Annotated in this window: 55 protein-coding genes (2 of these 55 only partly in view); 25 read left to right on the top strand and 30 right to left on the bottom strand. The window is 64.4% G+C overall.

Annotation, left to right across the window (positions count from 1 at the left end):
• The 3 genes in view from ACLGL5_RS16845 to ACLGL5_RS16835 are tightly spaced (at most 10 nt apart) and all read left to right on the top strand, a layout consistent with a single transcriptional unit that may run on beyond the window.
• On the top strand, window positions 1-152 hold the final stretch of the coding sequence (locus tag ACLGL5_RS16845) for an ABC transporter ATP-binding protein (protein ID WP_069091601.1). The gene continues 1,597 nt to the left of window position 1, outside the view; 152 of the gene's 1,749 nt are visible here — the last part of the coding sequence; its start codon lies beyond the left edge, outside the window; the stop codon is at window positions 150-152.
• Complete coding sequence (locus tag ACLGL5_RS16840) at window positions 149-1,168, top strand: serine hydrolase domain-containing protein (protein WP_064983273.1); 1,020 nt, start codon at window positions 149-151, stop codon at window positions 1,166-1,168. The genes ACLGL5_RS16845 and ACLGL5_RS16840 overlap by 4 nt, the downstream gene beginning before the upstream one ends.
• Before the next feature lie 10 nt (window positions 1,169-1,178).
• Window positions 1,179-2,294, top strand: coding sequence for an anhydro-N-acetylmuramic acid kinase (locus ACLGL5_RS16835; protein WP_069093348.1), 1,116 nt, complete (start codon window positions 1,179-1,181; stop codon window positions 2,292-2,294).
• Here ACLGL5_RS16835 and ACLGL5_RS16830 read toward each other — a convergent pair.
• The 3 genes from ACLGL5_RS16830 to ACLGL5_RS16820 all read right to left on the bottom strand — a co-directional run bounded on the left by ACLGL5_RS16830 (window position 2,291) and on the right by ACLGL5_RS16820 (window position 5,983).
• Window positions 2,291-2,713 (bottom strand): GNAT family N-acetyltransferase, encoded by a 423-nt coding sequence (locus ACLGL5_RS16830; RefSeq protein ID WP_019856795.1) that lies wholly within the window; start codon window positions 2,711-2,713, stop codon window positions 2,291-2,293. The genes ACLGL5_RS16835 and ACLGL5_RS16830 overlap by 4 nt on opposite strands.
• A 67-nt stretch (window positions 2,714-2,780) precedes the next feature.
• On the bottom strand, window positions 2,781-4,166 hold the full coding sequence (locus ACLGL5_RS16825) for a sigma-54-dependent transcriptional regulator (protein ID WP_038645200.1): 1,386 nt from the start codon (window positions 4,164-4,166) through the stop codon (window positions 2,781-2,783).
• Window positions 4,163-5,983, bottom strand: a complete 1,821-nt coding sequence (locus ACLGL5_RS16820; RefSeq protein ID WP_069091600.1) for a sensor histidine kinase — start codon at window positions 5,981-5,983, stop codon at window positions 4,163-4,165. Before ACLGL5_RS16820 ends, ACLGL5_RS16825 begins: the two co-directional genes overlap by 4 nt.
• Window positions 5,984-6,277: 294 nt before the next feature.
• On the opposite strand from ACLGL5_RS16820, the gene ACLGL5_RS16815 reads away from it, so the two are divergent.
• A complete protein-coding gene (locus ACLGL5_RS16815) occupies window positions 6,278-7,606 on the top strand; it encodes a dicarboxylate/amino acid:cation symporter (protein WP_019856792.1) in 1,329 nt (442 codons plus the stop codon).
• A 70-nt stretch (window positions 7,607-7,676) separates the two neighbouring features.
• Here ACLGL5_RS16815 and ACLGL5_RS16810 read toward each other — a convergent pair whose 3' ends face one another.
• The 12 genes from ACLGL5_RS16810 to ACLGL5_RS16755 form a co-directional block, all read right to left on the bottom strand.
• On the bottom strand, window positions 7,677-8,696 hold the full coding sequence (locus tag ACLGL5_RS16810) for an ROK family protein (RefSeq protein WP_019856791.1): 1,020 nt from the start codon (window positions 8,694-8,696) through the stop codon (window positions 7,677-7,679).
• The gene (locus ACLGL5_RS16805) at window positions 8,693-9,415 is read right to left on the bottom strand and encodes a ribulose-phosphate 3-epimerase (RefSeq protein ID WP_019856790.1); all 723 of its coding nucleotides are present in this window, start codon (window positions 9,413-9,415) and stop codon (window positions 8,693-8,695) included. The genes ACLGL5_RS16810 and ACLGL5_RS16805 overlap by 4 nt, the downstream gene beginning before the upstream one ends.
• Window positions 9,412-10,245 (bottom strand): alpha/beta fold hydrolase, encoded by an 834-nt coding sequence (locus tag ACLGL5_RS16800; protein ID WP_019856789.1) that lies wholly within the window; start codon window positions 10,243-10,245, stop codon window positions 9,412-9,414. Before ACLGL5_RS16800 ends, ACLGL5_RS16805 begins: the two co-directional genes overlap by 4 nt.
• Complete coding sequence (locus ACLGL5_RS16795; protein WP_069091599.1) at window positions 10,245-11,063, bottom strand: sugar phosphate isomerase/epimerase family protein; 819 nt, start codon at window positions 11,061-11,063, stop codon at window positions 10,245-10,247. The genes ACLGL5_RS16800 and ACLGL5_RS16795 overlap by 1 nt, the downstream gene beginning before the upstream one ends.
• On the bottom strand, window positions 11,063-12,139 hold the full coding sequence (locus ACLGL5_RS16790) for a Gfo/Idh/MocA family protein (RefSeq protein ID WP_069091598.1): 1,077 nt from the start codon (window positions 12,137-12,139) through the stop codon (window positions 11,063-11,065). Before ACLGL5_RS16790 ends, ACLGL5_RS16795 begins: the two co-directional genes overlap by 1 nt.
• Window positions 12,140-12,150: 11 nt before the next feature.
• On the bottom strand, window positions 12,151-12,972 hold the full coding sequence (locus tag ACLGL5_RS16785; RefSeq protein WP_069091597.1) for a sugar phosphate isomerase/epimerase family protein: 822 nt from the start codon (window positions 12,970-12,972) through the stop codon (window positions 12,151-12,153).
• A 52-nt stretch (window positions 12,973-13,024) separates the two neighbouring features.
• On the bottom strand, window positions 13,025-13,867 hold the full coding sequence (locus ACLGL5_RS16780; protein ID WP_019856785.1) for a carbohydrate ABC transporter permease: 843 nt from the start codon (window positions 13,865-13,867) through the stop codon (window positions 13,025-13,027).
• A 5-nt stretch (window positions 13,868-13,872) separates the two neighbouring features.
• A complete protein-coding gene (locus ACLGL5_RS16775) occupies window positions 13,873-14,769 on the bottom strand; it encodes a carbohydrate ABC transporter permease (RefSeq protein WP_010914683.1) in 897 nt (298 codons plus the stop codon).
• A 134-nt stretch (window positions 14,770-14,903) separates the two neighbouring features.
• Window positions 14,904-16,151, bottom strand: coding sequence for an ABC transporter substrate-binding protein (locus ACLGL5_RS16770; protein ID WP_010914682.1), 1,248 nt, complete (start codon window positions 16,149-16,151; stop codon window positions 14,904-14,906).
• Between the two features lie 122 nt (window positions 16,152-16,273).
• The gene (locus tag ACLGL5_RS16765) at window positions 16,274-17,419 is read right to left on the bottom strand and encodes an ABC transporter ATP-binding protein (protein ID WP_019856783.1); all 1,146 of its coding nucleotides are present in this window, start codon (window positions 17,417-17,419) and stop codon (window positions 16,274-16,276) included.
• 88 nt (window positions 17,420-17,507) lie between these two features.
• Window positions 17,508-18,458: a PfkB family carbohydrate kinase gene (locus ACLGL5_RS16760; protein WP_069091596.1), complete on the bottom strand. Its 951-nt coding sequence runs from the start codon at window positions 18,456-18,458 to the stop codon at window positions 17,508-17,510.
• Window positions 18,459-18,461: 3 nt separating this feature from the next.
• The gene (locus tag ACLGL5_RS16755) at window positions 18,462-19,262 is read right to left on the bottom strand and encodes a beta/alpha barrel domain-containing protein (protein ID WP_019856781.1); all 801 of its coding nucleotides are present in this window, start codon (window positions 19,260-19,262) and stop codon (window positions 18,462-18,464) included.
• 162 nt (window positions 19,263-19,424) lie between these two features.
• Here ACLGL5_RS16755 and ACLGL5_RS16750 point away from each other — a divergent pair, with 162 nt between their 5' ends.
• The 3 genes from ACLGL5_RS16750 (at window position 19,425) to ACLGL5_RS16740 (ending at window position 22,692) form a co-directional block, all read left to right on the top strand.
• Window positions 19,425-20,186, top strand: a complete 762-nt coding sequence (locus tag ACLGL5_RS16750) for a DeoR/GlpR family DNA-binding transcription regulator (protein ID WP_010914678.1) — start codon at window positions 19,425-19,427, stop codon at window positions 20,184-20,186.
• A gap of 268 nt (window positions 20,187-20,454) precedes the next feature.
• Window positions 20,455-21,603 (top strand): Gfo/Idh/MocA family protein, encoded by a 1,149-nt coding sequence (locus ACLGL5_RS16745; RefSeq protein WP_038645183.1) that lies wholly within the window; start codon window positions 20,455-20,457, stop codon window positions 21,601-21,603.
• Window positions 21,604-21,741: 138 nt separating this feature from the next.
• Window positions 21,742-22,692: an alpha/beta hydrolase gene (locus ACLGL5_RS16740; protein WP_083246941.1), complete on the top strand. Its 951-nt coding sequence runs from the start codon at window positions 21,742-21,744 to the stop codon at window positions 22,690-22,692.
• On the opposite strand, the gene ACLGL5_RS16735 is transcribed toward ACLGL5_RS16740, so the two are convergent.
• Window positions 22,680-23,714, bottom strand: a complete 1,035-nt coding sequence (locus ACLGL5_RS16735; RefSeq protein ID WP_038645181.1) for a LacI family DNA-binding transcriptional regulator — start codon at window positions 23,712-23,714, stop codon at window positions 22,680-22,682. The genes ACLGL5_RS16740 and ACLGL5_RS16735 overlap by 13 nt on opposite strands.
• A gap of 261 nt (window positions 23,715-23,975) precedes the next feature.
• Between ACLGL5_RS16735 and ACLGL5_RS16730 the strand changes: the two genes are divergently transcribed.
• Together ACLGL5_RS16730 and ACLGL5_RS16725 are read left to right on the top strand one after the other, a co-directional pair.
• Entirely contained in the window at window positions 23,976-24,929 is a 954-nt protein-coding gene (locus ACLGL5_RS16730; RefSeq protein ID WP_069091595.1) for a tagatose kinase, read from the top strand.
• Window positions 24,926-26,209 carry a D-tagatose-bisphosphate aldolase, class II, non-catalytic subunit gene (locus ACLGL5_RS16725; RefSeq protein ID WP_019856775.1) on the top strand — a complete coding sequence of 428 codons (1,284 nt, stop codon included), beginning with the start codon at window positions 24,926-24,928 and terminating at the stop codon, window positions 26,207-26,209. Before ACLGL5_RS16730 ends, ACLGL5_RS16725 begins: the two co-directional genes overlap by 4 nt.
• A gap of 106 nt (window positions 26,210-26,315) precedes the next feature.
• Here ACLGL5_RS16725 and ACLGL5_RS16720 read toward each other — a convergent pair whose 3' ends face one another.
• The 7 genes from ACLGL5_RS16720 to ACLGL5_RS16690 are packed head-to-tail and all read right to left on the bottom strand — an operon-like array spanning window position 26,316 to window position 32,630.
• Window positions 26,316-27,107, bottom strand: a complete 792-nt coding sequence (locus ACLGL5_RS16720; RefSeq protein ID WP_019856774.1) for a sugar isomerase domain-containing protein — start codon at window positions 27,105-27,107, stop codon at window positions 26,316-26,318.
• 36 nt (window positions 27,108-27,143) lie between these two features.
• Entirely contained in the window at window positions 27,144-27,914 is a 771-nt protein-coding gene (locus tag ACLGL5_RS16715) for a GntR family transcriptional regulator (protein ID WP_032920989.1), read from the bottom strand.
• On the bottom strand, window positions 27,911-28,786 hold the full coding sequence (locus ACLGL5_RS16710; RefSeq protein ID WP_064983287.1) for an ROK family protein: 876 nt from the start codon (window positions 28,784-28,786) through the stop codon (window positions 27,911-27,913). The genes ACLGL5_RS16715 and ACLGL5_RS16710 overlap by 4 nt, the downstream gene beginning before the upstream one ends.
• Complete coding sequence (locus ACLGL5_RS16705) at window positions 28,783-29,523, bottom strand: PIG-L deacetylase family protein (RefSeq protein ID WP_069091594.1); 741 nt, start codon at window positions 29,521-29,523, stop codon at window positions 28,783-28,785. The genes ACLGL5_RS16710 and ACLGL5_RS16705 overlap by 4 nt, the downstream gene beginning before the upstream one ends.
• Window positions 29,520-30,377 carry a carbohydrate ABC transporter permease gene (locus ACLGL5_RS16700; RefSeq protein WP_069091593.1) on the bottom strand — a complete coding sequence of 286 codons (858 nt, stop codon included), beginning with the start codon at window positions 30,375-30,377 and terminating at the stop codon, window positions 29,520-29,522. The genes ACLGL5_RS16705 and ACLGL5_RS16700 overlap by 4 nt, the downstream gene beginning before the upstream one ends.
• Complete coding sequence (locus ACLGL5_RS16695) at window positions 30,374-31,306, bottom strand: carbohydrate ABC transporter permease (RefSeq protein ID WP_020628794.1); 933 nt, start codon at window positions 31,304-31,306, stop codon at window positions 30,374-30,376. Before ACLGL5_RS16695 ends, ACLGL5_RS16700 begins: the two co-directional genes overlap by 4 nt.
• Window positions 31,307-31,358: 52 nt before the next feature.
• Window positions 31,359-32,630, bottom strand: a complete 1,272-nt coding sequence (locus ACLGL5_RS16690) for an extracellular solute-binding protein (RefSeq protein ID WP_019856768.1) — start codon at window positions 32,628-32,630, stop codon at window positions 31,359-31,361.
• Between the two features lie 315 nt (window positions 32,631-32,945).
• Between ACLGL5_RS16690 and ACLGL5_RS16685 the strand changes: the two genes are divergently transcribed.
• From ACLGL5_RS16685 to ACLGL5_RS16675, 3 genes are read left to right on the top strand one after another with little or no spacing between them, the layout of a single operon-like run.
• Window positions 32,946-34,238, top strand: coding sequence for an ABC transporter substrate-binding protein (locus tag ACLGL5_RS16685; protein WP_069091592.1), 1,293 nt, complete (start codon window positions 32,946-32,948; stop codon window positions 34,236-34,238).
• Window positions 34,238-35,128: a carbohydrate ABC transporter permease gene (locus ACLGL5_RS16680; protein ID WP_019856766.1), complete on the top strand. Its 891-nt coding sequence runs from the start codon at window positions 34,238-34,240 to the stop codon at window positions 35,126-35,128. The genes ACLGL5_RS16685 and ACLGL5_RS16680 overlap by 1 nt, the downstream gene beginning before the upstream one ends.
• Complete coding sequence (locus ACLGL5_RS16675) at window positions 35,125-35,988, top strand: carbohydrate ABC transporter permease (protein WP_069091591.1); 864 nt, start codon at window positions 35,125-35,127, stop codon at window positions 35,986-35,988. The genes ACLGL5_RS16680 and ACLGL5_RS16675 overlap by 4 nt, the downstream gene beginning before the upstream one ends.
• A gap of 5 nt (window positions 35,989-35,993) precedes the next feature.
• On the opposite strand, the gene pobA is transcribed toward ACLGL5_RS16675, so the two are convergent.
• The 6 genes from pobA to pcaD are packed head-to-tail and all read right to left on the bottom strand — an operon-like array spanning window position 35,994 to window position 40,798.
• The gene (pobA, locus tag ACLGL5_RS16670) at window positions 35,994-37,169 is read right to left on the bottom strand and encodes a 4-hydroxybenzoate 3-monooxygenase (RefSeq protein ID WP_038645160.1); all 1,176 of its coding nucleotides are present in this window, start codon (window positions 37,167-37,169) and stop codon (window positions 35,994-35,996) included.
• Window positions 37,169-38,221, bottom strand: a complete 1,053-nt coding sequence (locus ACLGL5_RS16665) for a 3-carboxy-cis,cis-muconate cycloisomerase (protein ID WP_069091590.1) — start codon at window positions 38,219-38,221, stop codon at window positions 37,169-37,171. Before ACLGL5_RS16665 ends, pobA begins: the two co-directional genes overlap by 1 nt.
• A gap of 8 nt (window positions 38,222-38,229) precedes the next feature.
• Complete coding sequence (gene pcaG, locus ACLGL5_RS16660) at window positions 38,230-38,844, bottom strand: protocatechuate 3,4-dioxygenase subunit alpha (protein ID WP_019856762.1); 615 nt, start codon at window positions 38,842-38,844, stop codon at window positions 38,230-38,232.
• On the bottom strand, window positions 38,844-39,599 hold the full coding sequence (gene pcaH / locus ACLGL5_RS16655; protein ID WP_038645157.1) for a protocatechuate 3,4-dioxygenase subunit beta: 756 nt from the start codon (window positions 39,597-39,599) through the stop codon (window positions 38,844-38,846). Before pcaH ends, pcaG begins: the two co-directional genes overlap by 1 nt.
• Window positions 39,589-39,996 carry a 4-carboxymuconolactone decarboxylase gene (pcaC, locus tag ACLGL5_RS16650; RefSeq protein ID WP_019856760.1) on the bottom strand — a complete coding sequence of 136 codons (408 nt, stop codon included), beginning with the start codon at window positions 39,994-39,996 and terminating at the stop codon, window positions 39,589-39,591. Before pcaC ends, pcaH begins: the two co-directional genes overlap by 11 nt.
• Window positions 39,989-40,798, bottom strand: a complete 810-nt coding sequence (gene pcaD, locus ACLGL5_RS16645; protein WP_027046579.1) for a 3-oxoadipate enol-lactonase — start codon at window positions 40,796-40,798, stop codon at window positions 39,989-39,991. Before pcaD ends, pcaC begins: the two co-directional genes overlap by 8 nt.
• Window positions 40,799-40,892: 94 nt before the next feature.
• Here pcaD and pcaQ point away from each other — a divergent pair, with 94 nt between their 5' ends.
• From pcaQ to ACLGL5_RS16605, 8 genes are all read left to right on the top strand, one after another.
• Window positions 40,893-41,810, top strand: a complete 918-nt coding sequence (gene pcaQ, locus ACLGL5_RS16640) for a pca operon transcription factor PcaQ (protein WP_010914665.1) — start codon at window positions 40,893-40,895, stop codon at window positions 41,808-41,810.
• Between the two features lie 141 nt (window positions 41,811-41,951).
• Window positions 41,952-43,268 (top strand): ABC transporter substrate-binding protein, encoded by a 1,317-nt coding sequence (locus tag ACLGL5_RS16635; RefSeq protein WP_051112818.1) that lies wholly within the window; start codon window positions 41,952-41,954, stop codon window positions 43,266-43,268.
• 21 nt (window positions 43,269-43,289) lie between these two features.
• Window positions 43,290-44,033 carry an ABC transporter ATP-binding protein gene (locus ACLGL5_RS16630; RefSeq protein WP_069091589.1) on the top strand — a complete coding sequence of 248 codons (744 nt, stop codon included), beginning with the start codon at window positions 43,290-43,292 and terminating at the stop codon, window positions 44,031-44,033.
• Window positions 44,030-44,758, top strand: a complete 729-nt coding sequence (locus tag ACLGL5_RS16625; RefSeq protein ID WP_019856756.1) for an ABC transporter ATP-binding protein — start codon at window positions 44,030-44,032, stop codon at window positions 44,756-44,758. Before ACLGL5_RS16630 ends, ACLGL5_RS16625 begins: the two co-directional genes overlap by 4 nt.
• Window positions 44,755-45,651, top strand: coding sequence for a branched-chain amino acid ABC transporter permease (locus ACLGL5_RS16620; protein WP_019856755.1), 897 nt, complete (start codon window positions 44,755-44,757; stop codon window positions 45,649-45,651). The genes ACLGL5_RS16625 and ACLGL5_RS16620 overlap by 4 nt, the downstream gene beginning before the upstream one ends.
• A complete protein-coding gene (locus ACLGL5_RS16615) occupies window positions 45,648-46,706 on the top strand; it encodes a branched-chain amino acid ABC transporter permease (protein WP_019856754.1) in 1,059 nt (352 codons plus the stop codon). The genes ACLGL5_RS16620 and ACLGL5_RS16615 overlap by 4 nt, the downstream gene beginning before the upstream one ends.
• A gap of 2 nt (window positions 46,707-46,708) precedes the next feature.
• Entirely contained in the window at window positions 46,709-47,494 is a 786-nt protein-coding gene (locus tag ACLGL5_RS16610; RefSeq protein WP_069093346.1) for a coniferyl-alcohol dehydrogenase, read from the top strand.
• A gap of 33 nt (window positions 47,495-47,527) precedes the next feature.
• A complete protein-coding gene (locus ACLGL5_RS16605) occupies window positions 47,528-48,973 on the top strand; it encodes an aldehyde dehydrogenase (RefSeq protein ID WP_069091588.1) in 1,446 nt (481 codons plus the stop codon).
• Between the two features lie 30 nt (window positions 48,974-49,003).
• Here the strand turns inward: ACLGL5_RS16605 and ACLGL5_RS16600 are convergent, their stop codons facing one another.
• Entirely contained in the window at window positions 49,004-49,930 is a 927-nt protein-coding gene (locus ACLGL5_RS16600; RefSeq protein WP_494372941.1) for an aldose 1-epimerase, read from the bottom strand.
• A 109-nt stretch (window positions 49,931-50,039) separates the two neighbouring features.
• On the opposite strand from ACLGL5_RS16600, the gene ACLGL5_RS16595 reads away from it, so the two are divergent.
• The 5 genes in view from ACLGL5_RS16595 to ACLGL5_RS16575 are tightly spaced (at most 51 nt apart) and all read left to right on the top strand, a layout consistent with a single transcriptional unit that may run on beyond the window.
• Window positions 50,040-50,783, top strand: a complete 744-nt coding sequence (locus ACLGL5_RS16595) for a FadR/GntR family transcriptional regulator (RefSeq protein WP_083246940.1) — start codon at window positions 50,040-50,042, stop codon at window positions 50,781-50,783.
• The gene (locus ACLGL5_RS16590) at window positions 50,780-52,507 is read left to right on the top strand and encodes an IlvD/Edd family dehydratase (RefSeq protein WP_069091585.1); all 1,728 of its coding nucleotides are present in this window, start codon (window positions 50,780-50,782) and stop codon (window positions 52,505-52,507) included. Before ACLGL5_RS16595 ends, ACLGL5_RS16590 begins: the two co-directional genes overlap by 4 nt.
• An 11-nt stretch (window positions 52,508-52,518) precedes the next feature.
• Window positions 52,519-53,295 carry an SDR family NAD(P)-dependent oxidoreductase gene (locus tag ACLGL5_RS16585; protein ID WP_069091584.1) on the top strand — a complete coding sequence of 259 codons (777 nt, stop codon included), beginning with the start codon at window positions 52,519-52,521 and terminating at the stop codon, window positions 53,293-53,295.
• A gap of 32 nt (window positions 53,296-53,327) precedes the next feature.
• Window positions 53,328-54,326, top strand: coding sequence for an AraD1 family protein (araD1, locus tag ACLGL5_RS16580; RefSeq protein WP_494372940.1), 999 nt, complete (start codon window positions 53,328-53,330; stop codon window positions 54,324-54,326).
• A 51-nt stretch (window positions 54,327-54,377) separates the two neighbouring features.
• Window positions 54,378-55,229, top strand: the 5' portion of a protein-coding gene (locus tag ACLGL5_RS16575) for an ABC transporter substrate-binding protein (protein WP_069091582.1). The gene runs 174 nt beyond the window's last position; 852 of the gene's 1,026 nt are visible here — the first part of the coding sequence; the start codon lies at window positions 54,378-54,380; the stop codon falls past the right edge of the window.

Genomic DNA, 55,229 nt, shown 5'->3' with positions numbered 1-55,229 from the left:
TCGCAGCGGTTCCGACCATCGACCGGCGGCGCGAGCATTTCGAGATCGACACACGCCAGGTTCCCTCGCTCGTGCGCCCGCAGGGTTTCGAGCCGGCGCCGGCGCTGTGGGAGCGGTTCGGGAGCGACCATATGGCGAGGGTTGAGGCGTGACTTCAGTTCTTTCGGCCGATCTTCAACAGCTCTTCGACCGCGCGTTCGCACCGTTGGAAGCCGCAGTGGCTGCCAAGCGGATTCCCGGCGGCGTGCTCGGCATTGTCGACAGCAATGGCCACCGCATCGTCAGGGCGATCGGCTCGGCGCAACTCGTGCCCAAGCAGCGTCCAATGACCGTCGAAACCTGGTTCGACCTGGCATCGCTGACCAAGGTCATCTTCACCACGCCGCGCATCTTGGCGCTGGCGGAGGACGGCGTCATCGATCTCGACGCGCCGCTAATCTCGGTGCTGCCCGACCTTCGCCAGTACGATCAATCGGCGTGGGAGCGGAAGGTGACGTTTCGCCAGTGCCTCGGCCATCAGACGCCGTTTCCGGCCGTCGAACCGATCTACACCTACGGGCGCGATCCCGAATTGCTGCGCGCCTTCATCCTGCAGCGCGAATGGCGAGCCCGTGACCCCGTTTACTCTGACATCAACTTCATCCTGCTCGGTTTCGCGCTCGAGCGGCTGTCGGGCAAGACCATCCGCGACATGGATCCCGGCCCCGGATTTGCCTGGTCCACCGAGCCGGATATCGCCGCGGCGACCGAGGACTGCACCTGGCGTCATCGCGTGCTGTCCGGCGAGGTGCACGACGACAATTGCTCGGCGCTGCAAGGCGCCGGTCATGCCGGGCTGTTCGGCACGGCAGCTTCGGTGCTGGATTTCGCACAAGGGCTGCTGGACGGCAGCGGTGCTTCCGCACGGTCGATCGCGCTGATGCGCACACCCCTTTCCGCCACCCGCACCCATGGATGGGAGCGCCCCTATGACGGCTGGTCCGGCGGGAAGTTGTGCAGGCTGGGAACGATCGGCCACACCGGCTTTACCGGCACCGGACTGTGGATCGATTTCGACAGCGGCAAGGCCTGGACCTTGCTCACCAACCGGATCCATCCGACACGTCATTTCGACAGCGGAATCATCCCGCTGCGGCAGACGGTCGGCGATCTCGTCAACGGACTTTAGGAGCTAGATGATGGAACCAATCTGGGCCGTCGGCCTGATGACGGGCACGGTGCTTGACGGCAATATCGACGTCGCGGTGATCAAGACCGATGGCGAGCGCATCGACGACTTCGGCACCTACCGGCTGATGCCCTATCCCCCGTCGATCCGCTCGCTGCTGGAAGAGACGCTGACGGCGGCGCGGGCCTGGAATTTTGTCGGGCCGGAACCGGCGATCTTCCGCAAGGCCGAGGAAGCGCTGACGCGTGCCCAGTCGGCGGCGGTGAAGGAATTGGTCGAGGGCTACGGCATGACGATGGCCGATATCGGCGTCGTCGGCTTTCATGGCCAGACGGTGCTGCATCGCGCGCCGCAGGTGGGACGACTCGGCCAGACGCGGCAATTGGGTGACGGCGAGCTGATGCATGCCCTGTTGGGCACCAAGGTCGCCTATGACTTTCGCTCGGCCGACATGCGCGCCGGCGGGCAAGGCGCGCCCCTGGCCGCCGCCTATCACACCGCGCTGATGCGCAGCGCCGGCGCCAGCGGCGAAGTGGCCGTGCTCAATCTCGGCGGCGTCGCCAACGTCACCTGGTGGGACGGCGCCGACAATGTCGTCGCCTTCGACACCGGACCGGCCAATGCGCCGCTCAACGACTTCATCAAATCGAAGGGGCTCGGCGACATGGACCGCGATGGCGCCCTTGGCCGTGCGGGAACGGTCGATGAGGCCCGGCTCGCCAAGCTGTTGCAGCATCCTTATCTCAGCAAGCCCTACCCCAAATCGCTGGACCGTTTCGATTTCGGCGCCGCCATGGCCGACGGCCTCAATGCCGAGGACGGTGCCGCCCTGCTCACCGCCTTCACCGCCGGCGCCGTCGGCAAGGCGCTTGATCTCTTGCCAAGCCGGCCCAGGAAACTGGTGGTCAGCGGCGGTGGCCGGCACAATCCGACGATGATGGCGATGCTCGCCAGCCGCGCCGGCGTCGAGGTGGTGCAGGCGGAAAGCCTAGGCTGGAGCGGCGACGCGGTGGAGGCCGAGTGTTTTGCCTTCCTGGCGGTGCGCGTGCTGCGCGGCCTGCCGATCAGCTTTCCAAGCACCACTGGCGCGCCGCAGCCGATGCGCGGCGGAAAGCTGGCCGGTTAAGCCAGTTTCTTCCGCAGGAAGATCCGGCTGCGTCCGACCGGGAAATCGGCCAGCGTGCCGAAGGGCTGATAGCCCTGGCGCTGGTAGACCTTGGCGGCGTTCGGATTGAAGGTGTCGATCCAGGCGTTGTTGCAGCCGCGCGCCAAGGCTTCCTGCTCGGCCGCGTCCAGCATCCGGCCGGCCATGTGCTGACCGCGCAGCCTTTCATCAACCCACAGCCATTGCACGTAGAGCCAGCCCCAGGCGGTGTAGCCCGAAATGCCGGCGACGACTGCGCCATCCTCGTCGCGCACGAACACAGCGAGCGCCTTTTTTTCGGACGGGCCGACATCGCCGTCATTGAACGCCGTCAGCCGTTCGGCAAGAAAGGCAAGGTCCTCCGGCAAGGGGTTTGCCGTTGTTTCGAGTGTCGTGTGCATGGCTCTTTCCGGAAAGCTCGGCTGGATGGGATGAAGGGTTACGGAGCAGGAGACTCTTGCGCAATTTCTATGTCTGCTCCCGAACAGGGTGCGGATCGCCGCCGTTGCGGAATTCGGATGCGGCAATGCCGTAGCGCTTGAGCTTGTCGTAAAAAGTCTTGCGCGGCACGCCGAGCGCGTCGATGGCGCTGCGCACATCGCCGCCATGGTCGCGCAACGCGTCACGGATGAGCTGCGCCTCGTAGTGGCCCACGCGTTCGGGCAACGAGGCGGCTGGCTCCGCCGATTGCGGGGAAACAGCTTTCGTCTCGTCATCAGGCCCAAGACCGAGTGTGACGCGATCAGCGAAATGCGCAAGTTCGCGGACATTGCCCGGCCAGGCATGCGACTGGAGATGATCGCTGACCGCGGCATTCACCTTGGCGACAGGACGGCCGAACCGTTCCGCTGCCTTGCCGAGGAAATGGCCGAACAGCATTGGAATGTCGCCGCGCCGCTCGCGCAGCGGCGGAATGCGCAGCGTCACCACGTTGAGGCGGAAATAGAGGTCCTCGCGGAAATCGCCACGCTGGTCCTGCCGGCCGAGATCGACCTTGGTTGCCGCGACGACCCGTAAATCGATGCGCCTTGTCTCGTTCGAGCCGAGCGGGGTGAGGCTGCGTGTTTCCAGCACCCGCAGCAGCTTGACCTGCAGGGCCGGCGGCATGGATTCGATCTCGTCGAGAAACAGCGTGCCGCCGCTGGAATGCTCGACGCGGCCGATCCGTCGCCGCTGCGCGCCGGTGAACGCGCCGGCCTCGTGGCCGAACAGTTCGCTTTCGATGACGGTCTCCGGCAAGGCGCCGCAATTCAGCGCCACGAAGGGTTTGGAACGACGCCGGCCCCACCGGTGCAGGAGGTCGGCCACCACCTCCTTGCCGGTTCCCGTCTCCCCCTCCACCAGAACGTCGACATCCATGTCGGCGATCTGGCGCAAGGTCTCGCGCAACCGCCGAATGGCCGGCGCCTCGCCGATCAGCGGCAGGCCGTCGGCCGCAAGCGCGGCGGCCTCGCGCAGCCGCCGGTTCTCCATCACCAACCGCCGCTTCTCCGACGCCCTTCTCAGCGCCTCGACGAGGCGATCGCCGGCATAGGGTTTTGGAATGAAATCGTAGACACCGTCCTTGAGCGCGGCGACAGCAAGATCGACATCACCATGCCCGGTGACCAGGATCACCGGTATATCAGGGTCGATCGCCTTGATACGATCGAACAGCTGCAGCCCGTTCATTCCCGGCATGCGGATGTCACTAACCACCACGCCGTCGAAGTCCCTGTCGACGACCGCAAGCGCGGCCTCGGCGGCATCGCGCGCCACCACGGTGAAGCCGGCAAGTTCGAGCAATTGCGTGGTGGCATGAAGCAGGTCCGCATCGTCGTCGACGAGCGCCACCCGCCCTGATCCCTCGTTCATTCAATTCGCCTCAAATCGATGGTGAAGGACGCGCCTTTGGCGCTGTCGGGATCGAGCCGCAAAGTGCCGCCCAATTCCTGGGCAATCTCCTGCGAGATCACCAGCCCGAGGCCGAGCCCCTTCTCCTTGGTGGTCTGGAACGGCATGAACAGATTGCCGGCCGCTTCCGGCCCGAGGCCGGGGCCGTTGTCGCGCACCGAAATCAGCACTCTGTCGCCACGTTCGGCGAGGTCGATGTCGATGCGGGGATCGGGCTGGTCCTTCGTGGCGTCGAGCGCGTTCTGCAAGAGGTTGACGAGGATCTGCTCCAGCCGGATGCGGCTTGCCATCACCATCGGCGACGCGTCGCCTTGCGGCTTGACGATGGTGACGCCGGAATCGCGGATGCGGCCGGAGAGCAGCGACAGCGCGCCGTCGATCGCCTCGCGCACCGGCAGCGGCGAAGCGGCGACACCCGGCCGGCGGGCGAAGGTGCGCAGCGTGTTGGTGATGGCGCCGATGCGTTCGGTCATCGAGACGATCGAGCTCAGATTGCCGCTCGCCGGTTCGGTCTTGCCGGTTTCGAGGAAGCGGCAGGCATTCTCGGCATAGGTGCGGATCGCGGCGACCGGCTGGTTGATCTCATGCGCCACGCCGGCGGCGATCTGGCCGAGGATGGAGAGCCGGTTGGCCTGAGCGAGATCGTCGCGCAGCCGGCGGACCTTGGCCTCGGCATTTTCGCGCTCGGCGATTTCGCCGGCAAGCGCGGTGTTGGAGCGGGTCAGCTCGGCCGTGCGTGTGCTGACCCGGCTTTCAAGCTCGGCATTCATGCGCGCCAGCGCCTCCTGCCGCAGACGGCGTGTGCGGCGGCGCCTTGTGAATACGTAGGCTAGCAGGCCGGTCAGCAGCAGCCCGAGCAGCGTCGTCAGCCGCGCCGTGTTGGCGGCGGACGAGAGAGCCGCATCCGCCGGCGTCAGCAGCCAAAGGCGCCAGCCGGGAACCGCACCGGGCAGATCCTGCACCACCTCGACAAACTGGCGCGGTTTGCCGGGGCCGTCGACAGTCGCCAGGCCATCGCCGGCACCTCGCCGTATCGGCAGAGGTTCGAAACCGGCGTCCGGCAATTGCAGCTGCTCATGGGCAGCGGCGGCGTCCTCCGCCGAAAGCGGCGCAAGGGCATGAAACCGCCACTCGGGCTGGCTGGTGGCCAGTACGACGCCGCGTTCGTCGGTGACGAAAACGAGAAACCCGCTGGAGCGCCAATTGGCCTCGACGCCGTCAAGCTCGACCTTCAGCACCGCGACGCCCAGCGGCTTGCCGTTGTCGTCGACGCGGCTCGAAAGATAGAGTCCCGGCCGGCCGCTGATCGTGCCGAGCCCATACTGGCTGGCCAAACCCTTTGCCATCGCCTCGTTGAAATAGTGGCGGAAATTATAGTCGATGCCGACAAAGCTGGTCGGCTCGCCGGCATTGCTGGCCGATATCGCGATGCCCGCCGTGTCGATGACATAGATGGCGGACGCCGAGGCGTCGCCTGATATCGCCTTGAGCTTGTCGTTGAGGGCCGCTTCCTGCATCGTCCCGGCCCGGCGCAGCGCCCCGCGCACAGCATCGTCGCGCGCCAGCACCAAGGGAACCAGACGCTGTTTTTCGATTTCGCCGGTCAGCGTTCCCGCCGCCAGCGGCAAGGCGGCAAGTGCGCCATCGCGCAGGTCATTGGTCGCCTGGCCGGTGGCGATGCGCCCCGCGACGGCGATCGCGCCTGCCAGGATCGCGAGGGCGACGACGACAACAAGCCAGCGGCCATCGCGCAGCCGCGCCACCGCCTCGCGCAGCATTTCACGACCGGCTGCGGAGCCGCTATCGGTGCCTGTCTGCGGCGTCTGCCCTCTCCTTTTCCTAGAACCCGCCACTCTAATGCGAAATTCCGCCCAGGCAAATGCCACGTGTGCGGAAATCCGCACACGCTTCCCCCGCAGGACGCCGAACAAAGCCCGGAATCCCGGCATTCCGGGCTTCCCCCGATTTGGCACAGCGCTTGCAAAACCCCTTGCCAGCGGCGGGCGACCGGAACGCCGCGATGGGAGAAGTCACGCAGGGCGGGTTCCGTCCATCCGGCCAGGGAGAGTTCGATGCACATCGCAGACCAATCGGGCGCGGCTGCCGCGCAGCGCAAGCCCCTCTATGCCCAACTCTACGTGCAGGTGCTGGTGGCGATCACCGTCGGCATCCTGCTCGGCCACTATTATCCGTCGATCGGCGAAAGCATGAAGCCGCTCGGCGACGCCTTCATCAAGCTGGTCAAGATGATCATCGCCCCGGTGATCTTCCTGACGGTGGCGACGGGCATTGCCGGCATGAGTGACCTGCAGAAGGTCGGCCGTGTCGCCGGCAAGGCGATGCTCTACTTCCTCACCTTCTCGACGCTGGCACTGATCATCGGCCTCATCGTCGCCAATGTCGTGCAGCCGGGCGCCGGGTTCAACATCGACCCGGCGACGCTGGACGCCTCGACCGTCAACACCTATGCCGCCAAGGCGCATGACCAGTCGGTCACCGGCTTCCTGATGAACATCATCCCCGGCACGATCGTCGGCGCCTTCGCCGATGGCGACATATTGCAGGTACTGTTCTTCTCGGTGCTGTTCGGCATCGCGCTGGCGCTGGTCGGCGACAAGGGCGCACCGGTGTTCAACTTCCTGCAGGCGCTGATGGCGCCGATGTTCAAGCTGGTCAGCGTGCTGATGAAGGCCGCCCCCATCGGCGCCTTCGGCGCCATGGCCTTCACCATCGGCAAATACGGCATCGGTTCGGTCATCAACCTCGCCATGCTGGTCGGCACCTTCTACGCGACGTCGCTGCTGTTCGTCTTCGTCGTGCTCGGCGCGGTCTGCCGCTACAATGGCTTTTCCATCCTGGCGCTGCTGCGCTACATCAAGGAAGAGCTGCTCTTGGTGCTGGGCACCTCCTCGTCGGAAGCGGCCCTGCCCTCGCTGATGGAGAAGATGGAGAAGGCCGGCGCCAAGCGCTCGGTGGTCGGCCTGGTCATCCCGACCGGCTATTCCTTCAACCTCGACGGCACCAACATCTACATGACGCTGGCCGCGTTGTTTATCGCGCAGGCGACAAACATCCATCTGTCGATGGGCGACCAGATCCTGCTGCTGCTGGTGGCGATGCTGTCCTCGAAAGGTGCCGCCGGCATCACCGGCGCCGGCTTCATCACCCTTGCCGCGACGCTTTCGGTCGTGCCTTCGGTGCCGGTCGCCGGCATGGCGCTGATCCTCGGCGTCGACCGTTTCATGTCGGAATGCCGGGCGCTGACCAACTTCATCGGCAATGCCGTCGCCACGCTGGTTGTCGCCCGCTGGGAAGGTGAACTCGACGAGGCAAAGCTGGCGAGAGCCCTGGCCGGCACGGCCGACGACAGCCTGCCGGCTGATATTGTTCCCGCCGAATAGTTGGCGCAGCGAATGGCATGAAAAAGGCCGGAGGCGGTGATGCCTCCGGCCGCTTTTCTAACGTGACATGTCAGCCATTGAAATCCCTCCGCGCTTCCGGGAACGTGCTTGGACCGACGGGCATGCGGGCTGCCAGGCTGCCATCGTCGAACAGGACAAGGCTGGCCGCGCCGACCAGCCCGGCGTGGCGGCCAAGCTGGGCCTGCACCACCGGCACGTCGCGATAGGCGCGCATGGCGCGCTGCCGGATGGTCGCCTCGATAACGGGGTGCATCAGGTCGAGCCCATTGGCGATGCCGCCGCCAACGACCAGGACGTCGGGCGAGTAAAGGTGCAAGAGATTGGTGAAGCCGACGCCCAGCCAGCGTGCCTCTTCCTCCAGCAGGGCCAGAGCGAGGTCGTCTTGCAGCCGCGCCGCCTCAACCACGTGGCGGCCGGTGACCTCGGCATTGGCCGAGAGGCGGCGCAACGTCGAGCCGTCAAAGGCCGATGTCGCGGCGTTGGCGCGACGGCCAAGTGCCGTGCCCGAGGCGATGGCCTCGAAGCAGCCGACGACGCCGCACACGCAGCGCTCGCCCTCGTTGGTGATGGTCATATGGCCGATCTCGGCGGCCAGCCCACGGCGGCCGTGCAAGATGCGCCCGTCGGCAACGACACCGCCGCCGATGCCGGTCGAAACCGTAACGAAGACCAGCGAGCGGGCGCCATGGCCGGCACCGAAGCGCCATTCGCCGAGTGCGGCCGCGTTGGCATCGTTTTCCAGACGCACCGGCAGGCCGAGCCGGCGCTCGAGGATGTCGGCCAGCGGCACATCCTGCCAGCCGGCAAGTGTCGGCGGTCCGACGGCGATGCCGGCCAGCGGGTCGAGCGGTCCCGGCGCGCCGACGCCGACGCCGACAATGGCGAGGCCCGGCGCCTCGGCATGCACGGTCGCGGCCAGCGCCTCGATCTGGCCGATCACCACGTCAGGTCCGGCCTGAGCCTGCGTCGGCACGGCGGCGAAGGCCAGGATCTTGCCGTCACGATCGACCAGCGCGGCACGAAGCTCGGTGCCACCAAGATCGATCGCGAGGGCGGCTTCAGTGCTCATGCCGCGACCTTCAGCCCATGCAGCCAGCCGATGCGGCCGGCGAGATCCTTGTCGCCGAAGGCGAGCGAACCGAGAACCACGGTCTGCGCACCGGCGGCACGCAGCAACGGCACGGTCTCGTGGCGGATGCCGCCGTCGGCGGCAAGCACCACTTCTGCCTCACGGCCGGCTCCTCGCAGGATAGCGCGGGCAGCCCCCAGCCTGTCGCATGCCTTGTCCGACAGGCTCTGGCCCTTCACGCCGATCGCGGTTCCCAGCAGCGTGACGAAGGCGACCTCGGAGACGAAAGGCTTCACTGCCTCGACCGGCGTCTCAAGCCGCAACACGACGCCCGCTTCGGCGCCGAGTTCGCGCGCCAGCCGCACGGCGCGCAATCCTGCCTCGCCGTTCTCGGCATGGACGCTGATCATGTCGGCGCCGGCCTCGATGAACTGGCGCGTCTGTGCCTCGACGATTGCGGCATCGACCATCAAATGGACATGGATGGGTTTGGCCGTCAGTCCGGCGATGCGGGCGACGAGATCGGGGAAGAACAGGAAGGACGGCGCGAAATGGCCGTCCGCCACATCGATGTGATGCAGATCGACATGGGGTTCGATGCGCCTGAGGTCGCTCTCGAAATTGGCGAGATTGGCCGACCAGAGCGAGAATTCGGCGATCAAGCGATCGCGCGGCAATGCGGCTATTGCCGCCGGGCCTGACGGGGGCTTTGAAGTCATGATTGGTCCTGATTGTTGAAATGTCTGTCGAGAAAGCCGCCGATAGCGGCGCGGATTTCGGCGAAATGGCGATCCTTGTCAGCCGCTTTCGGCGTCACCTGGACGAAGGCGGCATCGGGGATGGTCTCGCCGAGTTCGCGGGCGGTCGCCAGGGGATGGACGAGATCGATGCCGCTGCCGATGACCAGCGAGGGAATTGCGAGGCGAGCGGCTGCCGCCTGCGTCACGCCAGGCCCATCATTGGCGATCTCCTGCATCACCTCGGCGAAGGTCGTCGCGTTTTCACGCGCAAAGAAGCCGAGCAGCGAAGCAAGATTGTCCGGCGCTTCCGCGCGAAAGCGGGCTGATGTCGCGGAGGACGCGAAGGCGTCGTGGGCCTCCGCGAGGGGGAGCCGTCGGATAAGTTCCGCCACTTCGACATAGGGGCGCATGTTGCACGGTGCCGCATCGAAGGCCCAGGCAGGTCGCACCAGCACCAGGCCAAGCACGCGGTCCGGATGGCGAGCAGCAAGCCGCAGCGCAATAGCCGCGCCCATGGAAATGCCGCCGGCTACGAAACGGTCGAGGCCGGCCGCATCGGCGGCGGCCAGCACATCGTCGGCGAACATGGTGATCGAGAACGGACGCCTGCTGCCGGCGCTGGAGGCGCCCTGCGCGCGGCATTCGACGGTCAGCCGGCGGTATGATGGTTGGTCAGGAAAGTTCTGCGCCACCTGATTGGCGTCGCCGCCGAGGCCATGCTGGAAGACGACGGGAAGCCTGCCCTGCCCTGTGTCGAAGACACGAAGCGCGGCGTCGTCGCGCAGCAGGATCGTCGGCGCGGCGCTCATCAGAGCAACCCCCGCAGGAAGGCGGCGACTTCAGGGGCCTCATCAGCGGACAGCCCGTGCGTGACGAGCGCACCGCCAAAACCCACGGCCTTCAGCCGCGCGACGAAATCCGGGAAGTCGACGATGCCTTGTCCAGCCGTGGCGAAGCGGGCATCACCATGCCGATCCTTGGCGTGCGCCATGGCGATGTGCCCGGCGGCCTCGCCGACCGCGGCAGCGACGATAGTACGCGCTTCGTCTGGCGTGGCGTACTCGAACAGATTGGCCGGATCGAGCACGATCTTCAGTCGCTTCGAGCGCATGTCGGCGATCAGGCGCGTCGCGTCGCTCGCCGAAGTGACGATGTTGGCCTGCTCGGGCTCAATGCCGAGATCGATGCCGGCATCCTCGGCCAGCGCCAGCGCCTTGCCCATTTCGGCAGCCATGTCGCACCAGGCGGAGGGGGTGGCATTTTCGGGATGATAGGCCCATTGATCGGCGATATTGCGCGAGCCGGTGCAGAGCGTGACCAGCGGGATGCCGAGGGATGCAGCCGTCTTGATGACCACACCAAGACGGCGAAGGCCATCGTCGCGCACCGATCTGTCGGGATGCGCCATGTTGTAGGTGCCCGAGAGGGCTGCAAGCGAGACGCCTGATGATTGCACTGCAGCACGGATGGACTCGATGGCATCCGCCGGGACGGCATCCGGCATTGACGGCAGGCCGGCGCAGGCGAGATTGAACTGCGTCGTCTCATATCCGGCCTGCTTCACCGCGGGCAACACGGCGCTCGGGTCGGTGCCGGGAAAAGTCTTGGCGAAAATGCCGAGGCGCATCAGACCGCACCCGAAACCGAGGCGAGTTCGACCCGCTCGCCTGTCTCGACAGAACGGGCAATCGCCACCATGGCGCGGATCGAGGCGATGCCGTCCTCGACATTGGCGCCGCGCATCGGCGCGCCGGTCAGCACCGTATCGGCAAGACCCTCCAACTGACGGCGGAAGAAATGGCCGTCGGCGCCGAGCGGCTTGCGCGAGGTCGCATCCTTTTCATGGAAGATATCGACCTCGCTGGCGCGGAAGTACCAGGGGTTGAATGTTTTCGCGATAACGGAACCGTTCTCGCCATAAAGCTGGAAGCCTTCATGCCAGTCCATGCGCACGGCGACGGTGAGGTCGAGATGGCCGAGCGCGCCGCTTGCGAATTCGGTTTCGACGAACCAGCAATAGGCGCCGAAGCGTTCATTGAGACGGGCGCGCACGGCGGTGATTTCGCCGCACAGGAAGCGCGCCGTGTCGACCAGATGCGAGCCATGCGCCAGCATGAAATATTGCCGCAGGTCCGCCTTCGGGTTGCCCGAAGGTTTCCTCGCCAGCTTGCTGGTGACCGGCAGCGGCTGCACGGCATCGGTGTTGGTGTAGCGATGGGTGGAATCGCAATACCAGGCCTTCAGCGCCAGCACCTCGCCCATCTCGTCACGGACGAAGTCGCGCGCGGCCTCCAGCGCCGGATCGAAGCGCTTCATGTGCCCGACCTGCAGCACCTTGCCCGAACGCTTCACCGCCGCCGCCAGCGCCTCGCCCTCCTCGACCGAAGTGCCGATCGGCTTTTCGCACAGCACATGCTTTCCGGCGTCGAGCGCCTTGATCGACATCGGCACGTGATAGGCATCCGAGGTGGCGACGACCACCGCCTCCAGCTCAGGATCGGCGAGCATGGCGTCATAGTCGGCATACATTCTTTGCGGCTCGTAGGTGGCGCCCATGCGGGCGAGCAGGTCGGGAGCCGCATCGCAGATGGCGTAGAGATCGGCATTGCCGGCCTTGGCGCAGGATTCCAGGTGCGCGAACTGTGCGATCGGGCCGCAGCCGAGCACACCGACCCTGAGGCGTCTGTCTTGTTTCTTGATCATCGTTTCGTTCTTCAGGCGCCGTAGCTGCGCATCGTCTGGCGGTTGGTCTTGACCGCGCCGGCGGGATCGGCGGCGGCCGTTTCGGATTCCTCTTCCAGCACCAGCCAGCCATTGAAACGCGGCGCGGTGCCGGCAATCTCGATAACTGCAGGGGTATCGCAGACCCCCTTGCCCAGCATCGCCCAGGTGCCGTTGGCGTCGACGTCCTTCAAGTGGATGTAGCGGATGCGGTCGCGATAGGTGCGCAGCGTGTCGGCCATGTCCTTGTGGCCGCGCAAAATATGACCGGTGTCCGGCACCCAGCCGACCAGATCGCGGTCGAGCAAGGCGAAGATCCTGTCGTAGTCGGCGCGGTCGAACAGCAGCGTGTTGTGGTGCGAACTCGGATGCACCGCCACCTGGACACCGGCCTTGCGGCCGAGTTCGCCGGCCCTGTTGTAAACCTCGGCGGCGATGGCGAACTTGCCGTCGCGCGGCCCGTCGGACACCACGGTTGCCGAACCCATGGAGACCAGCGCGCCGGGAAAGGCGGCGGCGAAATCGATCCAGCGCTGCGCCGCCTCGAGGTCGGCGCCAATCTCCTCCTTCAGCGTAAAGCCGCTGTTCGAGCCGAAGGCAAAGGAGACCAGCGTCAGGCCGGACGACTTCAGCGCGGCGGCGAATTCCGACGGCCGGTCGGCGTAGCGGCCGATCATGGTGTCGGTGATCTCGATGCCGGAATAGCCGCCGTCGGCAATGGCCTTCAACAGATCGTCGGGGCCGCCGGCAAAACGGTCGCCGAGCATTTCCCAGGTAAAGGTCTGGCAGCCGACTTTAAGGTCCTTCACGTTCATCCTTTCAATCCTTGATACCGCTTATAGTTGATGCCGCCGTGGCATGGACATCCTACTTGACCGAGCCCGCGGTCATCCCGGCGAGGAAGTACCTCTGGGCAACGAGGTAGATGAGCAAGAGCGGCAGCGAGCCGAGCACGCTCATCGCCATCATCTGGTTCCATTCGAAGGCGTGCTGCCCCATCAACAGCTGGATGCCGATCGGGACGGTGCGCATGGACGTTGATTTCGTCAGCGTCAGCGCAAAGAGAAATTCGTTCCAGCACAACAGGAAGGTGTAGACCGACGTCGCCACGATACCAGGCAGCGAAATCGGGACGATCACCCGCCAAAGCGCTGTCCAGCTGGTGCCGCCATCGACAGCCACGGCTTCATCGAGATCGCGGGGCAAGGTGTTCAGATATCCCGTCATCAGCAGGATCGCGTACGGCAGGGTGAACACCAGGTAAGTCAGGATCAGTGCGACATAGGTATCGAAGATACCGTATGAGACGACAAGCCCGAAGAACGGGATCAAAAGTGTGATCGGCGGAATCGTCTGCGTGCTGATGATGAGTGTGTTCAGGCTGCCCTTGCCGCGGAAGTTGAAGCGGCTGAACCCGTAGGCCGCCAGCAAGGCGATCAGCACCGTCAGCACGGTTACCGTTCCCGCCACGAAATAGCTGTTGAAGAAGAAGCGCAGCTTTACCGGGTCGCCGAGGATGGCTGCATACGCTTCCAGCGTGAAGGCCTTTGGCAGGATGGTTGGCGGCAGGGCAAAGATTTCGGTATTCGATTTGAACGAACTGCTCAGCATCCAGTAGATCGGGAATGCCGCGAAGAAGAGTCCCGCTGCAAGCGCTACATGAAGCGCGACGGTGATCAGCCTGTCTTTTGGCGTATGCCTTTTCCTCATGGTGACTACCGAGCCTTTTGATAGCGAATATAGAACAGCGTCAGGCCGAGAGAGATCAACAAGATGACCACAGCGCTCGCCGAAGCCTGCGACAGGTTGTAGCTCGAAAACGCCAGCTTATAGGTGTAGGTACTGAGGACCTCGGTCGAGTAGATCGGACCACCGCCCGTCGTTATCCAGATTAACGGGAAGACCTGCATGGTCCAGATGAAGTCGAGCAGCGAGATGCTGATGATGATCGGCATCAGCTGCGGGATAGTGATGAAGATCAGCTTCTGGTAGGCTTTCGCCCCGTCGATGTCGGCGGCCTCGTAGAAATCCTTGGGAATGCCCTGCAAACCCGCGAGCAGGCTGACCATGAAGAGCGGATAACCCGCCCAGATGTTGGCGAAGGTGACGGCGTGCAGCGCGGTCTCAGGCGAGGAAAACCATTCGATCTTGGAACCGATAATGCCGATTTGCATGAGAATGCTGTTCACCACGCCGTTCGGCTCGAGCAGCAGGCGCCAGATCACCGCGATGATCACCGCGGTGAACAGCCAGGGCAGTATGTAGAGCACGCGCAGAATATTGCGCAGCGTCGGATTGATGCGGTCGCTGTTCAGCATGAGCGCGAAGACCATGCCGATGGTCATGTGGAAAATGACACTCATGCATGTGAAGTAGAGCGTGTGCCACAGCGATGCCCAGAACACCGGATCGTCGAAGATCGCCTGGTAATGTTTCAGTCCGGCAAAGGTTGGGTCACGACGCAGCACCGCGCTGTTCTGGAACGAGTAGGCAATCACCGTCACCATCGGCAGCAGCATCAGAAGCCCGATTATGAGCAGCGAGGGCGACAGATAGAGGTAGGGTGCGACCGCTCGTTTCAGCTTGTGGTGGGAGCGCTTTTGCCGGGTCATGTGCCAACCTTGGGATACGCCTTCAAGAGAAGGTAAACTTCGGAAACTGAGCCATCTCAAATTGCCGATCCGTTGTTGCCGGGTGGCCCGAAGTCAGGCCACCCGGCAGAAGATAGCAAACCGGAACGGGTCGATCAGAATTTCGCCATCCAGCCCTTCTGAGCGGCGGTTGCGGCTTGCTCCGGAGACTGCTCCCCGGCGAGCATCTTCTGGGCTTGCACGTCGAACTGGGTCATCAGGTCTTCAGCCACCGGCAGGCCCGTGAACTCATTGGCGAGATAACCGGTCTTGAATATCTCAAAAGCCTTGGCGAAAGCCTTGTCCGAGGTCACGAAATCGGGCTTGGCGTTGACGTTGCCCGGGAAGGCGTTCGCAAGCGACACGAGCTTGGCGTTCACCTTTTCACTCATCAGATACTGGACGAGTTTCCAGGCCTCTTCCTGATGTTTCGAGGCGGCAGAGATGCCGATGCCCCAGGAGGCATAGGGAAGGCCGCGCTTGCCGGTATAGTTTTCCACGACCGGGACCGGGATGAGGTCGAAGTTCAGCTTGGGATTGCGCTTGCGGATGAGGTTCACATGGGCGAGCGAGTCGATCATCATCCCGACGCGGTCGTTGACGAATTCCTCGACCTTTTCCTGCTCGGTCTTGGTGGCGATGCCGGGCGAGATGGTGCCGGCGTCGTTGAGTGATTTGACGAAGGTGAGCATGTCCACCACCGGTTTGCCCTCAAGGGCTGGCTTGCCGTTCGCCATCATCGACTGACCCGAAGCCCAAACCCATGACATCATGTCGTTCTGGACGCCGGATGGCGTCTGCAGCGACAGGGGCAGCACCCAGCCATACTGGTTCTTGTCGGCATGGGTCATCTTCTTGGCGGCTTCGAGAAACTCCGCACGGGTCGACGGCAGCTTGGTCACGCCCGCCTGGGCGGCGAGGTCCAGATTGACGAAGACCGGATAGACGAAGGAAGCGACGGGAAACATCACCGCCTTGCCGTCCACCTTGATGATGTCCGCGACTTGGGCTTTATCGAACTTGCTCGCATCCATCATCGGGTTCATGTCAGCAAGCGCACCCTGCGCGTTCAGATTGTTCACCCAGGCGCCGTCGAGACCGACGACGTCGCTGAGCGTTCCGGTTGCAGCGCCAACCGAGATCTGGTCTCGCGTGGTCGCGTAGGGACCGCTGACCAGCGTCACCTTGATGCCGGGATTCGCGGCCTCGAAATCGTCCATGATTTTCCGCAAAGAACCTGCGGGCAGCTCCGGCTCCCACCACTGGGTGAATTCCAGCGTGGTGTCCGCCATTGCCGCTGTTGCGCCAAGCAACCATGCTGCCGCGGCTATTTTCAGCATCGCGGGCTTTATCCGAAACGTCATTTTTTCTCCTCCTTCTTTGGGATCGACCGCACAATGCAGCCGATCGTCTGCTTCATTCAGAAGTCTTCTTACGCGAACTTCGTGGGCGCCTCGCCCTCGCCCGCGGGCTCTGCCACAATTCGTCAGATCGCCAGATGCGTCTCGGGATCGAAGAAATGGAGCTTGGTATCATCCAGGGCCAACCGGATTTCCGAACCGGAACGGACTGTGCTGTCCGGTTCGAATCTCGCCACCGCATTCGACGTCAGGCCGAAATCCTGCACCGCGTCGGGGTCGCCGGAGTCCACCCGGACCGCGTCGATGTTGAGATGGACGATATGTTCCGACCCGAGTTCTTCGATCGAGGTCACCCTTGCCGGTATCGTCTGATACTTGCGGCCGGATTCGAGGCTGCTGTCATAGAGATCCTCCGGTCGTATCCCGAACACGACCTTGCGCCCCGCATACGACTTCAAACCCGGCCTGCGCACGAAGGCCGCATCCTGCAGCCGAATGGCAAAGGCCCCGGGCATCAGTTCGCCGCCCGTCAGGGTCGCTTCGAAAAGGTTCATCGAGGGAGAGCCGATAAAGCCGGCAACGAAGGCGTTCACCGGTGATTCGTAGAGCCTCTTGGGCGTGTCGACCTGCTGCAGCACACCGCCCTTCAGCACGGCGACCCGGTCCCCCATTGTCATCGCTTCGGTCTGGTCGTGGGTCACGTATATGGTCGTTACGCCGAGCTGCTTTTGCAGGCGGGTGATTTCGGCGCGCATTTGCACGCGCAGTTTGGCGTCCAGATTCGAAAGGGGTTCGTCCATGAGAAAGGCGGCCGGCTCGCGCACCATGGCGCGGCCCATGGCAACCCTTTGACGCTGTCCGCCGGAAAGGTTGGCGGGTTTGCTGTCCAGCAAAGACGTCAGCTGAAGGGTCTTGGCGATCTCGTCGACGCGCTTCTTGCGTTCGGCCTTCGGCTTGCCTGCCAGCCGCATCGAAAAGGCGATGTTTTCGAACACAGTCATATGCGGGTAAAGCGCGTAGCTCTGGAAGACCATCGCGATGTCGCGGTCCTTGGGCGGCATGTCGACGACGTCGGTACCGCCGATCCGAAGACTACCGCTGGTGATGTCCTCCAATCCCGCGATCATCCGCAACGCAGTGGATTTTCCACAGCCCGACGGCCCGACGAGAATCAAAAACTCGCCGTCCTCGACCGACAGGTTCAATTGGTCGATTGCGCGAAAATTGTTCCCGTATGTCTTGCATATATTCTCAAGAACGACTTCTGCCATATTCCTCCCTCCACAAGTCTAAGCCGCTGGTTTTTATTATTCTTCTTGGCCCTTTCGCCTGTGAGATGCTTCCTCGGATGGTTGCAGTCTATGTTCCTGTATCGACCTGCGCATATTTCAGTTCGACCGCCGACGGCGCGTTCGCCGATGCCAGCAGTTCCGTTACCTGGTCTTCGGTCGGAAGCGCCTCGCGCCCGCCACGCCCCGTTATCGAAAGGGCTGCCGCCGCGGCAGCGAATGCCACTCGGCCTGCGGTGTCGGCGCCGCGCGTCAATGCATGGGCGTAGGCGCCGTGAAAGCAGTCACCGGCGCCGGTCGAGTCGACAACGGCAACCCGGTGCGGCGGAAGTTGCCAGAGCCGTGTCTCTTCACGCCCGCGATAATATACGCCCCTGCCGCCATCGGTCAGAACCACGGCGGATCGCGACGGCGACCACAATCCTTCGAGCATCTCGGCGGGCAATCGGCAGCCCGTAGCGGCCCGCGCAAAGCCAAGAGGAAGAATGAGGTGGTCGCAGAGCGCCATCAGCCTCTCCGTGGCTGGGCCACCGCTCCATTCGATATCGCCGAGGATCGCAAGGCCGTGATCGCGAGCCCGAGCCACGACATCCACCGACCGGATCGCGTAACTGTCGACGATCAGGACGGCCGCTCGGCTGAGGACCTCGTCTGAGAAATCCGGCGTGGTGCCCAGCATCGCGTCGTCGTCATATGCGATGAACCGCTCCCCGTCCGAGCCGACCGTGATGCGTGAGCGCACCGGGCGCGCGTCGGCGTGGCGCGGCGCGAATGCGGTTTCAACACCGCTCTCAATGAGATCGCACAGTACCGGGTCGTCCGCGGCATCGCCCAGCCATCCGACGAACCCGGCGCTTCCGCCGAGCCGCGCGACGGCGGCAAGGGCCGTCGCGACATTTCCCCCGAAAGCCCGGGCACTTTGCCGAACCCTCCCCTTGCCTGCCGACAACGGCTGATCGACATAGACGATGTCGTCGATCGCAATAGCGCCGAAGCCGAGGATCGAGGGGACGGCGGGCATCGCTCAGGCCCCCGCTTTCGCCAAGGCGTCTTGCGCCGAAAGGCCGTCGTGGATGACGCCCCGAAAGGCAAGCGCTGCCTTCTGAGGATCGCCATGCCCCCAGAGATTACGGCCGACCACGGCACCGCGCGCGCCGGCACGGATGGCGTCCGCCGTCTGCTGAAGGGCGCCAAGCAGCGTATCGGTCTTCGGACCACCGGCGATCACAACCGGCACCGGGCAGGTCCGAACGGTCTCTCGGAACGACTCGAAATCGCCCGTGTAACCGATCTTGATCACATCGACACCGGACTCGTAGCCTATGCGCGCCGCATAGGCGATCTCGTCGGGGGTGAAGACGATCTTAGCTCCGTCGGTAAAATCGCGAGGGTAGATATGCGCCACCACCGGCATGCCGTAGCGGGCCGCGGCATTCACCGAATCGGTCAGCCAGCGAATGTATTTGCCCTCGGTCGCGCCGCGCACCGGAATGGCCACCGCCAACGCATCGGCGCCAGCGCGCACCGCATCCTCGGGCGTTGCAATCAGTTCGCTGATGCGATCGTCCGGGGTGAAGCAGCCGGCCTGGATCACCAGGGAAGCCTTGCCCGCATATTGCGGCCACAGATGGCGCGCGGTGCCAGGCTGGATGCTGACATAGTCGGGTTTGCCCGCCATGACGCGTGCAAGCGCGCCCGGCAGGTCGGCAAGACCTCCTCTGCGCACGTCGCCATAGCCGACAAAGTGGTCGACCGCGCCGCCAAAAAGATTCCCCGATGGATGTGAGAAGAGGCGCGCCAGGCGCACCTTGGTTCCGAGGCTCATGAGTCCAAAACTCTCCAATCGATTGATTTCAAAATCCTGGACATAGTGTTTTCGAAAGAAAGGTTAAATGCAATCTTTCGAAACCTTTCGAATTCGCATATTTTTGGTAGAGTGAACCGAGGCCAGGGCGATCGCCTGGCGCATGGAGGCAAGGACAGGGCAATGTTGTCAGAGCAGAGACGCCAATCGATCCTGGGTGAAGTGCAACGAAGCGGACAGGTTCGCATCAAGGATCTGTCAGACAATTTTGGCGTGTCGGAAGTCACGGTGCGCTCCGACCTCGAGATACTGGACCGCAAGGGACTGCTGACCAAGACGCGTGGAGGGGCGGTGACCCGGACCACGGATTCGACCACGGCCGCTTTCGCCCGGCGGATGCAAACGAACCTCGACGCAAAGAAGCGCATCGCCCGGGCAGCGGTGGAACTGTTCGAGGACAACCAATCGGTCATCTTCGACGGCGGCTCGACATTGATGCAGGTTGCCATGCTGTTACCGCCGCTCAGCAATGTCGTGGTCGCGGCCACGGCAATGAATATCGTGCAGCATCTGATGCATCGGCCCGGACTCGACGTTCACATGATCGGCGGCCGGGTCTATCCGGACACGGTGAGCACGCTGATCACCGATGCCGACACGGCTCTCGGCGGCTTGGTAGCGCATCAGGTCTTTGTTGGAGCGCATGCGATTGACTCGTCACTGGATGTGGTCGACGTGAACGAAGACATGGCGCGAACGAAGCGAAACCTCGTGCGCATGGCCCGCCGCGTTGTCCTTCTTGCGGATTCGAGCAAATGGGGCGTCAGCGGGACCTCCAAGGCATTTTCGCTGTCGAGCGTCGATGTTGTGATCACCGACGATGGCCTGTCCGGCCCGATACGCAGCCAACTCGATAGGACCGGGGCCAAGGTGATCTATGCCTGACCCTGTCGCGGTCCCTGGCCGCGACGGAAATATCCAATGCGCGCATGACCCACGGGATTCGCATCGGCGGTCGGCCGTTTCTTGATGTCGGTCATTTTCTCCTCCCAGGGCTAGCGGCCTCCCGATATTGCGCCGCCATTTCCGCATGGTCTATAAAAATTTTACGCGCGTCAAGATTTAAAATGTTGTATAGGGCTCTTCCACCACGATCCGTTGCCGACGCAGCGGATCAAGCAGAGCATGACCCTATTGGGAGGACCGATCAGAAATGCAGGCAAAATCAAAGGAAAAGCTCGCAATCGGCGTCATCGGGTGTGGCAACATTTCGATGACCTACCTGCGCAATGCCGCCCTCTTCGGTGGAATCGAATTACGCGCCTGCGCCGACATCTCCGCCGACATGGCGGCGGTGCGAGCCAAGGAATATGGCATCCAGGCGCTCGGCGTCGACGCGCTACTGGCCGACCCCGAGATCGATCTGGTCCTGAACCTGACCATTCCCGCCGCGCATTTCGACATTTCGTTTTCAGCCCTTTCAGCGGGAAAACACGTCTTCACTGAAAAGCCGCTGGCGACGTCGGCCAGCGACGGGCACAGGCTGGTAGCGGAGGCCGCCAAGCGCGGCGTGCTGCTCGGCTCGGCGCCCGACACCTTCCTCGGCGCCGCCGGGCGCCGCGCGCGCCGCCTGATGGATGAGGGCGCCATTGGCCGCCCGGTCACCGGCACGGCCTTCATGATGGGGCGCGGCATGGAGCACTGGCACCCCAACCCGCAATTCTACTATCAGCCGGGCGGCGGCCCGGTGTTCGACATGGGCCCCTATTACCTGACCATGCTGGTCAATCTGCTTGGCCCGGTCGCGCGCGTCATGGCTATGGCGACACGCGGCCAGGAGGAACGCCTGATCACTGCCGAAGGGTCGTTCAAGAACACCACATTCAAGGTCGGGACGCCGACCAACGTGCTGTCCCTGCTCGAATTCCGCTCGGGCGCCACCGTTACCTTCGGCGCCTCATGGGACGTCTTCAGGCATTCCAACCATCCGATTGAGCTGCACGGCACGGAAGGCTCGCTGCGCCTGCCCGATCCCGACACGTTCGGCGGCACTGTCTCGCTGTCCGAGCGCGGCGCGGAGTGGAAGGATTTCGCCAGCGAAGGCGAGCTCTACGGCGCCCGCAACTGGCCGTATGCGGCGCCTGACCGCGCCAATTACCGCATGCTCGGCGTCGCCGATCTGGTGCGCTCGCTGAAGACAGGCGCCGCACCCCGTGCGTCCGGCAATCTGGCGCTGCATGTGCTGGAAATCATGGAGGCGATCCTGCATTCCGGCGAAACGAAAGGCTCGGTCGCCATCACCGGTGACGTGGTCCAGCCGGCGCTGTTGACCGAGGACGAGGCAAGCACCCTCCTTGCCTAGAACGGTTCGCCGTTTCGCGGAAACGGCGAACCGCCCTATCTCTTGTTTCACGCAATTCCCACGGGAAAGCGCGCTACGCGCTTTTCCCGGGAAAACCGCTGTACACTTTTCCTGGAATTGCTTTCGATGGAGATGGCAATGACGCTCGACCCTGATGCTTTGCGCGCCCTTGAAATCGGCCGTGCGGCCGGCGGCGAGCCTTTCGAAAACGGCAGCGTGGCGGCGGCTCGGGCTGCCTACAACGCTTCGTTCCCGACACAGCAGGGCGAACACGAGCCGGTGGCGGCGACCTTGCAACAAGAGATCGATGGGCCGAACGGCCCGGTCACGATCCGCATCCATCGCGGCATCGGCGCGCCGCGCACCGGGGCGCGCGCCGTGCTCTATCTGCATGGCGGCGGCTGGGTCATAGGCAATCTCTCGTCGCATGACGAGATCTGCCGATGGCTGGCCAATCTGGGCAACGCCGTCGTGGTCTGCCCCGATTACCGGCTGGCGCCGGAGCATAAATTTCCCGCCGGGCTCGAGGACTGCGCGGCAGCGCTCCGCTTCATGGCGCAGAATACCGGCGAACTGGGCATCGACCCCGCTCGCATCAGCGTTGCCGGCGACAGCGCAGGCGGCAACCTTGCCGCCGTTCTGGCATTGCTCGCCCGTGACGGGCTGATACCCCGGCTTGCCGCGCAGGTCCTGATCTATCCCAACACCGATGCCCGCCAGACGGCGGACAGCTACCGGCGCTTCGGCGACGGCTTCGGGCTCACCGCCGCCACCATGGCCTGGTTCCGCGACCACTATGTGCGAACGCCGGACGACATCACGGACTGGCGCGTCTCGCCGCTGCTGGCATCGAGCCTTGCCGGCGCGGCACCTGCATTCGTCGTGATCGCCGGCCATGACATTCTTGCCGACGAAGGCACGGCCTATGCCGAGCGCCTGCGGATCGAAGGCGTGCCTCTGGTGCTGCGGCCCTGGCTGGGTCAGATCCACGGCTTCGTCTCGATGGGCCGTCATATACTGGCCGCGCGGCAAGCGGTGAGCGAGGCGGCGGCCTGGCTGCAATTGCAGACGCGTGTTCAGGCCGACTGACGCATCACCAGCGTCGCACCGAGCTTCACGTTGCGCGCCAGACCCTGGCCGGGTGGATCGGCCTCATCCAGCAAGGCCAGCAGGATCTCGACGCTGCGGCCGGCCATGGCAGCGAAATCCTGCGCCATGGTGGTCAGCGCCGGACAGGTGTAGCGGCTCAGCGGATGATCGTCATGGGCGGCGACACGGAAATCGCAATCGGCCCGGCGGCCGATCTTCAGTCCGCGCGAAAAGGCCGCCGCCATGACGCCGAAAGCGAGGCGGTCATTGGCGCACAGCAGCGTGCGCGCCGGCAGGCCGCCGTTCTCGAGTGTCCTGTCCATCCATTCATGGCCGATGCGCTCGAAATCCCAGCTGTAGTCGCCTGCCGCCTTGAGCACGACGGGTTCCAGGCCGGCGGCCCGCATCGTGTCGATATAGCTCTGCAGGCGTTCGCCGGAATTGTGATTGACGTGCGGAATGTCGACATAGGCCGGCGGTTCGCCGGACCGGCAGAGATAGTCGACGATGGTCGACGTGCTCTGGTGGTTGTCGTTGCCGACGAAAGGCGTGTCGCCTTCGATATAGGTGTCGAAATAGACAATCGGAATGTCCTCGCTCATCCGCTCGAAGACGCCGGGTTCGGAGACCAACCCCAGCGGAGCGACGATGGCGCCCGCGACCTTCAGCGACATCAGCGTCCTGACTGATTCCGCCTCCAGTTTCGGCGAGCCGTGCGAGGAGATGACGATCGGCCAGAAACCTTCGTCGCGGCAGCGCAGTTCGATGCGGCTGACCATTTCGGCATAGAACGGATCGGTGAGCGCCGGCACGACAATGCCGACATTGCGGGTGCGCTTGCGGTTGAGATTACGCGCGAAAACGTTCGGCTGATAGTCCGAGGATCGCAGCGCCGCTTCGATGCGCGCCCGCGTCGCCGGCTTAACACTGGCCGGATCATCGAAATACTTCGACAGGGTCGGTCGCGACACGCCTGACGCCCTGGCGAAATCATCCATCGTGCGGTGGGTCTTCTCCGCCATCGATATGTCCAGCCCCTTTGCTCGCGCCCGTCAACCTTCCCGGTCGGGCCAGAATCAGTCTTGCGGCCGTTGCCGCGAGGCAGCATTGCTTGACCGAATTTGTTCAGTCAAATTTTTGCGTTTCCAGTACAACGCAAAAGAGTTGCGCGCGTCAAATTATTTATTGACGCTCCAAAAGCTGCGACTTAGGTTTTGAACCCGCACGGACATGACGAAAGGCGCTCGGCAACCGGCCGCCAACCATCCGGCAATGGTGAGGACATGAAGAAACTGGTTTGTGCCGGCGAGATCCTGGTCGAGATCATGGCCGAGCGGATCGGCCAGAGTTTCCTTGCCCCCGGCCCGCTGGTCGGCCCGTTTCCATCGGGCGCGCCGGCGATCTTCATCGACCAGGCGGCACGGCTCGGCCAGCCGGCTGGCCTGATCGCGGCCGTCGGTGACGATGATTTCGGCCATTTGAACATCGAGCGCCTGCGCGCCGACGGCGCCGACATCTCGGCCATCAAGGTTCACCGGGGCGCCGCCACGGGCACAGCTTTCGTGACCTATGAAACCGATGGCAGCCGGCACTTCGTCTACAACATCAAGCAAAGTGCCGCCGGCCTGATCGAGATCGGCGCCGAGGCACGCGCGCTGCTCGCCAGCGCCGACCATTTTCACGTCATGGGCACCTCGCTGTTCTCGCCCGAGGTGATCGAGGTGGCGCGTATAGGGATCGAGACGGTCAAGGCGCGCGGCGGCACGGTGTCCTTCGACCCCAACATCCGCAAGGAGATGCTGGATCTGCCGGGCCTGCGCGATGCACTGCACTTCGTGCTATCGAAGACCGACGTTTTCCTGCCGAGCGGACCGGAACTGTTCATCTTCGCCGGGGCGACCGACGAGGAGAGCGCGGTGCGCGAAATGCTGGACCGCGGCATCTCCGCCGTGGTCATCAAGAAAGGCGCGCAAGGTGCCGTTCACTACGACAAGACCGGACGCACCGCGTCACCCGGCTTCGTCGTCGACGAAATCGATCCGACCGGCGCCGGCGACTGCTTTGCGGCGGCCTTCGTCTCCTTCTGGCTGCGTGGAGAACTACCTGAAAAAGCACTGCGCATCGCCAATGGCTGCGGCGCGCTGGCGGTGACCAGGAAGGGCCCGATGGAGGGCATCGCCTCGCTTGCCACGGTCGAGGCCTTCCTCGCGACCGCCCGAACCGGAACGCCGGCATGAGCCAGGCGACGGACAGGCTGGCGATAATCGCGACGCGCCGTGCGGCCGGCGAACGCAGCGGCATCGCCTCGATCTGCTCGGCCCATCCGCTGGTCATCGAGGCGGCGCTGCGCCATGGCAAGGCGCGCGACGCCGACGTGCTGATCGAGGCCACCTGCAACCAGGTGAACCACGAAGGCGGTTATACCGGCATGACACCAGCGGATTTCCGACGCTTCGTCGAGACGATCGCTGGCAAGATCGGATTTTCCCTCGACAGGCTGGTGCTCGGCGGCGATCATCTCGGCCCCAATCCGTGGAAGCATCTGCCAGCGTTCGAGGCCATGGCCAAGGCTTCGCGCATGGTCGACGCCTATGCCGAGGCCGGTTTCACCAAGATCCATCTCGATGCCAGCATGGGCTGCGCCGGCGAAGGTGCCGCACCGTCCGATGCGACGATCGCCGCGCGCGCCGCCGAACTGGCCGAGGTGGCGGAGGCCGCCGCCGAACGAACGGGCGGCACAAAGCCTGTCTATGTCATCGGCACCGAAGTGCCGGTGCCGGGCGGCGCCCTGGAAGCGATGGACCATCTGGCGGTGACGACGCCCGAAGCGGCACGAGAGACGGTGCGTCTCCACCGCGATGCCTTCAGCCGGCGAGGCCTCGACCAGGCCTTTTCGCGCGCGCTCGGCGTCGTCGTGCAGCCGGGCGTCGAATTCGGCAATGCCGAGGTGATCACCTATAAACCGGAACGCGCCCGAGCATTGGCCGGCACGTTGCGGGATCTGCCGCAATTCGTCTTCGAGGCGCATTCGACCGATTACCAGCCGGTCTCGGCTCTGACCGCGCTGGTCGATGACGGCTTCGCCATTCTCAAGGTCGGGCCATGGCTGACCTTCGCGCTGCGCGAAGCATTTTATGGCCTGAGCCATATCGCCGACATTCTGGCTCCCGACCCGGCGCGCGAAAGCCTGCCGGCGGCGATGGAGCGCGTGATGCTGGCAGCGCCGGGCAATTGGAAGAATTACTACCACGGCTCCGAGCCAGAGCAGCGGATCGAACGCCACTTCTCCTACAGCGACCGCATCCGCTACTATTGGCCGGCGCCGGCGGCACAGCACGCGACGGAAGCGCTGATGCACGCGCTCGGCGACCGCGACATCCCCCTGCCCCTCATCAGCCAGTATCTCGGCCATCTCGACGGCGCGGTGGCGAACGGGTCCGCGGCGCCAAAGGCCGGGGAGTTGCTGATCGCCAGCGTGACAGAAGTTCTCGACATCTACGCCAGCGCAACCGGCTGATCCGCCGGTTACGGCTTCGGTACAAGGCCAGCGCCGCCCAGCCCTGCGCCCCTATTCCAGATCGCGGTGCGCGTTGGGGAGGCATCGCCTCCCCAATCTCGGAATATCACTCCCCGCGCATTGTCGCCTGGAAGGTCGGCAGGTGCTTCTTCTGCGCTTCCAGCATGCGTTCGCGGTAGACGCCGTAGATGACGTCGGTGTCGTGCAGCGTCACGCCCGCAATCGTCGGCGAGGCGAAGACCGGCAGTTCGATGCCGCGCTTGGCGAGCTGCTCGGCGGTGCGCGCGATCAGTTCGTGCGCCAGGATCATGGCGAGCACCGTCGACGAGCCGGAAACCGGACGGCTCCAGCCTTCGACCGGCACGATGGCGTCCTCGATCGGCGAGCACGTGTCGATGACGAGGTCCGCCGCATCCGCCAACCGCTTGCCGGAGGAGTGCGTCGCCGGCTTGTCCAAATTGTTCTTGCTGGTCACCGCGACGACGAAAATGCCGCGCTTCTTGGCATAGAGCGCGGTGTCGATGCCGGAGGAGTTGCGGCCGCTATGGCCGAAGATGATGATCGAGTCGCCCTTGTTGAGCGGCTGGTGGTCGAGGAATTTCTCGGCGTATTTCTCCGTCCGCTCCAGCCACAAGAGCTCGCGCACACCGCCGGCGCCGAGCACGTTGTGCCACATGACACGCGGGTCGGTCAGCGGGTTGAAGCCGACATAGCTGCCGTAGCGAGGGAACACTTCCTGAACCGGCAGCACCGAATGGCCCGAACCGTAGAGATGGACCAGCCCGCCACCTTCGAGCGAGTCGGCAAAGCGGCTGGCGGCCTGGCCGAAGGCCTCTTCATTGGCTTTTGCCGCCTGATCGATAAGGGCGGTGAGACGGTGGATGTAGAGATCGGACACTTGGGTACTCCTGTTGATATCTAGGCTTGGAAAGGATCAGCTTCTGGGGGTTGACGGGACGCGGCCGGCGCGCAGCGTCGAACGGATTTCATAGCGGTCGCCCCGCATGATCGAGACGGTGAATTCGAACGGGCCGCGCTCGTCGGTGGTGATGCGCTCGACGACGAAAGCGGGGCTGCCGGCCGGGAGATCGAGCAGTTCGGCATCCGCCGCGCCGACGGCACCGACGCGGTAATTCTCGCGCGCGGCCACCGGTACGATGCCGTAATGGCGCTCCAGCGCCTCGTAGAGCGAGCCCTGCAACAGGCCGGCGTCGAGGAAGCCCGGCACGCGCACGGCCGACAGCTGCGCCGTCTGGATACCGATCGGCTCATTGTTGCCCAGTCTCAGCCGCCGGATGCGCACCACCGGATCACCCTCCTCGATCTCCAGCGCGCCGGCGGCGGCGGCATTGGCGGTGGTGAGGCTGCAATCGAGAAGGCGCGAGCCGGCGACCACGCCCATATTGCCCATCTCCTGGGTGAAGCTGGTCAGCTCGCGGGTGCCGGCGACCAGCGTGGTCGAGCGCACGAAGGTGCCGCGGCCATGTTCGCGGCGCAGCAGCCCGGCCTCCTCGAGATTGCGCAAGGCATGGCGCAAAGTGATGCGGCTCACGCCGAACAAGGCGCACAGCCTGTCTTCGGCCGGGATCTGGTCGCCCGTTGCCCATTCGCCGCTCTTGACGATGGCGCGGATCGCCTCCTCGACCTGATACCAGAGCGGCTCCGGCCTTCTGCGGTCCGGCTGCTGAAAGCTCGCTTCGCTCATCGCACCTGCCTCCACCCTTCCCCCACACGGCCGGCCAGCGCCGCGCCGACAAGTCCCGCATCCGGGCCGAAATGGCCGGGCTGGATCTCAATGCCGCGCAAATGCGAGGGCAACTGACGGCGCAGTGCCGCGAGCAGCGGCGGGCGCATCACGTCCAGCGCCTCGGCCAGCCCGCCTGAAATCAGCACCGCCTGCGGGTCGAGCAGCGCCACCGCGCCGGCAAGCGCCGTGCCGATCTGGCGTGCCGGCACTTCAAGCAAGGTCTGCGCGGCGAGCTCGCCGGCGCGGGCAGCGGCGATCAGCTGGCGGCTGTCGGCGAGCCCGATCTGGCCGGCAAGCGCATCGAGCGCCCTGCCGGAAGCGGCACGTTCCAGCCAGCCGCTGCGCTCCGCGCCATGGTCCCTGATGTCGGCGCACGCCCAGCCGAACGAACAGGCGCCGCCATGCGCGCCGGCAACGATACGGCCATTGGCCAGCACCGCCGAGCCGATGCCGGTGCCGATCGCCAGCAGGATCGCGTCCGACATGCCTTTCGCGCTGCCTTCGACGGCTTCGGCCAGCAGCGCGATCTGCGCGTCATTGCCAAGCGCGATGCGCAGGCCCGGAAACAGCGCCTGGAGGTCGACGCCGTCGAGGAATGGCAGGTTCGGAATCCAGCGGCAGGCCGAGCCCTCGACCAGCCCCGGCACCGCAATGCCAAGCGCCTCGACCGAGCCGGCTTCCGCGCACAGTGCGTTGATGCGGGCGACAAGAGCATCGAGGCTTGCCGGCGCCAGCTCACGGCTCAGCACCTTCAACGCGCTGATGTCGCCGGTCGAGATGGCGGCGCGCAGATTGGTGCCGCCGAGATCGATGGCCAGAACCCGCGTCATCGGCCCGACCCTTTGCCGAACGGTGGCGAGAACAGGCCGCTGCCGGCATTCCAGGAATGCGATGCCGCCGTGAAAGCCTGGGCATGGCGCGTGCCGCGCAGGCAGCCGCGCAGGCGGTAGAGCGCGCTGTAATAGTCGACGTAGGGAAAGCTGCTCAAGCCTCGCGCCAGCTCATATTCCTTGACCGCCCCGGTCCAGGCCTCGAAGCCGTCACTGACATCGACAAGATGCTCCGGGCGAAAACCGTCATCGTCCTCCCAGTTCTCACCGAACAGCAGCAATTGCGGCGTGTGCGCCGCATGGTCGCTGGCAATGGTCGGCAGGGCGGCGAAGAAGATGCCGGTCTGCGTGAGATGCGCTGCGGCACGATGGTCCTTGTGCCAGCTGCCGTGCCAATGGGTGATGACGATCTCAGGTTTCAGCTCGCGAATGACCTCGCACACTTTCAGCGCCGTCTCGTCGTTGGAAGGCAGGAAGGCATCGCGCAGCCCAAGACTGCGCAGCGTGACCCCAAGGCGCGCGGCCGCCCTGCCCGCTTCTTCTTGCTTCTGCACGCAATAATGCTCGGGGATCAAACAGGGATGGCCCTGTTCGCCCATGGTCAGGTGCAGAAAGGTTACCGCGGCACCACGCTTCACGGCGGCCGCAGCCAGCGGCCCGGCGATCACCTCGGCATCGAAGGCATGCGCGCCGACCACCAGGATGGACTGCGCGGCGTAGATCCTGTCCTCGATCATTTCATGCCTCCCCCGGCGCCGACGCCCTCGCGAATCTGGCGCGCCAGCAAACAATACATGATCAGGATAGGCGCCATTGAGATCGCCAGCGACGCGAACACCAGACCCCAGTCGGTGCGGAACTGGCCGACGAAGACGCTGATCGCCAGCGGCACCGTCTTGTAGCGATCGTCGAAGATGAAGATCAGCGGGAAGAAGAAATCGTTCCACACCGCGATCGCAGTGAAGATGGCGACGATTGACACCGCCGGCCTCACCATCGGCAGGATGATCTGGAACAGGATGCGGACTTCGCCGGCGCCATCCATGCGCGCCGCCTCGTCGAGCTCGGAGGGCAGTACGCGCATGAAATTGGCGAAAATGAAGACGGCGAAGGGAATGCGGATCGCCGAATAGACGAGGATCAATCCGGTCAGCGAATCCAGGAGGCCGAGATTGCGCATCAGCGTGAACAGTTCGACCGAGGCCAGCCGGATCGGCAGCATGATGCCGGACAGGAACAGGCCGAGCATGACAGCATTCCAGCCAAGCCGATAGCGGCTGAGCGGATAGGCGGCCATGGCCGAGACGACGATGGTGAGCACCACCGCACCGCCGGTGACGATCAGGCTGTTGATGAAATTGTGGCCGAGATCGGCGCGCGTCCAGGCGTTGACGAAATTGTCGAGAGCCCAGCTTTGCGGCAGGCCAAGCCGGTTGGCGTAGATCTCGGCCGTGGTCTTGAAGCAGGAGACGACGAGGATGTAGAGCGGCAACAGCACAGCCGCCGTCCACACGGCCAACACCGTCCAGCCGGGCAGCCGCGCCAATTGCCGCGAGATCGCCGCCCTGCCTGAAATCGCCAGCGCGCTCATAGCTGCACCGTGCGGCGGTCGAAGAACCGCAGCATCATCAGCGTGCCGACGCTGAGGATCAGGAACAGCATGGTGCCAAGTGCCAAAGCGAGGCCGATATCGGTGATGCCGACGGCGCCTTCCGCGCCGAAGGCCAGCCGGTAGAAATAGGTCACCAGCGTGTCGGTCGAATAGCTCGGATTGCCCTGAACGCCCTGCATGACATAGACGATGTCGAACTGGTTGAAGGTATTGATGAAGGACAAGGTCGTCAGCGTGCCCAGCGCCGGCACCAGCAGTGGCAGAGCGATCGAGAACAGCATGCGCGCATTGCCGGCGCCGTCGAGTTTCGCCGCCTCGAAGATCTGGCCGGAAATCTGCCGCAGACCGGCCGTGTAGATCAGCACCGGCAGGCCCATCCAGTTCCAGGCGTCGACCGCGATAAGCATGCCAAGCGCGGTGCGGCTGTTGCCGAGCACGGTGAGGCTGCCCTGGTGCAGGCCAAGCCCATTCAGCGCCCATTCGACGACGCCGCCCGGCGCCAAAAGCAGCCGCCACAGTGCGCCGACGATGACCGGGCTCAGCACCGCCGGGAAGAAGAAGACCGACTGGAAGAAGGCGGCACCTTTGTCGCGCAGGAACAGCAGCCAAGCAAACAAAAGCCCGATGCCGTTCTGGAAGACCATGATGCCGAAGAACCAGGCGGTGTTGTGCCAGAGCGCGCCATAGAGCCGCGCGCCGCTCGGGAAAACAAACAGCCGCGAGAAATTCGAAAGGCCGGCGAACTCGACCATGCGCAGCCCCTTCCAGGTGAAGAAGCTGCCCCACAGCGACATCGCCAGCGGATAGAGGACGAACAGGGCATAGACCGCCAGCGCCGGCAGGATGAAAAGCACCGCCATGCGCTGCTGCGTACGGCGAAGGCTGCTTGTGCGGCGAAGGTTGCTCATGCGCTGTTTGTGTCCGGACGAGAGGCCGGCCGCGATGCGGCCGGCCGGCTCCCTAATGCTTCGGCTTGAACCAGGTGGCGACGGCGGCCTGCATGTCGGCCGCCAGTTTCTCCGGCGCGATGTTGCCTTCGACCATGTCGATGATCTCCGACTGCAGCACAGAGGAGGCCGTCGGCGACTGCCAGCGGAAGCCGACCAGCGTCAGATAGGGCGTCGAGTTCTTCGACATCGCCATCATCTCGGCCAGCACCGGATCCTTGACGGTGACATCGGTGCGGGCCGGCGGCCAGCCGAGCTCGTCGGCGAACATCTGCGCGAATTCGGCCGAAGCCATGAAGCCCAGCACCTTGCTCGCTGCCTCCTTGTTGGCGCTTTCGGAGACGAGACCGTAGGAGCCGTCGGAGAAGGCGGAAGTGTAGAGCTTTGCTCCGGCATCATCGGCCGGGAACGGGAAGATCGAGAATTTCAGCTTCGGGTTCTGCGCCTTGAAGCTGCCGTTCTCGAACGAGCCGCCGAGGAACATCGCGGCCTTGCCGCCGATGAACTGTTGCGTGGCAGTGGTGTAGTCGATGCCGGCGAAGCCATCGGGGAAATAGGGTTTCAAATCGGCGAAGCGCTTCAACGCCGCGACATAGCGCGGATCCTCGAAGGTCGCCTTGCCGGTCATCATCTCGTCGTAGAAGCCCGGGCCGTAGACGGTCGGGCCGATGACGCCGACGCCGATCTCCAGCTCCCAGGCCGAACCGTTGGCGCCGCCGGTGGCGACCGGCGTGATGCCGGCCGCCTTCAACTTCTCGCAAGCGGCGACGAAATCCTTGTAGGTCTTGGGGATCTCGATGCCCTGGGCGGCGAAAATATCCTGGTTGTAGAAGACGCCCATCATCGGCACCGAATAGGGCACGCCATAGAGCTTGCCGTCGGTGCGGCCGCGCGCGCCGCCCAGCGCGGCGTCCGCCATGTTCTTCAATTCGGGCACGCTGTCGTCGAGCGCGTCGAGATAGCCGGCGTCGACGAAGGGCTGCAATTCACCATAGGCCTTGAGCTGGGCGATGTCGGGGCCCCGGCCGCCGCGCAGGGCGGTGCTCAGACGGTTCTGGTAATCGGCGTCCGGCGTAAACTGGATGTCGACCTTGATGCCAGGGTTCTTCGCCTCGAAGGCATCGAAGATGCGGCGCATCGCGGCCTGGTCCTCGGTGCGCCAGCTCCACAGTGTCACCGTGCTGTCGGCCCTCGCCGGCAAGGCAGTGAAGACGCCGGCGCAGGCGGCGGCAAGGCCGCCGATAAGGCCAAGGGCGGTACGTCGATGAAGTGAAAGCATGCTCATTGCCAGTCTCCCATTTTCTCTGTCCTTGGCGTCCCGCAGCGCTTCGACGCCGCGAGAGAGTCATTGGCTCGGGCAAAGTCATTATAACGACATAGCAGCATTCGCAAGAGGTCTGGCACGCCTCGGGCATGGCGCCGTCAGGGAAGAAGTAGTGGTTTCATGCAATCAATATACTGTTTTATAACGATAAAATCTTCTTATTCGGCAGAGCGAAGAAATCTGAAACCGCTCGATACCAGCTTTTTCGCCGACAGGCTCTTGCGCCATCGCTTGAAGTTGTCATAACGTCATCGTGATCGATAGGGAGGATGAGGAATGTCGTTTGCCTGGACTTCGAAACTGGCGCTCGCCGCGGGCCTGGCCATCCTGCCCGCCACGGCATGGGCGCAATCGGTCAACATCTCCTATTTGACGCACTGGTCGCCGGAGACGGTCGCGCTGCTGGAAGCGGCTGCCAAGGATTATGCCAAGGCCAATCCGGACGTCAGCGTCACGGTGCGTGCCGTTCCCTTTGGCGATCTCCTGACCACGCTGCGCTCGCAAGGCGGCAACGCAGATGGCCCGACGATCGGCGGCATCTATGATCTGTGGCTGCCGGAACTCGCCCGCGACAAGCTGGTCGCGCCCGCTCCCGATGCGGTGGCCAGCGAGGTCAAGGCCTCTTGGCCGGCGGGTATCACCAGCGCTGCCTCAGTCGGCGGCAAGCTCTACGGCATTCCCAACGAGATCGACGTCTATGCGCTGAACTACAACAAGGCGCTGTTCAAGCAGGCCGGCATCGCGGCGCCACCGAAAACCTGGGACGAGTTCAAGGATGCGGCGAAGAAACTGACCAACAAGGAGGCCGGCCAGCAGGGTTTCGGCATGATCAACAGCTGGGCGGCCGGCGTCGTCCATCCCTTCGCTTCGCTGCTCGTTTCTAACGGCGGCGAGCTGGTCAAGGACGGCACGCCGGTGTTGGATAGCCAGCAAGCCGCGCAGACCTTCCAGCTCTATGAGGACCTGATCAAGTCGGGCGCCAGCGTGCCGGCGATGGCGACGGCGGATGCCAACACCACCGGTCCGTTCCTCGACAATTTCGTCTCCGGCAAGACCGGCATGATCATCATGGCCAATTGGTGGGAAAGCGCGCTGAAGACCGGCATGGGCGACAAGTTCGCCGACATCGCTACCGCGCCGATCCCGGTCGGCCCGAGCGGCGACAAGCCGCATTCGATCTCCTATTCGTGGATGACCGTGGTCAACGCCAATGCGGGTGCTGCCGAGCAAAAGGCGGCGTGGGAATTCCTGGCCTGGCTCAACAATCCGAAGTCCGGCAAAAACGGCGCCTCGGCCATGTCGGATATCCTGATGTCGATGGGCATCCTGCCCTCGCGCCTGTCCGATATCGAAGCACACAAGGAAAAGCTCGGCTCGGAATTCCTCTCCGGCTATGTCAGCGTGCTCGCCGATGCCAAGCCGTTTCCGGTCGTGCCGGGCGGACAGGAATTCTCGGAATCCCTGCAGCAGACGCTCGAGGCGTTGCAGTATGGCCAGGTCTCGGCCAAGGATGCGCAGGCGACGGCGCAGGCCGACGCCACCTCGATCCTGGAGCGCGCCGCCAAATAATGATCCAGAGGTACCGTGCCTCGGCGGGCATCATGCTTACGCCCGCCGTGACGCTGATCGGCATCTTCATCCTGTTGCCGATGATGCTCACCGTCTGGCTGTCCTTCCAGGACTGGTCGACGCAGACGCCGTTTTCCAGCGCCAGCTTCGTCGGCCTCGACAATTTCCGCGAGATCTTTGGGGCCTCCTCGGTCGGGCGTGACTTTAAGGGCGCGCTCACCAACACCGCCATCTACACCGCGCTCTCCGTCATCCTCATCCTGCCGCTATCGGTCGCGTTCGGCCTGATGGTCTACCAGCATGATGTCGCCGGCGGCACGGCGCTGCGGACTGTGCTCTTCTCCACCTACATGGTGCCGATGATCGCGGTGGCGCTGGCCTGGTCGAAGCTCTATTCGCCGAGCGAAGGACCGCTCAACCAGATGCTCGGCCTCATCGGTATCGGCCCGCAGCCCTTTCTGTCGTCGCCGCGCTCAGCGCTGGTCTCGATCGTCTTGCTCAATGTCTGGCAGCAGGTCGGCTACTTCACCGTGCTGGCGATCGCGGGCCTCACGCAGATCCCGGGCAGCCTCTACGAGGCAGCGAAGCTCGACGGCGCCAACCGCTTCGAGCAGTTCCGCTTCATCACGCTGCCGTTGATGCGGCGCACGCTTTTGTTCAGCGCCGTCATCGCCATCATCAACGCCGTGCAGGTGTTCGAGCCGGTGGCGCTGATCACGCAAGGCGGGCCGGTCGGCTCGACCAATGTGCTCACCTACCACATCCGCCGCGTCGGCATCGAGCGCGCGCAAGGCGGTCTGGGTTCGGCGATGGCGGTCATGCTGATGCTTTCACTGATCGTTGTGGTCTGCGCGCTGTTTGCTCTCGCCAACCGGAAGGATCAGGAATGAGCGGGGGATCATCGAGCCGGCTGCCGCGCAAGCGCCCGTCCGGGCGCAAGGCGCTGCTGGCGACGCTGATGCTGCTGGTCGCCGTGGCCTCGGCCTTCCCGCTGGTGTGGATGGTGCTGTCGAGCCTCAAGACGCCGGCCGAGAGCATGCAGGTGCCGCCGGTGTGGATACCGCACACACCCAGCCTCGACGCCTATGAAAAGGTTTCCGGCGTGGTCAATGTCGGCCGCTCGATGTGGAATTCCCTGGTCATCGCCTCGATCACCACCGCTGGCATCCTGATCACCAGCATGATGGCCGGCTATGCCTTCGCCAAATACCACTTCCCCGCCAAATCGCTGCTGTTTTCGCTGCTGATCGCCACCATGTTCCTGCCGCCGATCGTCACGCTGATCCCGCTCTATCGGCTGGTCGGCTCGATCGGGCTCAATGCCAGCCTGGCAGGCATCATCGTGCCCAACCTCGCCAATGCCTTCGGCATCTTCCTGATGCGCCAGTTCATATCAGGCGTGCCGGACGACCTTATCGATGCGGCGCGGATGGACGGCGCTTCAGAGTTGCTGATCCTCTTCAAGATCGTGGCGCCCAGCGTCGCGCCGGCGATCGCCGCACTCGCCCTGTTCGCCTTCGTCTACCATTGGAACAGCTATCTCTGGCCGCTGACCGTGCTGCAGGGCAATGCCGACGCCTACCCGATCGTGATCAGCCTGAGCCGGCTCTTGAGCTACAACCGTGGCGCGGTGAATACCGGCCTGGTGATGGCCGGCGCGACGCTGGCCGTGCTGCCGCCGCTCATCCTGTTCGTCCTGCTGCAGCGCTTCTTCGTCGATTCCATCGTCGGCTCGGCGATCAAGGGATAGCTGCTTCAGTACGGCAGCCCGACATAGTTTTCGGCGAGCGCGGTCGACGCGGCCTGCGAGTGCACGAGATAGTCGAGTTCGGCTTCCTGGATGCGCTGGCCGAAATCGCCTGTGTCAGGGAAGCGGTGCAGCATGGTCGTCATCCACCAGGAAAAGCGCACCGCCTTCCACACCCGCGCCAGCGCCTTTTGCGAATAGGCCTCAATGCCAGCTTGGGACTTTCCAACGTAGAACTCGCGCAGACCGGCGAAGAGATAGCGTACATCGCTGGCGGCGAGGTTGAGGCCCTTGGCGCCAGTCGGCGGCACGATGTGGGCGGCATCGCCGACCAGGAACAGCCGGCCGAAACGCATCGGCTCGGCAACGAAGGAGCGCAACGGCGCGATCGACTTTTCGAAGGATGACCCGGTGGTGACGCTTGCCGCCGTCCGTTCCGGCAAGCGGCGGCGCAGCTCGTCCCAGAAGCGGTCGTCGGACCAGGCCTCGACGCGGTCGTCCTGCGGGCACTGCACATAGTAGCGGCTGCGATGCGTCGAACGCATCGAGCACAATGCAAAGCCCCGCTCGTGATTGGCATAGACCAGTTCGTGATCGGCTGGCGGCACTTCGGCCAGCACGCCGAGCCAGCCGAACGGATATTGCCGCTCGAAGGTCTTCAGCGCGCGCTCCGGCACCGATTTGCGGCTGACGCCGTGATAGCCATCGCAGCCGGCGATGAAGTCGCAATCAATCCGGTGAGAGACGCCATCCTTGTCGTCGTAGGTAACGAACGGCGCAGCGCCATCGAAATCATGCAGCGCGACATTAGCGGCCTCATAGACAGTGACGAGGCCAGCCGCCTCGCGCTTGTCCATCAGATCATGCGTCACTTCGGTCTGGCCATAGACGGTGACATGCTTGCCGCCGGTGAGCGCCGCGAGATCAATGCGGTGCAGGCGCCCGTCGAAAGCCAGCGAAATGCCGGAATGCGGCAGGCCTTCGGCATGCAGCCTTGCAGCAACACCGGCCTCTTCCAGCAACTCGACCGTGCCTTGTTCGAGCACCCCTGCCCGCACGCGGCCAACCACATGTTCGCGGCTCGAGCGTTCAAGAATGATGGTCTCGACGCCGATGCCGGCGAGAAGCTGCCCAAGCAGCAGGCCGGAGGGTCCGGAGCCGACAATGGCGACCTGCGTGCGCATCAGTGACCGAGGCTTTCGATCTGTCCGGCCAGTTCGGCGGCAAGGCGCAGCGACGCGGCGGTGGCGACGACCATCTGCGGCAGCAACAGCCATTCCAGCGTCCAGGCCGCACCCGAGCGCTCCTGTTCATGCACCAGTGCCTGATGCATGCCGGAAAGCTGCGTGGCGTTGAAGCGGGCGAGCGCCACCAGCGCCTCGGCCTTCACCGGGTTCTGCTTGTGCGGCATGGCCGACGAGCTGCCGCCGCCGGAAAGCGCGATGTCAGTTCCGCCCTGCGCCATCAGCGCGATGTCCTGGCCGAACTTCCCGAGGCTGCCGGTCAGCAGCGACAGCCAGCCGGCGAAGTCGGCGAGCGTGTCGCGCTGGCTCTGCCATTGGGGCGCATCGGCAAGGCCGAGTTTTGCGGCAAGCGCGGCGCGCACCGCCGGCACCTTATCGCCGAGCCTTTCCAGCGTGCCGGCAGCGCCGCCGAATTGCACCACCAGCAGGCGCCTCGCCTGGTCCGACAATCTTTCCTGATGCCGCTGCAACGGCCCACGCCACGCCGTGATGCGATCCGTCACTTGGATAGGGATCGCTGGTTGCATGCGGGTCATGCCGGTCAGCGCCCTGCCGCCGAAGCGCTCCTCAAGCGAGGTGAGGCGCAAAACGGTTTCGGTCAGCAGCAGGCCGATATGCTCGACGATCGCTTTCAGCCGAAGCATAAGGCTCGTATCGATGACGTCCTGGCTGGTCGCTCCGAAATGCACCTTGTCACCATGCGGTTCACCGACCGCAGCCCTGATCTGGCGCACCAGTTCCGGCACCATGACGCCGTCCTTGGCGACGCCTGCTCTCAGCAAAGCGGTATCCGGCCGGAATGATGCCAGTGCCGTCACGATCGCTGCCGCGGCATCCCTGGCGATGATCCCGTTTTCAGCCTCCGCTTCGGCCAATGCGCACTCGAACGCTAGCGCCGCCTCGATTTCCGCCTCGACGGAAAAATGCCGCGATGCTTCCTCGTCGCCGAGGAGTGCGGATAGCAACGGATGGTCGAAGGGCGATACGGTCATGAGATCTCCTAGCTGTCGAAGAAGACCGTTTCCTTCTCCCCCTGGAGATGGATGTCGAAGACGTAGGTGCCGCCCTGGCGCTCGGCGATCAAAGTCGGCACGCGGACGCGATGCTCGATGCGCGCCAGGATCGGATCCTCGCCATTGGCCTTTTCCTCGTCGGAAAAATAGAGCCGCGTGTGCAGGCCGAGATTGATGCCGCGCGCGACGATCCATAGCGTGATGTGCGGCGCCATCAGCCTTCCATCCCGGAACGGCACGCGGCCCGGCTTGATCGTCTCGAATGCACAGACGCCTGTGTCCATGTCGGTCGGGCAGCGGCCCCAGCCGAAGAAGTTCGGATCGGCCGCGCCGCGCAATTCGGCCGGCGAATTGTGGAGCCCGTCCGCATCCGCCTGCCAGATCTCGATCAGCGCGTCCTTGAGCGGCGTGCCTGTGCCGTCGAGTACCCTAATTTTGAGACCGATGCGCTCGCCCCTGGTCTTGTCGTTGACCATGGTCGCGCCGAGATCGGTCGCATAGACGCCACCGATGCCGCAGAAGTTCGGCGTCAGCCCGATATGGACGTAGGGTCCCGCGGTCTGCGAGGGGCTTTCCCTGAGGCGGTCGAGCGATTGGCGCATCAATTGCCCTCCAGCCGATTTTCGAACAGCGACGAGCGGCGGCCGCGCAGCACGATGTCGAACTTGTAGGCGAGCGCGTCCATCGGGACCGTCGCCTGCTTGTCGAGGATGGCCGTCAGCGCCTCGATGGCCGCCTTGTCGGCGATGCCGCGCACGATCGGGCATTTCCAGATCAGCGGATCGCCCTCGAAATACATCTGCGTGATCAGCCGCTGCGCGAAGCCGTGGCCGAAAACCGAGAAATGGATGTGCGCCGGGCGCCAGTCATTGGGACCGTTGGGCCACGGGTAAGGCCCGGGCTTGACAGTGCGGAAGGCATAGCCACCATCGTCGCCTGTGATGGTGCGGCCGCAGCCACCGAAATTCGGGTCGAGCGGCGCCAGATAGCCGTCCTTCTTGTGGCGGTAGCGGCCGCCGGCATTGGCCTGCCAGAATTCGATGAGCACGCCGGGAACGCCAACACCGCGTTCGTCGAGCACACGCCCATGGACGATGATGCGCTCGCCGATGGCGCTCTCGCCCGGCCTGGCGAAATTATGGATCAGGTCGTTGTCGAGTTCACCGAGCATGGCATGGCCGAAGACTGGTCCGGCTATTTCCGACAGCGTGTTGTCGAAGGACAAAAGCGCCTTTTGCGGCGAGCGCAGCACCGAACTCTTATAGCCCGGCGTCAGCGCCGGCGGATGCCATGTCCGGTCGCGCTGGAAGAAGGCGCCGGACTCAGGTCTCCGGTTCGAGCCGGACTCAGAGGGCATTGTCGGCTCCGTCCATTTCCGAAAACACGTCCTTGGCTATTCTGAAGGCACGGTTGGCGGCCGGCACGCCGGCATAAATGGCGACATGCAGGAACGCCTCGCAGATATCGTCGCGCGTCGCACCCGTGTTGGCGGTGGCGCGCACATGCAGGGCGACCTCCTCATCATGGCCGAGTGCCGCCAGCAGCGCCAGCGTGACGATCGAGCGCTCGCGCTTGCTGAGGCCCGGCCGGGCCCACACAGTCCCCCAGGCTGCCTCGGTGATCAGTTCCTGGAACGGCTGATCGAAATCGGTGGCGGCGACCTCAGCCCGATCGACATGCCGATCGCCGAGCACCGCGCGCCGCACCACGAGGCCAGTGCGATATCGGGCTGCGTTGCCGGGGACTTCATCCATGGTTTTCTGCTCCAGGGGCAAGCGATGCGACAAAATCGCGGATCAGCGCGGTGAGCGCTTCAGGCTGTTCGACGCAGGGAATATGTCCGGCGTCACGGATGATCTCGAAACGCGAACCGGGGATCAGAGCGGCCAGCGAGCGGACGAGAGCGGGAGGCGTCGAGCCGTCCTGGTCACCGACGACACAGAGTGTCGGCACCTCGATGCGGCGTGCCGCGTCAGTAAAATCGGCGTTGCGGATAGCAACGCAGGTTCCCACGTAGCCGGCAAGTGCTTGCCGGGTCATCATGTTCCAATAGCCATCCAGTTCGGCCACCCGTGAGGTGTGGAAGGCGGAAGTGAACCACACTTTGAGCACGCCATCGGCAATGGCCTGGATGCCCTTGCGTTCGACGACCGCGATGCGGGTGTTCCAGCTCTCATTTGTGCCGATCTTGTGGGCCGTGTCGCACAGGATCATGGCCTCGACGATCCCCGGGCGCCTGGCGTAGAGCCCTTGCGCGATCATGCCGCCGACCGAAAGGCCGCACAGCACGACCTTCTTCAAGCCGAAATGATCGATGAGCCCCGAGAGATCGTCGACATGATCGTCGATCGACTTGATCTCGCCTATGTCGGACAGCCCGTGGCCGCGCTTGTCATAGACCAGCAAGGACATTTCCCCATCGAGCGCCGAGACAATGTCGTCCCAGATGCGGAAGTCGGTGCCCAGCGAATTGATGAATATGATCGCGCGCGCATTGCCGGTCGCCTTGAGGTGGCGATGGTGCAGCGTGATGCCGCCGATGGTGACGAATGACACGATTTCGATCCTCCACCTCCCACATTGCACAAGGCATTTGGTTCGGTAAAATGATATTTTGCGCCATTTCATTAACTCAGGGGTTATTAAATCCATGGCCGAGAGCCGCATCCGCTTCCGTCACCTGCAGGCCTTCCTGGAGGTTGCGCGGCAGGGCAGCGTGGCCCGCGCCGCCGATTTCCTGCATGTCAGCGCGCCGGCGGTGACCAAGACGTTGCGTGAACTGGAAGAGGCGCTCGGTGTCGCCGTTGTCGAGCGTGACGGGCGCGGTATCCGGGTCACAAGGCTTGGTGAGATCTTCCTCAGCCATGCCGGTTCTGCGATCACCGCGTTGAAGCGCGGCGTCGATTCCGTTCGCCAGGACGGCGCAATCAACCGCCATCCGATCCGCATCGGCGCTCTGCCGACCGTGTCGGCAAAGGTCATGCCCAAGGCCATGAGCCTGTTCCTCGGAGAAAACACCGGCGCGGCGATCAAGATCGTCACTGGCGAGAACGCGGTGCTGCTCGAGCAATTGCGTACCGGCGCGCTCGATCTTGTCGTCGGACGGCTGGCAGCGCCCGAAAACATGACCGGCTTCTTCTTCGAGCATCTTTATTCCGAACAGGTGCTGTTCGTGGTGCGCGCCGGGCATCCACTGCTGGAACCGGGAGCGGATATCTTCGCCAGGCTCGACGAATTCCCGGTGCTGATGCCGACCCGGGAATCCGTCATCCGCCCCTTCGTCGATCGCCTGTTCATCACCAACGGCATGACCGCGCCGGCGACCGAGATCGAAACCGTCTCGGATTCGTTTGGCCGCTCCTTCATGCGGCAGAGCAATGCGGTGTGGATCATTTCGGCCGGCGTGGTTGCCAACGAGATCGCCAGCGGCGCCTTCGTCGCCCTGCCGGTCGACACCGAGGAAACCAAGGGACCGGTCGGCCTGACGATGCGCACCGATACGGCGCCATCGCCGGCCTTCACCATCCTGCTGCAGACCATTCGCGAGGCGGCAAGGCCGGGCAAGTGAGGCGTCGGACCGTTCGGACCGATCCCCGCGTTCTTCGGAAATCCCCTAACCCCAGGGTTAATGAAACACCGCAAAATATCATTTTACCGAACCAAAACGCTGGTGCACTGTGCCGATGGAGGAGCACAAAGGGAGGAATGCATGACCTACGCTAACGGTAGCAGATCCAGTATTCGTGGCGTGTCGCGGCGCCAGTTCATTGCCACCTCGATCGCCGGCGGCGCGGCGCTCGCGCTCGGTGGCGGCAAGGCCTTCGCCCAGGCGGCCGGCACGCTCAAGGTCGGCTTCGTCAGCCCGCGCACGGGGCCGCTGGCCGGCTTCGGCCAGACCGACGGTTATGTGCTCGACCTCGCCCGCAAGGCGCTGGCCGGCGGCCTCGATATCGGCGGCAAGAAATACAGCGTCGAAATCCTGGACCAGGACACGCAGTCGGACCCGTCACGCGCGGGCCAACTCGCCAAGGACCTGATCAACAACCAGGCCATCGACCTGATGCTGGCGGTGTCGACGCCCGAGGTGATCAACCCGGTCGCCGACGCCTGCGAGGCCGCGGGGGTGCCCTGCCTGTCGACCGTCATGCCGTGGGAGGCCTGGTATTTCGGCCGCGGCGCCAAGCCCGGCGCGCCCTCGCCGTTCAAATGGACCTATCATTTCGGCTTCGGTGTCGGCGAGTTCTTCAAGACCTACATCTCGCAATGGAACCTGATCGAGACCAACAAGAAGGTCGGCGTCATGTATCCCAACGACGCCGACGGCAACGCCATCCGCGCCAATCTGGCGCCGCTGCTTGCCAAGCAAGGTTTCACCATCGTCGATCCCGGCGCCTACGAGACCGGCACCACCGACTATTCCTCGCAGATCGCGCTGTTCAAGCAGGAAGGCGTCGAGATCTTCAATTCCTTCCCGATCCCGCCGGACTTTGCCGCCTTCTGGCGCCAGGCGGCACAGCAGGGGCTGATCAAGCAGATCAAGATCGCCCAGGTCGCCAAGACCGGCCTGTTCCCGTCTGACATCGAGGCGCTCGGCGACCTCGGCATGAAGATTTCGAGCGCCGCCTACTGGCACAAGGCTTTCCCCTACAAGTCGCCGCTTACCGGTGTTTCGGGCACCGAACTCGCCGACGGCTATGAGGCGGCGAGCGGCAAGCAGTGGACGCAGCAGCTCGGCGCCTCGATGTCGTTGCTCGACGCCGGCTTCGAAGCGCTGAAGGCCAGCTCCGACGCCAAGGACAAGGCGGCGGTGGCCAAGGCGCTGAGCACGCTGAAGACCGAGACCATGATCGGCAAGGTCGATTTCACCAGCGGCCCTGTCGCCAATGTCTCGCCCGGTCCGATCATCGGCACGCAGTGGGTGGCTGCCAAGGAAGGCAGCAAATTCCCGCTCGACTATGTCGTGACCGAGAACGCCACCGATCCGAAGGTGCCCGTCGAAGCCAAACTTCAGCCTTACAACGGCTGATGGACCGCTGACGAGGATCGCCTGGTGACCCATCCGCAACAACAGGCTGTTCTGACCGCTGCCGGCATCCATAAGCGCTTCGGCGCGCTTGTGGTGCTGGATGCGGTCGACTTCGCTATGGCGGCCGAAGAGGCGGTGGGTATTGTCGGCCCGAACGGCGCCGGCAAAACGACACTGCTCAGCGTGCTTTCCGGCGCCTTTCCACCGAGTGCGGGCACGGTCGGCTTCAAGGGCGGCGACGTGACGCCGCTGTCGGCGACGCAGCGTTGCCGGCTCGGTCTGGTGCGCACGCACCAGGTGCCCAAACCATTCAACTTCATGACCACCTTCGAGAATGTCTTCGTCGCGGCCTCGCACGGCGCCGGCCTCGGCCGCGACGAGGCCTATGAGGAAGCCCTCGGTTCGCTGAAACTGTGCGGCATGCTGGGTGTTGCCAACCGCCGCGCCGAGACGCTCGGACTGCTCGACCGCAAGCGGCTGGAGCTGGCGCGCGCGCTGGCGGCAAGGCCGACGCTGCTGCTGCTCGACGAGATCGGCGGCGGCCTGACCGACGGCGAAGCCGGCGAGCTTGTCGCCACGATCAAGGAATTGCGCCGCCGCAAGATCGGCATCGTCTGGATCGAGCACATCGTCCACATCCTGCTGCAAGTGGCCGAACGGCTGATCTGCATGGATGCGGGAAAAATCATCGCCGACGGTGAGCCGCAAGCCGTCATGGCCGATCCGGAGGTCGTGCGCGCCTATCTCGGCGGAGGCCCGAAATGAGCCTGCTGTCGGTTGAGGATCTCGTTGTCCGCCACGGCCTGCTGCAGGCGGTGCGCGGCGTCAGCTTCAGCATCGAACGCGGCGAGACGCTGGCGTTGGTCGGCGCTAACGGCGCCGGCAAGACGACGCTGCTCAGGGCAATTGCCGGCGCGCACCAGCCGGCGGCCGGCCGCGTGCTGCTGGACGGCGCCGATCTTACCAACGTGCCGTCGCACAGGCGCGTCGGCATGGGCATCGCGCTGGTGCCGGAAGGGCGAAAGCTCTTCGTGCAGATGACGGTCGAGGAGAACCTTCTGCTCGGCAGAACCGCCGGCCGGCCGGGCGAGTGGAGCGTCGACAGAGTGCTCGACATGTTCCCCAATCTGAAACCCCGCCGCCATGCCAAGACGGGCCATCTCTCAGGCGGCGAGCAGCAGGCGACGGCGATCGGCCGGGCGCTGATGAGCAATCCGGAAGTGCTTTTGCTCGACGAGGTTTCGCTTGGCCTGTCGCCGCTGATCGTCGACCGTGTCTACGCGGCCCTCCAGGGGCTGATCGCTTCCGGCACGACCATCATCCTGGTCGAGCAGGACCTCAACCGCGCGCTCGCTGTCTCCGACAGGGTGATCTGCATGCTCGAAGGGCGTGTGGCGCTGGAAGGGCCGAGCAAGGCGGTTTCGCGCGACCAGGTGACGAAAGCCTATTTCGGCCTGCACCGGAAAAGTCCCGGGAGCGTTCCGGCATGAGCAACCAGATCATTCAGGGCATCCTGCTCGGCGGCTACTACGCGCTAATCGCCTGCGGCCTGTCCTTCATGTTCTCGGTGATGCGCATCATCAACCTCGCCCATGGCAGCCTTGCCGTGTTCGCGGCCTTTGCGCTGTGGTGGCTGGCCTCGCGGTTCCATATCCCGCCGTTTGTCGGCCTGCTGATCGTGCTGCCGCTGATGGCGGCGATCGGCTGGGCGCTGCAGCGTTTCCTGCTCGAACGCAGCGCGCGTGGCGGTGCGCTGCTGCCGATCCTGACCACGTTTGGCCTGGCCATCGTCATCGACAACATGCTGTTCGAGCAGTTCGGCGCCGACACGCGTTCGCTGGCACCCTATATCGGCAGCCTGTCCTATGATTCCTGGGAGTGGCCGGGCAGCATCTATGTCGGCAAGCTGGCCGTGATCATGTTCGCCACCGCCGTGATCCTGCTGGGAGGGCTGCAGCTGTTCCTCACCCGCACCCGGCTTGGCCGCTCGATCCGCGCCACTTCGGAAGACCCTGATACGGCCGGCCTGGTCGGCGTCGATGCGCGTCGCGCCAATGCCATCGCCGCTTCCATCGCCATGGTCACGGTTGGTCTTGCCGGCGCCTTTCTCGGCATGCGCGCCACCTTCGATCCCTATGCCGGCGCGCCGCAACTGCTGTTCGCTTTCGAAGCCGCTGTGATCGGCGGTGCCGGTTCGCTGTGGGGAACGCTGGTCGGTGGCATCGTGCTGGCGCTTGCGCAGACACTCGGCGCGCAAGTGCACCCGCAAGGCTTTCTGATCGGCGGCCATGCCGTGTTCCTCGTCGTGCTGTTCGTGCGGCTGTCTACATCCGGCCTCGGCCTGCGCGGCCTGCTGCGCCTGCCTTCCCGGAGCGCATCATGAGTGCGGTTTCGTCCTCGCCGGTCATCGAGCGCGGCACGGCGACGTCGCGGATCGCGGCGATTGCGGTCGCCGTCATCATCGCGCTGCTCGCTATTGCGCCGCAGTTCCTCTCGGCGGGCGCGGTCGACCGCATGACGGCATTGTTCATCTATGTGATCCTAGCGGCGATGTGGAACGCTCTGGCCGGCTTCGGCGGCCTGGTTTCGGTCGGCCAGCAGGTGTTCTTCGGGCTCGGCGCCTATTTCGCCATCCGGCTGGCCGATGCCGGCCTCAACCCTTTCGCCTCGCTTTTCGTTTCAGCGATCGTTGTCGGCGTTGTCTCCTGGCCGCTCTCGTTGTTCATGCTGCGGCTGCGGAACGGCGAGTTCGCCATCGGCATGTGGGTGATCGCGGCGCTGACGCATCTCCTGGTCAATCTCGACCGGCTGGTGCAAGGCGAAACCGGCACGTCGCTGATCTCGCTCAACGTCTACGATGCCGGTACAAGGCGGGTGGCGATCTACTGGCTGGCGCTGGCCTCGATGACCGCGCTGCTCGCCATCCTGTTCGGCCTGCTGCGCGGCAGCACGGGTGCGGCAATCCGCGCCATCCGCGACAATGAGGATGCCGCAGCCTCGGTCGGTGTGCGCGTCACCGGCACCAAGCGGCTTTTGTTTGTGCTTGCCGCCTTCGGCATCGGCGTTGCCGGGGCGCTGTGGCTGGCGACCTCCATCACCTTCCAGCCGAAAACCTACTTCAACGTCCAGTGGACCGCCTACATGATCTTCATGGTGCTGGTCGGCGGCATCGGCACGTTCGAGGGCGCCATCCTCGGCGCGCTGGTGTTCTTCCTCATCGAGACCTGGTTCGGCGGCACCGGCGTCTGGTACCTCGTCGGGCTCGGCGCCACGGCCGTGCTGTTCTCGCTGTTCCTGCCGCGCGGCCTTTGGGGAACGATCGAGGAGCGTTTTGGGCTGCGCCTGCTGCCGGTTGGCTACCGCGTCAGGCTTCCGGCAACCGCTGTCGACGGCGACGCGACGCCACAACAATCCACGATATCTCGGGAGAAGGCATGACCATGCTTTTCGGCAAGACGATCCTCATCACCGGCGTCGCCTCCGGCATCGGCGCGCGCACAGCCGAACTTGCCGGCCAGCTTGGCGCCGATGTCATCGGCGTCGATGTGCGCGAGCCGGCGGCAGCGGTGGGCAGTTTCGTCAAGGCCGACATATCATCGAAGACAGGCGTCGACGAACTGGTCGCGCGACTGCCGCAGCGCATCGACGCGCTCTGCAATGTCGCCGGCCTCTCCGGCAACACCGGCGCGGCGTCGACGCTGGCCGTCAACTTCTTTGGCCTGCGCGCACTGTCCGAAGCCGTCGCGCCAAAAATTCGCGAAGGCGGCGCCATCGTCAACGTCGCCTCGATCGCCGGCTATGGCTGGCGCGCCAATCTCAACCGTGCGGCCTCGATGGTCGGCATCGAGGGTTTCCCGGATGTCGCCAAGATCGTCGCCGACCATGCGGTCAAGAACGAGGAAGGTTATCCCGTCTCGAAGGAACTGCTCCTGCTGTGGACCTTCCGCGCGGCGCATCAGGATCTGTTCAAGAACCGTGGCATCCGCGTCAATGCGGTGAGCCCGGGACCGGTCGAGACGCCGATCCTGAAACAATTCCGCACCGTGCTTGGCGATGCCCGCGTCGACAGCGACATAGCCAGGGTCGGACGAGCGGGCGCATCGGCCGATATAGCGCCTGTCGTGCTGTTCCTGTGTTCGGACGGCGCGCGCTGGGTCAACGGCGCCAATGTGCCGGTCGACGGCGGCCTCGAAGCATCGATCAACGCCGAAGTGCTCGGCTTTTAATCACGAAGCTCCACCGGAGCGAGGGAGACAATCATGGATATCGGACTTCTGATCGACGGCGACAAAAGGGATGCGTCCGGCGCGGCCGCCTACGAGCGCATGGACCCGTTCACCGGCAAGCTGGCGACGCGCGCCGCAGCAGCCAGCGTTGCCGACGCCAACGCGGCTGTGGAAGCCGCGGCCGCCGCCTTTGCGACCTGGTCGAAGACCGGGCCTGGTGAGCGCCGCGCCTTGCTGTCCAGGGCGGCCGACGTGATGGCCTCCAAGGTCGGCGAATTCACCCGGCTGATGATGGAAGAGACCGGCGCCACCGGTCCCTGGGCCGGCTTCAATGTCATGCTGGCGGCCAACATGCTTCGCGAGGCGGCGGCGATGACGACGCAGATTTCGGGCGAGATCATTCCTTCCGACAAGCCGGGGACGCTCGCCATGGCGATCCGCCAACCGGCCGGTGTGTGCCTCGGCATCGCGCCATGGAACGCGCCGGTCATTCTCGGCACCCGCGCCATCGCCATGCCGCTCGCATGCGGCAACACGGTGGTGCTGAAGGCCTCGGAAATGTGCCCCGGCACACACCGGTTGATCGGTCAGGTTCTGGTCGAGGCCGGCCTGCCCAAGGGCGTCATCAATGTCGTCACCAACGACCCCAGGGATGCCGCTGCAATCGTCGAGGGGCTGGTCGGGCATCCCTCGGTCAAGCGCGTCAACTTCACCGGCTCGACCAAGGTCGGGCGCATCATCGCCGAGCTTGCCGGGCGGCATCTGAAGCCGGCGCTGCTCGAACTCGGCGGCAAGGCACCGCTGCTGGTTCTGGACGACGCCGACATCGATGCAGCGGTCAATGCGGCGACCTTCGGCGCCTTCATGCATCAGGGCCAGATCTGCATGTCGACCGAGCGGCTGATCGTCGACGAGAGGATCGCCGACGAATTCGTTTCCAAGCTCGCCGTCCGCGCGTCGGGCCTGCCGGCCGGCGATCCGCGCGGCCATGTCGTGCTGGGCTCGCTGATCAGCAGCCAGGCGGCCGACAAGATGGAGGAGCTTGTCGCTGACGCCGTCGCCAAGGGCGCCAAGCTTGTCGCCGGTGGCAAGCGCACCGGCACGGTTGTCGAGGCAACGCTGCTCGACCATGTCACCCCGGCGATGCGCGTCTATGCCGAAGAATCCTTCGGGCCGGTCAAGCCGGTCATCCGGGTGAAGGGCGAGGACGAGGCGGTGCGTGTCGCCAACGACACCGAGTATGGCCTGTCGTCAGCCGTGTTCAGCCGCGACATCAAGCGCGCCATGGCGGTCGCCGCGCGCATCGAAGCCGGCATCTGCCACATCAACGGCCCGACCGTCGGCGACGAGGCGCAGATGCCGTTCGGCGGCGTCAAGGGCTCGGGCTATGGCCGCTTCGGCGGCAAGGCCTCGATCGCCGAGTTCACCGATCTGCGCTGGGTGACGATCGAGGATCCCGGCCAGCACTATCCGTTCTAGCCGGCCTCGTCTCGCGGTCGGCAATGAAGATCAACCGGCCAGGGACGGCGTGAAGCGAACGCTGGCGGATCGCATCAGACCGGGCGCCAGTACGATGCAGCCAGTGTCGATGCGGCCGCCCGTGCGGTTGAAGGCATCGGTGATATTGCTGACCGGCTCGGCGCAAAAGAACGGCTCGCCGGGCGGCGTGTAGAGGACAAGGAAATCGAGCGGCGCCTCGGCCTCGATGTCCAGTCGCCGTCCGTGTTCGGGCCAGGAGATCCGGGCGCGGCGCGCCCATCCGGTGAAAACCGTGTCGAAGTCCACTTCCGATACGTCAAAACCGATGGACGGGTCGGCTCCTACCGGCGGCAGGACATGCCGGACGGGCAGGACCTCCGTGTCCGTCTCCCACATGCCGGACACCGGCGCCTGGACATGCGCCCACGGCGTCGACGGGAAATAGGGATGGAGGCCGAAGCCAGCCGGCATCGGTGCGTCCGACAGGTTGCGTACCTTGATGGTCACGCAAAGCCTGCCGTCAGCCAGCGTTATCTCTTGCTCGGCTTCATAGCTCCATGGCCAGGAATTGGCGGCGTGGCGATAGCGCAGGACGATCGTGCCGGCTTCATGCCTGACGACCACCCAAGGCCGGCGCCAGCCATGGCCATGTTCATGATGAGGATCGTCGGCAGTCGTCGGAAGCCGGATGGTGCGTCCCGCGAACTCGAACCGGCCGCCCCTTATGCGATTGGAATATGGAACGAGCGGGAAGCAGGCCATGACGCCGGCATCGCGGCTACTGATCGCCGCCGGATCTGCCGGGCGCAGCCAATCCACCACGGCGCCATCTTGCCACCATCGATACGACGCCAGCGCACCGCCGGCGGCCGGAGCAATGTCGACCGTCGCGATGCCATCGCTGATCGAGACCAGTTCCGTGTGCTGCGCGGCAACCGCAGCGAAATTCTTTGTCATCGGCGCTCCCCCGTCCCTTGACTCCGATCGCCATGGCGATAAGACATATCATATGAATAGTATGAAGAATAAGAAATCTTTTAGCACGGCACGGACGTCGCGGGTTGCCGTGGCGGTTTCCAGCGGCTCCACCGCACTGCACGCGACCGTTGTCGAGCAGATCGGCCTGCGCATCGTGCAGGGCGACTTCCTGCCCGGCGAGGCGCTGCCCAATGCCGACGATTCCAGCGAGATGCTGGGGGTCAGCCGCACGGTGCTGCGCGAGGCGATCAAGGTGCTGGCCGGCAAGGGGCTGGTCGAATCGCGGCCGAAGACCGGCACACGGGTGCGCCCACGCGCCGACTGGAATTTCCTTGATCCGGACGTCCTGTCATGGCGCTACGCCGGCGGTGTCAGCGCCGACGATGTGCGGGCGCTGTTCGAGCTGCGCCGTGCCATCGAGCCAATGTCGGCAGCACTTGCGGCCCAGCGCGCCACGCCTGCCCAGATCGCCGAGATCCATGCGGCACTGGCCGAGATGGAAGCGGTGAGCGACGATGGCGACCGCTTCGCCAAGCCCGATCTGGTGTTCCACCAGACCATCCTGCGCATGACCGGCAACGAGCTGATCGGCTCGCTGGCGGCACTCGTCGAAACCGCACTGGTGATGAGCTTTCGCCTCTCCAACGACAATCCGGAAGGCCAGCGCCATTCCTTGCCGCTGCATCGCGAGGTGGCCGAGAAGATCGCCGCCGGTGACGCCGCCGGCGCGCAAAAGGCACTGCTGGTTCTCATCGACAATGCCGAGGATGACGTGCGCCGCAGCGTCGAGAACCGCAACAGACGCCGCAAGGATCGAGGCCAGCAATCGTGACCGACACCAAACGCAAACTGCGGTCCGAAGGCTGGTTCGGCGGTGAAGGCAAGAACGCCTTCATGCACCGCAGCTGGATGAAGAACCAGGGCATCCCGGCCGATGCTTTCGACGGCCGCCCGGTGATCGGCATCTGCAACACCTGGTCGGAGCTGACGCCGTGCAATGCGCATCTGCGGGCGCTGGCCGATCACGTCAAGCGCGGCGTCTACGAGGCCGGCGGCCTGCCGCTCGAATTCCCTGTCATGTCGCTCGGCGAGAGCAACATGCGCCCCACTGCCATGCTGTTTCGCAATCTGGTCAGCATGGATGTCGAGGAATCCATCCGCGGTAACCCCATCGACGGCGTCATCCTGCTGGTGGGCTGCGACAAGACCACGCCAGCGCTCTTGATGGGGGCCGCCTCTTGCAATTTACCGACCATCACCGTTTCCGGCGGGCCAATGCTCAACGGCAAGTTCCGGGGGCAGGATATCGGCTCGGGTACGCATGTCTGGAAATTCGCAGAGGAAGTGAAGGCCGGCCGCATGCCGGTCGCCGACTTCCTCGCCGCGGAACAGGGCCAGAGCCGGTCGGCCGGCAGTTGCATGACCATGGGCACGGCTTCGACCATGGCCAGCATGGTTGAAGCGCTCGGCATCGGCATGCCGGACAACGCCGCGATCCCGGCCGTGGATTCGCGCCGTGGCGTGCTCGCCCAGCTGGCCGGACGCCAGATCGTCGACCTAGTCCGCAGGGACGTGAAAATTTCGGACATTCTTACAAGGCAAGCGTTCGAGAACGCCATTCGCGTCAATGGCGCGATCGGCGGCTCGACCAATGCGGTGCTGCATCTGATCGCCATCGCGAACCGGGTCGGTGTCGATCTCAGCCTCGAAGACTGGGACCGCCTTGGCCGCGACGTTCCAACCATTGTCGACCTGATGCCGTCGGGCCGGTTCCTGATGGAAGATTTCTACTATGCCGGGGGGCTGGCTGCGGTCATGGCGTCGCTTGATGAAGTGGGGCTTCTTCATCGCGACGTCATGACCGTCAGCGACAAGACGATCGGCGAGTTGATCGACGGCGCGCCCAACTACAACCGCGAGGTCATCAGGCCGCTGAGCGAACCGTTGACCGACCAAGGCGGCATCTCGATCCTGCGCGGCAATCTGGCGCCCAATGGCGCGGTCATCAAGCCGTCGGCGGCAACGCCCGAACTGATGCAGCATCGCGGCAAGGCGGTCGTGTTCGAGAACATCGAGCATTACTACGCCCGCATCGACGATCCGGAGCTGGATATCGACGCCTCCTCGGTGATGGTGTTGAAGAATTGCGGGCCACGCGGCTACCCCGGCATGGCCGAGGTCGGCAACATGCCTCTGCCGGCGAAGCTGCTCAAGCAGGGCGTCTCCGACATGGTGCGCATCTCGGATGCACGCATGAGCGGCACGGCCTATGGTACGGTGGTGCTGCATGTCGCGCCGGAGGCCGCGGCCGGTGGCGCGCTGGCCTTGGTACGCGACGGCGATCTCATCGAGCTCGATGTCGCCGGCCGCCGGTTGGAACTGCTGGTATCGGACGAGGAGCTGGCGATCCGCCGCCGCGACTGGAAGCCGCCGGCGCCGCCTGAAGGCGGCTATCAGAGCCTCTATGTCGAACGCGTGCTGCAGGCCGACAAGGGCTGCGATTTCGACTTTCTCGTCGGCCGGCGCGATGCCGGCATCCCCCGGCATTCCCATTAGAGAGGCGCGCGATGACGGATGAAATCGGCTACGCCATCTACCCGAGCCTCAAGGGCCGCAGCGTCTTCATAACCGGCGGCGGCAGCGGCATCGGCGAAAGCCTGGTGCGCCATTTCTGCGCGCAAGGCAGCCGCGTCGCCTTCGTCGATCTGGCGGAAGAGCCTTCCAGGCATCTGGTCGAGGCGATCGCGGCCGAAGGACACCCAGCGCCGCTGTATATTCCGTGCGATCTGCGCGATGTCGAGCAGCTGCAGGCGGCAACCGCGCAGGCAATGCAGCACAATGGCCCGATCCAGGTGCTGTGCAACAATGCCGGCAACGATGACCGCCATCAGACCAAGGACGTGACGGTCGCCTACTGGGACGACCGCATGGCGGTCAATCTGCGCCACCAGTTCTTCGCCGCGCAGGCGGTGCGACCGCAGATGAGCGCGCAGGGTGGTGGCTCGATCATCAATTTCGGCTCCATCACCTGGATGGTCGGCGATCCCGACTGTCCGGCCTATGTCACCGCGAAAGCCGCTGTCTACGGAATGACGCGGGCGCTGGCCCGCGAACTCGGCCCCGAGCGCATCCGAGTCAACTGCATGGTGCCGGGCTGGGTGATGACCGAGCGCCAGATGCGGCTGTGGCTCAATCCGGCCGGTGAACGCCAGATCGCGGAAAGGCAGTGCCTGCCCGACCGGCTGCAGCCCGCCGACATCGCGCGCATGGCGCTGTTCCTCGCCGCCGACGACAGCCGCATGTGCACGAGCCAGCAGTTCATCGTCGATGCGGGCTGGGTGTGACCGATACGGCTCCAAGGGAAGAAGGGTATTTCATGCGTCTTGTTCAGTACAGAATGCCGGATGGCAGCAGGCGGGTCGGCCGCGTCTCCGAAGACGGCAATCGCCTGCACCCGCTCGACAAGACTGGCAGCGTGCTGGAGCTCGCCGAAGCGGCGATCGCCGAGGACATGTCCATCGCGTCGCTGGTCGAGAAGCGCACGGGCACCACGACGGTCGACTACAACGAGCTGTTGCGCGATGGCCGCGTGCTGGCTCCCGTCGATCATCCTGAACCGGCGCGCTTCCTGGTTACCGGAACCGGCCTGACCCATACCGGAAGTGCCGCCGCGCGCAACCAGATGCATGTTCTGACCCATGGCGACGGTGCCGAGGAATCCAATTCCTTGAAGATCTTCCGTATGGGGCTGGAGGGCGGCAAGCCTGGCGCTGGCAAGATCGGCATCCAGCCCGAGTGGTTCTTCAAAGGCGTCGGCACCTGCGTTGTGCCGCCAGGTGCTGAGCTGCCGATGCCGGCATTCGCGAAAGCCGGGGCAGAGGAAGCCGAGATCGTCGGGCTTTATCTCAACGGCCCGGACGGCCATCCCTATCGCATCGGCTATGCGCTCGGAAACGAATATTCCGACCATGTGACGGAGGGCGAGAACTACCTCTACCTCGCCCATTCCAAGCTGCGCTCCTGTTCGATCGGACCCGAGCTGCTGATCGGCGACCTGCCCGAAGAAGTTCGGGGCCATTCCCGCATCCTGCGCGACGGCACTGTCATCTGGGAGCAGGAGTTCCTGTCGGGCGAAGCGCACATGTCACACTCGATCGCCAATCTCGAACATTTCCATTTCCGCTACCCGATGCACCGACGGGCGGGCGATCTGCACGCCTATTTCTTCGGCGCGGCGGTGATGAGCTACGCCTCCGGCATCAAGACGGCTTCCGGCGACGAGTATGAAATCCAGGCACAGGCATTCGGCAAGCCACTGCGCAACCGGATGGTGTCGGTGCCGGACGAGGGACTGGTCACCGTCACCCAGCTGTGACGGCAGAGGTCCGAAATCACGGTCCACCAGAACGACAATGGGAGATTAAAAATGGGACTGAAGAAAGCGTTTCTAAAACTAGCGACAATCGGGCTCGGCATCGGCCTGATGACATCGGCGGCCTTGGCCGCGAACCTTCGAGTACTGGCCTGGGACGGCTATGCCGACCCGGATTGGGTGAAGGATTTCACCGCGGCAACCGGCATCGGCGTCGATGTCGTCTTCATCGGCAGCGATGACGAGATCTGGGCCAAGATCAAGGGCAGCGAAGGCCAGGATTTCGATGTCTTCGCCGTCAACACCGCCCAGCTGCAGCGCTACATCAAGGCCGATCTGGTGTCGCCGATCGACATCACCAAGCTGTCGAACCAGAAGGAGGTGCTGCCGCGCTTCCGCGATCTATCGCAGGTCAGCGGCGACACCAAGGACGGCAAGGTCTACGGCATTCCGTTCTGCTTCGATTCCATCGGGCTGATCTACGACACGGACAAGGTCAAGCCGGCGCCGACCTCGATGTCGGTGCTGTGGGATCCGGCCTACAAGGGCAAGGTCCTGGCCTACGACAATGGCGAGCACAATTTCTCGTTCACCGCTCTGACGCTTGGCTACAAGGATCCGTTCAATCTCGACGCGGAGCAGATGGCGGCGGTCAAGGCCAAGCTGGTTGAGCTCAAGCGCAATGTGCTGAGTTTCTACACCACCGCCGACGAGGCGCAGCAGATCTACCAGAACAATGACGTTGCCCTGATCTGGGCCAATTATGGCCAGCAGCAGGTCAAGGCGCTGCAGAAGATCGGCGCCCATGTCGCCTACGTCAATCCGAGTGAAGGCGCTCTGGCCTGGCTCGACAATTGGGTGATCTCCAAGGGCGTGCGCGACAATGCGGCGGCCGAGAAATGGATC

This window comes from Mesorhizobium sp. U510, from assembly GCF_059180695.1.
Note: the sequence above shows the minus strand (reverse complement) of the source record. Positions and strands in the feature narration are given on the sequence as shown.

Excerpts from the sequence above, each read along its gene's own strand:
- ACLGL5_RS16755 (WP_019856781.1), bottom strand. The coding sequence starts at position 19,262 with ATGAGCCTCGGAACCAAGGTGCGCCTGGCGCGCCTCTTCTCACATCCA.
- ACLGL5_RS16620 (WP_019856755.1), top strand. The coding sequence starts at position 44,755 with ATGAGCAACCAGATCATTCAGGGCATCCTGCTCGGCGGCTACTACGCG.
- ACLGL5_RS16615 (WP_019856754.1), top strand. The coding sequence starts at position 45,648 with ATGAGTGCGGTTTCGTCCTCGCCGGTCATCGAGCGCGGCACGGCGACG.
- ACLGL5_RS16830 (WP_019856795.1), bottom strand. The coding sequence starts at position 2,713 with ATGCACACGACACTCGAAACAACGGCAAACCCCTTGCCGGAGGACCTT.
- ACLGL5_RS16815 (WP_019856792.1), top strand. The coding sequence starts at position 6,278 with ATGCACATCGCAGACCAATCGGGCGCGGCTGCCGCGCAGCGCAAGCCC.
- ACLGL5_RS16710 (WP_064983287.1), bottom strand. The coding sequence starts at position 28,786 with ATGACGCGGGTTCTGGCCATCGATCTCGGCGGCACCAATCTGCGCGCC.
- ACLGL5_RS16775 (WP_010914683.1), bottom strand. The coding sequence starts at position 14,769 with ATGACCCGGCAAAAGCGCTCCCACCACAAGCTGAAACGAGCGGTCGCA.
- ACLGL5_RS16745 (WP_038645183.1), top strand. The coding sequence starts at position 20,455 with ATGCAGGCAAAATCAAAGGAAAAGCTCGCAATCGGCGTCATCGGGTGT.
- ACLGL5_RS16680 (WP_019856766.1), top strand. The coding sequence starts at position 34,238 with ATGATCCAGAGGTACCGTGCCTCGGCGGGCATCATGCTTACGCCCGCC.
- ACLGL5_RS16690 (WP_019856768.1), bottom strand. The coding sequence starts at position 32,630 with ATGAGCATGCTTTCACTTCATCGACGTACCGCCCTTGGCCTTATCGGC.
- ACLGL5_RS16705 (WP_069091594.1), bottom strand. The coding sequence starts at position 29,523 with ATGATCGAGGACAGGATCTACGCCGCGCAGTCCATCCTGGTGGTCGGC.
- ACLGL5_RS16635 (WP_051112818.1), top strand. The coding sequence starts at position 41,952 with ATGACCTACGCTAACGGTAGCAGATCCAGTATTCGTGGCGTGTCGCGG.
- ACLGL5_RS16820 (WP_069091600.1), bottom strand. The coding sequence starts at position 5,983 with ATGCTGCGCGAGGCGGTGGCGCGGCTGCGCGATGGCCGCTGGCTTGTT.
- pobA (WP_038645160.1), bottom strand. The coding sequence starts at position 37,169 with ATGCGCACGCAGGTCGCCATTGTCGGCTCCGGACCCTCCGGCCTGCTG.
- ACLGL5_RS16715 (WP_032920989.1), bottom strand. The coding sequence starts at position 27,914 with ATGAGCGAAGCGAGCTTTCAGCAGCCGGACCGCAGAAGGCCGGAGCCG.
- ACLGL5_RS16770 (WP_010914682.1), bottom strand. The coding sequence starts at position 16,151 with ATGACGTTTCGGATAAAGCCCGCGATGCTGAAAATAGCCGCGGCAGCA.
- ACLGL5_RS16725 (WP_019856775.1), top strand. The coding sequence starts at position 24,926 with ATGAGCCAGGCGACGGACAGGCTGGCGATAATCGCGACGCGCCGTGCG.
- ACLGL5_RS16695 (WP_020628794.1), bottom strand. The coding sequence starts at position 31,306 with ATGAGCAACCTTCGCCGCACAAGCAGCCTTCGCCGTACGCAGCAGCGC.
- pcaH (WP_038645157.1), bottom strand. The coding sequence starts at position 39,599 with ATGCCCTCTGAGTCCGGCTCGAACCGGAGACCTGAGTCCGGCGCCTTC.
- araD1 (WP_494372940.1), top strand. The coding sequence starts at position 53,328 with ATGCGTCTTGTTCAGTACAGAATGCCGGATGGCAGCAGGCGGGTCGGC.
- ACLGL5_RS16760 (WP_069091596.1), bottom strand. The coding sequence starts at position 18,458 with ATGCCCGCCGTCCCCTCGATCCTCGGCTTCGGCGCTATTGCGATCGAC.
- ACLGL5_RS16625 (WP_019856756.1), top strand. The coding sequence starts at position 44,030 with ATGAGCCTGCTGTCGGTTGAGGATCTCGTTGTCCGCCACGGCCTGCTG.
- ACLGL5_RS16610 (WP_069093346.1), top strand. The coding sequence starts at position 46,709 with ATGCTTTTCGGCAAGACGATCCTCATCACCGGCGTCGCCTCCGGCATC.
- pcaG (WP_019856762.1), bottom strand. The coding sequence starts at position 38,844 with ATGCGCCAATCGCTCGACCGCCTCAGGGAAAGCCCCTCGCAGACCGCG.
- pcaC (WP_019856760.1), bottom strand. The coding sequence starts at position 39,996 with ATGGATGAAGTCCCCGGCAACGCAGCCCGATATCGCACTGGCCTCGTG.
- ACLGL5_RS16605 (WP_069091588.1), top strand. The coding sequence starts at position 47,528 with ATGGATATCGGACTTCTGATCGACGGCGACAAAAGGGATGCGTCCGGC.
- ACLGL5_RS16665 (WP_069091590.1), bottom strand. The coding sequence starts at position 38,221 with ATGACCGTATCGCCCTTCGACCATCCGTTGCTATCCGCACTCCTCGGC.
- ACLGL5_RS16780 (WP_019856785.1), bottom strand. The coding sequence starts at position 13,867 with ATGAGGAAAAGGCATACGCCAAAAGACAGGCTGATCACCGTCGCGCTT.
- ACLGL5_RS16740 (WP_083246941.1), top strand. The coding sequence starts at position 21,742 with ATGACGCTCGACCCTGATGCTTTGCGCGCCCTTGAAATCGGCCGTGCG.
- ACLGL5_RS16600 (WP_494372941.1), bottom strand. The coding sequence starts at position 49,930 with ATGACAAAGAATTTCGCTGCGGTTGCCGCGCAGCACACGGAACTGGTC.
- ACLGL5_RS16825 (WP_038645200.1), bottom strand. The coding sequence starts at position 4,166 with ATGAACGAGGGATCAGGGCGGGTGGCGCTCGTCGACGACGATGCGGAC.
- ACLGL5_RS16750 (WP_010914678.1), top strand. The coding sequence starts at position 19,425 with ATGTTGTCAGAGCAGAGACGCCAATCGATCCTGGGTGAAGTGCAACGA.
- ACLGL5_RS16800 (WP_019856789.1), bottom strand. The coding sequence starts at position 10,245 with ATGAGCGCCGCGCCGACGATCCTGCTGCGCGACGACGCCGCGCTTCGT.
- ACLGL5_RS16835 (WP_069093348.1), top strand. The coding sequence starts at position 1,179 with ATGGAACCAATCTGGGCCGTCGGCCTGATGACGGGCACGGTGCTTGAC.
- ACLGL5_RS16735 (WP_038645181.1), bottom strand. The coding sequence starts at position 23,714 with ATGGCGGAGAAGACCCACCGCACGATGGATGATTTCGCCAGGGCGTCA.
- ACLGL5_RS16685 (WP_069091592.1), top strand. The coding sequence starts at position 32,946 with ATGTCGTTTGCCTGGACTTCGAAACTGGCGCTCGCCGCGGGCCTGGCC.
- ACLGL5_RS16765 (WP_019856783.1), bottom strand. The coding sequence starts at position 17,419 with ATGGCAGAAGTCGTTCTTGAGAATATATGCAAGACATACGGGAACAAT.
- ACLGL5_RS16805 (WP_019856790.1), bottom strand. The coding sequence starts at position 9,415 with ATGACTTCAAAGCCCCCGTCAGGCCCGGCGGCAATAGCCGCATTGCCG.
- ACLGL5_RS16785 (WP_069091597.1), bottom strand. The coding sequence starts at position 12,972 with ATGAACGTGAAGGACCTTAAAGTCGGCTGCCAGACCTTTACCTGGGAA.
- ACLGL5_RS16730 (WP_069091595.1), top strand. The coding sequence starts at position 23,976 with ATGAAGAAACTGGTTTGTGCCGGCGAGATCCTGGTCGAGATCATGGCC.
- ACLGL5_RS16790 (WP_069091598.1), bottom strand. The coding sequence starts at position 12,139 with ATGATCAAGAAACAAGACAGACGCCTCAGGGTCGGTGTGCTCGGCTGC.
- ACLGL5_RS16795 (WP_069091599.1), bottom strand. The coding sequence starts at position 11,063 with ATGCGCCTCGGCATTTTCGCCAAGACTTTTCCCGGCACCGACCCGAGC.
- pcaQ (WP_010914665.1), top strand. The coding sequence starts at position 40,893 with ATGGCCGAGAGCCGCATCCGCTTCCGTCACCTGCAGGCCTTCCTGGAG.
- ACLGL5_RS16810 (WP_019856791.1), bottom strand. The coding sequence starts at position 8,696 with ATGAGCACTGAAGCCGCCCTCGCGATCGATCTTGGTGGCACCGAGCTT.
- ACLGL5_RS16700 (WP_069091593.1), bottom strand. The coding sequence starts at position 30,377 with ATGAGCGCGCTGGCGATTTCAGGCAGGGCGGCGATCTCGCGGCAATTG.
- ACLGL5_RS16585 (WP_069091584.1), top strand. The coding sequence starts at position 52,519 with ATGACGGATGAAATCGGCTACGCCATCTACCCGAGCCTCAAGGGCCGC.
- ACLGL5_RS16675 (WP_069091591.1), top strand. The coding sequence starts at position 35,125 with ATGAGCGGGGGATCATCGAGCCGGCTGCCGCGCAAGCGCCCGTCCGGG.